General features: G+C 69.1%; 54 protein-coding genes and 6 pseudogenes (1 of these 60 running past the window's edge). 28 read left to right on the top strand and 32 right to left on the bottom strand.

Translation table 11 applies throughout. The features are described 5' to 3' along the window. Positions 1–654, bottom strand: partial view of a nucleotide disphospho-sugar-binding domain-containing protein gene (locus CLV71_RS44410; RefSeq protein ID WP_133908992.1) — the 5' portion only. 483 nt of this gene lie to the left of the window's left edge; the window shows 654 of its 1,137 coding nt (coding positions 1–654); the start codon lies at positions 652–654; its stop codon lies off the left edge, out of view. A 335-nt stretch (positions 655–989) separates the two neighbouring features. Between CLV71_RS44410 and CLV71_RS44405 the strand changes: the two genes are divergently transcribed. The 7 genes from CLV71_RS44405 to CLV71_RS44375 all read left to right on the top strand — a co-directional run bounded on the left by CLV71_RS44405 (position 990) and on the right by CLV71_RS44375 (position 7,060). Then, a complete protein-coding gene (locus tag CLV71_RS44405; RefSeq protein ID WP_133908991.1) occupies positions 990–1,865 on the top strand; it encodes an ACP S-malonyltransferase in 876 nt (291 codons plus the stop codon). Positions 1,866–1,971: 106 nt separating this feature from the next. Further along, on the top strand, positions 1,972–2,256 hold the full coding sequence (locus tag CLV71_RS44400; protein WP_133908990.1) for an acyl carrier protein: 285 nt from the start codon (positions 1,972–1,974) through the stop codon (positions 2,254–2,256). A gap of 16 nt (positions 2,257–2,272) precedes the next feature. Continuing rightward, a complete protein-coding gene (locus CLV71_RS44395; protein ID WP_208298039.1) occupies positions 2,273–3,427 on the top strand; it encodes a beta-ketoacyl-[acyl-carrier-protein] synthase family protein in 1,155 nt (384 codons plus the stop codon). Beyond that, complete coding sequence (locus CLV71_RS44390) at positions 3,420–3,989, top strand: hypothetical protein (protein ID WP_208298038.1); 570 nt, start codon at positions 3,420–3,422, stop codon at positions 3,987–3,989. Before CLV71_RS44395 ends, CLV71_RS44390 begins: the two co-directional genes overlap by 8 nt. Further along, complete coding sequence (locus tag CLV71_RS44385; RefSeq protein WP_133908989.1) at positions 3,986–5,350, top strand: class I adenylate-forming enzyme family protein; 1,365 nt, start codon at positions 3,986–3,988, stop codon at positions 5,348–5,350. The genes CLV71_RS44390 and CLV71_RS44385 overlap by 4 nt, the downstream gene beginning before the upstream one ends. A gap of 28 nt (positions 5,351–5,378) precedes the next feature. After that, entirely contained in the window at positions 5,379–6,413 is a 1,035-nt protein-coding gene (locus CLV71_RS44380; RefSeq protein WP_133908988.1) for an aldo/keto reductase, read from the top strand. Continuing rightward, a complete protein-coding gene (locus tag CLV71_RS44375) occupies positions 6,410–7,060 on the top strand; it encodes a hypothetical protein (RefSeq protein ID WP_133908987.1) in 651 nt (216 codons plus the stop codon). Before CLV71_RS44380 ends, CLV71_RS44375 begins: the two co-directional genes overlap by 4 nt. A gap of 20 nt (positions 7,061–7,080) precedes the next feature. Here CLV71_RS44375 and CLV71_RS44370 read toward each other — a convergent pair whose 3' ends face one another. The 3 genes and pseudogenes from CLV71_RS44370 to CLV71_RS44355 all read right to left on the bottom strand — a co-directional run bounded on the left by CLV71_RS44370 (position 7,081) and on the right by CLV71_RS44355 (position 8,723). After that, the gene (locus CLV71_RS44370) at positions 7,081–7,563 is read right to left on the bottom strand and encodes a helix-turn-helix transcriptional regulator (RefSeq protein ID WP_208298037.1); all 483 of its coding nucleotides are present in this window, start codon (positions 7,561–7,563) and stop codon (positions 7,081–7,083) included. A 658-nt stretch (positions 7,564–8,221) separates the two neighbouring features. Further along, positions 8,222–8,374 (bottom strand): annotated as a pseudogene (locus CLV71_RS49925) (transposase); the annotation flags it as partial. A gap of 88 nt (positions 8,375–8,462) precedes the next feature. Further along, on the bottom strand, positions 8,463–8,723 hold the full coding sequence (locus CLV71_RS44355; protein ID WP_208298035.1) for a hypothetical protein: 261 nt from the start codon (positions 8,721–8,723) through the stop codon (positions 8,463–8,465). 3 nt (positions 8,724–8,726) lie between these two features. On the opposite strand from CLV71_RS44355, the gene CLV71_RS50865 reads away from it, so the two are divergent. After that, positions 8,727–9,068, top strand: a complete 342-nt coding sequence (locus tag CLV71_RS50865) for a hypothetical protein (protein WP_166664510.1) — start codon at positions 8,727–8,729, stop codon at positions 9,066–9,068. A gap of 22 nt (positions 9,069–9,090) precedes the next feature. Here the strand turns inward: CLV71_RS50865 and CLV71_RS49920 are convergent. The 3 genes and pseudogenes from CLV71_RS49920 to CLV71_RS44330 all read right to left on the bottom strand — a co-directional run. Beyond that, a pseudogene (locus CLV71_RS49920) lies at positions 9,091–9,301 on the bottom strand (IS30 family transposase); the annotation flags it as partial. Between the two features lie 224 nt (positions 9,302–9,525). Beyond that, a complete protein-coding gene (locus CLV71_RS48990; RefSeq protein WP_208298034.1) occupies positions 9,526–9,675 on the bottom strand; it encodes a hypothetical protein in 150 nt (49 codons plus the stop codon). Positions 9,676–9,862: 187 nt separating this feature from the next. Next, complete coding sequence (locus tag CLV71_RS44330) at positions 9,863–12,109, bottom strand: RCC1 domain-containing protein (protein ID WP_133908984.1); 2,247 nt, start codon at positions 12,107–12,109, stop codon at positions 9,863–9,865. 546 nt (positions 12,110–12,655) lie between these two features. Here CLV71_RS44330 and CLV71_RS44320 point away from each other — a divergent pair. Continuing rightward, positions 12,656–13,030 carry a group I truncated hemoglobin gene (locus CLV71_RS44320; protein ID WP_133908983.1) on the top strand — a complete coding sequence of 125 codons (375 nt, stop codon included), beginning with the start codon at positions 12,656–12,658 and terminating at the stop codon, positions 13,028–13,030. A 20-nt stretch (positions 13,031–13,050) separates the two neighbouring features. On the opposite strand, the gene CLV71_RS50860 is transcribed toward CLV71_RS44320, so the two are convergent. The 6 genes from CLV71_RS50860 to CLV71_RS44290 form a co-directional block, all read right to left on the bottom strand. Beyond that, positions 13,051–13,695, bottom strand: coding sequence for an O-methyltransferase (locus tag CLV71_RS50860; protein WP_133908982.1), 645 nt, complete (start codon positions 13,693–13,695; stop codon positions 13,051–13,053). A 159-nt stretch (positions 13,696–13,854) separates the two neighbouring features. Continuing rightward, complete coding sequence (locus CLV71_RS44310) at positions 13,855–13,959, bottom strand: aspartate 1-decarboxylase (protein WP_243867404.1); 105 nt, start codon at positions 13,957–13,959, stop codon at positions 13,855–13,857. Between the two features lie 133 nt (positions 13,960–14,092). Next, the gene (locus CLV71_RS44305) at positions 14,093–15,097 is read right to left on the bottom strand and encodes an NAD(P)H-dependent flavin oxidoreductase (protein WP_133908981.1); all 1,005 of its coding nucleotides are present in this window, start codon (positions 15,095–15,097) and stop codon (positions 14,093–14,095) included. Between the two features lie 152 nt (positions 15,098–15,249). Then, positions 15,250–15,642 carry a hypothetical protein gene (locus CLV71_RS44300; protein WP_133908980.1) on the bottom strand — a complete coding sequence of 131 codons (393 nt, stop codon included), beginning with the start codon at positions 15,640–15,642 and terminating at the stop codon, positions 15,250–15,252. A 237-nt stretch (positions 15,643–15,879) separates the two neighbouring features. Beyond that, positions 15,880–16,548, bottom strand: a complete 669-nt coding sequence (locus tag CLV71_RS44295; protein WP_133908979.1) for a TetR/AcrR family transcriptional regulator — start codon at positions 16,546–16,548, stop codon at positions 15,880–15,882. A 62-nt stretch (positions 16,549–16,610) separates the two neighbouring features. Beyond that, entirely contained in the window at positions 16,611–17,774 is a 1,164-nt protein-coding gene (locus CLV71_RS44290) for a TetR/AcrR family transcriptional regulator (RefSeq protein WP_133908978.1), read from the bottom strand. A gap of 172 nt (positions 17,775–17,946) precedes the next feature. Here CLV71_RS44290 and CLV71_RS44285 point away from each other — a divergent pair, with 172 nt between their 5' ends. Then, positions 17,947–19,521 (top strand): long-chain-fatty-acid--CoA ligase, encoded by a 1,575-nt coding sequence (locus CLV71_RS44285; protein WP_133908977.1) that lies wholly within the window; start codon positions 17,947–17,949, stop codon positions 19,519–19,521. Positions 19,522–19,536: 15 nt separating this feature from the next. Here CLV71_RS44285 and CLV71_RS44280 read toward each other — a convergent pair whose 3' ends face one another. Continuing rightward, on the bottom strand, positions 19,537–20,700 hold the full coding sequence (locus CLV71_RS44280; protein ID WP_133908976.1) for an acyl-CoA dehydrogenase family protein: 1,164 nt from the start codon (positions 20,698–20,700) through the stop codon (positions 19,537–19,539). Between the two features lie 37 nt (positions 20,701–20,737). Next, positions 20,738–22,345, bottom strand: coding sequence for a succinic semialdehyde dehydrogenase (locus CLV71_RS44275; protein ID WP_133908975.1), 1,608 nt, complete (start codon positions 22,343–22,345; stop codon positions 20,738–20,740). 180 nt (positions 22,346–22,525) lie between these two features. Between CLV71_RS44275 and CLV71_RS44270 the strand changes: the two genes are divergently transcribed. The 5 genes from CLV71_RS44270 (at position 22,526) to CLV71_RS44250 (ending at position 27,598) form a co-directional block, all read left to right on the top strand. Further along, complete coding sequence (locus tag CLV71_RS44270) at positions 22,526–23,725, top strand: oxygenase MpaB family protein (RefSeq protein ID WP_133908974.1); 1,200 nt, start codon at positions 22,526–22,528, stop codon at positions 23,723–23,725. A 114-nt stretch (positions 23,726–23,839) separates the two neighbouring features. Continuing rightward, positions 23,840–24,616: an enoyl-CoA hydratase-related protein gene (locus CLV71_RS44265; RefSeq protein ID WP_133908973.1), complete on the top strand. Its 777-nt coding sequence runs from the start codon at positions 23,840–23,842 to the stop codon at positions 24,614–24,616. Positions 24,617–24,627: 11 nt separating this feature from the next. Then, positions 24,628–25,833 (top strand): acyl-CoA dehydrogenase family protein, encoded by a 1,206-nt coding sequence (locus CLV71_RS44260; protein WP_133908972.1) that lies wholly within the window; start codon positions 24,628–24,630, stop codon positions 25,831–25,833. Further along, a complete protein-coding gene (locus CLV71_RS44255; RefSeq protein WP_133908971.1) occupies positions 25,830–26,864 on the top strand; it encodes a phosphotransferase family protein in 1,035 nt (344 codons plus the stop codon). Before CLV71_RS44260 ends, CLV71_RS44255 begins: the two co-directional genes overlap by 4 nt. Next, positions 26,861–27,598, top strand: a complete 738-nt coding sequence (locus CLV71_RS44250; protein WP_133908970.1) for an SDR family NAD(P)-dependent oxidoreductase — start codon at positions 26,861–26,863, stop codon at positions 27,596–27,598. The genes CLV71_RS44255 and CLV71_RS44250 overlap by 4 nt, the downstream gene beginning before the upstream one ends. A 104-nt stretch (positions 27,599–27,702) precedes the next feature. Here CLV71_RS44250 and CLV71_RS44245 read toward each other — a convergent pair whose 3' ends face one another. From CLV71_RS44245 to CLV71_RS44230, 4 genes are all read right to left on the bottom strand, one after another. Next, entirely contained in the window at positions 27,703–28,920 is a 1,218-nt protein-coding gene (locus CLV71_RS44245) for an oxygenase MpaB family protein (RefSeq protein WP_133908969.1), read from the bottom strand. Between the two features lie 209 nt (positions 28,921–29,129). Then, on the bottom strand, positions 29,130–29,606 hold the full coding sequence (locus CLV71_RS44240) for a (2Fe-2S)-binding protein (protein WP_133908968.1): 477 nt from the start codon (positions 29,604–29,606) through the stop codon (positions 29,130–29,132). A 12-nt stretch (positions 29,607–29,618) separates the two neighbouring features. After that, positions 29,619–31,874 (bottom strand): molybdopterin cofactor-binding domain-containing protein, encoded by a 2,256-nt coding sequence (locus CLV71_RS44235; protein WP_133908967.1) that lies wholly within the window; start codon positions 31,872–31,874, stop codon positions 29,619–29,621. Positions 31,875–31,881: 7 nt separating this feature from the next. Continuing rightward, complete coding sequence (locus CLV71_RS44230) at positions 31,882–33,093, bottom strand: oxygenase MpaB family protein (RefSeq protein WP_133909002.1); 1,212 nt, start codon at positions 33,091–33,093, stop codon at positions 31,882–31,884. Positions 33,094–33,583: 490 nt separating this feature from the next. Between CLV71_RS44230 and CLV71_RS49910 the strand changes: the two are divergent. Continuing rightward, a pseudogene (locus CLV71_RS49910) lies at positions 33,584–34,585 on the top strand (polyprenyl synthetase family protein); the annotation flags it as partial. Positions 34,586–34,636: 51 nt separating this feature from the next. Further along, positions 34,637–35,617, top strand: a complete 981-nt coding sequence (locus CLV71_RS49905; RefSeq protein ID WP_243867408.1) for a LacI family DNA-binding transcriptional regulator — start codon at positions 34,637–34,639, stop codon at positions 35,615–35,617. Positions 35,618–36,004: 387 nt separating this feature from the next. Here CLV71_RS49905 and CLV71_RS44220 read toward each other — a convergent pair whose 3' ends face one another. Genes CLV71_RS44220 through CLV71_RS44195 form a run of 6 tightly spaced genes read right to left on the bottom strand, consistent with a single transcriptional unit; the run spans position 36,005 to position 41,429 of the window. Then, entirely contained in the window at positions 36,005–37,201 is a 1,197-nt protein-coding gene (locus CLV71_RS44220) for an ABC transporter permease (RefSeq protein WP_133908965.1), read from the bottom strand. After that, positions 37,198–37,878, bottom strand: a complete 681-nt coding sequence (locus CLV71_RS44215) for an ABC transporter ATP-binding protein (RefSeq protein WP_133908964.1) — start codon at positions 37,876–37,878, stop codon at positions 37,198–37,200. Before CLV71_RS44215 ends, CLV71_RS44220 begins: the two co-directional genes overlap by 4 nt. Further along, entirely contained in the window at positions 37,875–38,903 is a 1,029-nt protein-coding gene (locus CLV71_RS44210) for an efflux RND transporter periplasmic adaptor subunit (RefSeq protein WP_133908963.1), read from the bottom strand. The genes CLV71_RS44215 and CLV71_RS44210 overlap by 4 nt, the downstream gene beginning before the upstream one ends. Continuing rightward, a complete protein-coding gene (locus CLV71_RS44205) occupies positions 38,900–39,361 on the bottom strand; it encodes a hypothetical protein (protein ID WP_133908962.1) in 462 nt (153 codons plus the stop codon). Before CLV71_RS44205 ends, CLV71_RS44210 begins: the two co-directional genes overlap by 4 nt. A gap of 51 nt (positions 39,362–39,412) precedes the next feature. Further along, complete coding sequence (locus tag CLV71_RS50330) at positions 39,413–40,771, bottom strand: sensor histidine kinase (RefSeq protein WP_133908961.1); 1,359 nt, start codon at positions 40,769–40,771, stop codon at positions 39,413–39,415. Next, the gene (locus tag CLV71_RS44195) at positions 40,764–41,429 is read right to left on the bottom strand and encodes a response regulator transcription factor (protein WP_133908960.1); all 666 of its coding nucleotides are present in this window, start codon (positions 41,427–41,429) and stop codon (positions 40,764–40,766) included. Before CLV71_RS44195 ends, CLV71_RS50330 begins: the two co-directional genes overlap by 8 nt. 142 nt (positions 41,430–41,571) lie before the next feature. Between CLV71_RS44195 and CLV71_RS44190 the strand changes: the two genes are divergently transcribed. Next, positions 41,572–43,866, top strand: a complete 2,295-nt coding sequence (locus CLV71_RS44190; RefSeq protein WP_133908959.1) for an RCC1 domain-containing protein — start codon at positions 41,572–41,574, stop codon at positions 43,864–43,866. Positions 43,867–43,906: 40 nt separating this feature from the next. On the opposite strand, the gene CLV71_RS44185 is transcribed toward CLV71_RS44190, so the two are convergent. After that, positions 43,907–44,644, bottom strand: a complete 738-nt coding sequence (locus CLV71_RS44185) for an SDR family oxidoreductase (protein ID WP_133908958.1) — start codon at positions 44,642–44,644, stop codon at positions 43,907–43,909. A gap of 103 nt (positions 44,645–44,747) precedes the next feature. Here CLV71_RS44185 and CLV71_RS44180 point away from each other — a divergent pair, with 103 nt between their 5' ends. Continuing rightward, positions 44,748–45,095 carry a winged helix-turn-helix transcriptional regulator gene (locus CLV71_RS44180; protein WP_133908957.1) on the top strand — a complete coding sequence of 116 codons (348 nt, stop codon included), beginning with the start codon at positions 44,748–44,750 and terminating at the stop codon, positions 45,093–45,095. 49 nt (positions 45,096–45,144) lie between these two features. Here CLV71_RS44180 and CLV71_RS44175 read toward each other — a convergent pair whose 3' ends face one another. Beyond that, the gene (locus CLV71_RS44175; RefSeq protein WP_243867403.1) at positions 45,145–45,774 is read right to left on the bottom strand and encodes a TetR/AcrR family transcriptional regulator; all 630 of its coding nucleotides are present in this window, start codon (positions 45,772–45,774) and stop codon (positions 45,145–45,147) included. A gap of 74 nt (positions 45,775–45,848) precedes the next feature. Here CLV71_RS44175 and CLV71_RS44170 point away from each other — a divergent pair, with 74 nt between their 5' ends. Then, on the top strand, positions 45,849–46,244 hold the full coding sequence (locus CLV71_RS44170; RefSeq protein ID WP_133908955.1) for a Dabb family protein: 396 nt from the start codon (positions 45,849–45,851) through the stop codon (positions 46,242–46,244). A 52-nt stretch (positions 46,245–46,296) separates the two neighbouring features. Here the strand turns inward: CLV71_RS44170 and CLV71_RS44165 are convergent, their stop codons facing one another. Continuing rightward, on the bottom strand, positions 46,297–47,097 hold the full coding sequence (locus tag CLV71_RS44165; RefSeq protein ID WP_243867402.1) for an SDR family NAD(P)-dependent oxidoreductase: 801 nt from the start codon (positions 47,095–47,097) through the stop codon (positions 46,297–46,299). A gap of 189 nt (positions 47,098–47,286) precedes the next feature. On the opposite strand from CLV71_RS44165, the gene CLV71_RS44160 reads away from it, so the two are divergent. From CLV71_RS44160 to CLV71_RS44150, 3 genes are all read left to right on the top strand, one after another. Beyond that, positions 47,287–47,568 carry a hypothetical protein gene (locus tag CLV71_RS44160; RefSeq protein ID WP_166664505.1) on the top strand — a complete coding sequence of 94 codons (282 nt, stop codon included), beginning with the start codon at positions 47,287–47,289 and terminating at the stop codon, positions 47,566–47,568. Positions 47,569–47,619: 51 nt separating this feature from the next. Continuing rightward, positions 47,620–48,048 carry a hypothetical protein gene (locus CLV71_RS44155; RefSeq protein WP_133908953.1) on the top strand — a complete coding sequence of 143 codons (429 nt, stop codon included), beginning with the start codon at positions 47,620–47,622 and terminating at the stop codon, positions 48,046–48,048. Positions 48,049–48,842: 794 nt separating this feature from the next. Further along, a complete protein-coding gene (locus CLV71_RS44150; protein ID WP_133908952.1) occupies positions 48,843–49,343 on the top strand; it encodes a hypothetical protein in 501 nt (166 codons plus the stop codon). A gap of 110 nt (positions 49,344–49,453) precedes the next feature. Here CLV71_RS44150 and CLV71_RS44145 read toward each other — a convergent pair. Then, positions 49,454–50,660 (bottom strand): annotated as a pseudogene (locus CLV71_RS44145) (IS3 family transposase). A 17-nt stretch (positions 50,661–50,677) separates the two neighbouring features. Here CLV71_RS44145 and CLV71_RS44140 point away from each other — a divergent pair. Then, positions 50,678–50,908: pseudogene (locus tag CLV71_RS44140) on the top strand (integrase core domain-containing protein); the annotation flags it as partial. Positions 50,909–50,921: 13 nt separating this feature from the next. Here CLV71_RS44140 and CLV71_RS49890 read toward each other — a convergent pair. Both CLV71_RS49890 and CLV71_RS49885 read right to left on the bottom strand, forming a co-directional pair. Continuing rightward, positions 50,922–51,368, bottom strand: coding sequence for a tyrosine-type recombinase/integrase (locus tag CLV71_RS49890; protein WP_243867401.1), 447 nt, complete (start codon positions 51,366–51,368; stop codon positions 50,922–50,924). 61 nt (positions 51,369–51,429) lie between these two features. Continuing rightward, a complete protein-coding gene (locus CLV71_RS49885) occupies positions 51,430–51,615 on the bottom strand; it encodes a hypothetical protein (protein ID WP_243867399.1) in 186 nt (61 codons plus the stop codon). Positions 51,616–52,421: 806 nt separating this feature from the next. On the opposite strand from CLV71_RS49885, the gene CLV71_RS48225 reads away from it, so the two are divergent. Next, on the top strand, positions 52,422–52,586 hold the full coding sequence (locus CLV71_RS48225; protein WP_166664508.1) for a hypothetical protein: 165 nt from the start codon (positions 52,422–52,424) through the stop codon (positions 52,584–52,586). Next, the gene (locus tag CLV71_RS44130) at positions 52,556–52,903 is read left to right on the top strand and encodes a hypothetical protein (RefSeq protein ID WP_166664507.1); all 348 of its coding nucleotides are present in this window, start codon (positions 52,556–52,558) and stop codon (positions 52,901–52,903) included. Before CLV71_RS48225 ends, CLV71_RS44130 begins: the two co-directional genes overlap by 31 nt. A 108-nt stretch (positions 52,904–53,011) precedes the next feature. Here CLV71_RS44130 and CLV71_RS48220 read toward each other — a convergent pair whose 3' ends face one another. After that, a complete protein-coding gene (locus CLV71_RS48220) occupies positions 53,012–53,176 on the bottom strand; it encodes a hypothetical protein (RefSeq protein ID WP_166664506.1) in 165 nt (54 codons plus the stop codon). Between the two features lie 230 nt (positions 53,177–53,406). Between CLV71_RS48220 and CLV71_RS48980 the strand changes: the two are divergent. Then, positions 53,407–54,003, top strand: a pseudogene (locus tag CLV71_RS48980) (metallophosphoesterase family protein); the annotation flags it as partial. 24 nt (positions 54,004–54,027) lie between these two features. Then, on the top strand, positions 54,028–55,821 hold the full coding sequence (locus CLV71_RS44120; protein ID WP_133908950.1) for a hypothetical protein: 1,794 nt from the start codon (positions 54,028–54,030) through the stop codon (positions 55,819–55,821). Positions 55,822–55,892: the final 71 nt, after the last annotated feature.

Raw genomic sequence — 55,892 nt, 5'->3', positions numbered from 1 at the left:
GATCACGACCCGCGGCCGCTCGGGACGACGCGACGACCACTCCGGCAGTTCGGCTCCGCCGTTGTAGGGCACCGAGCGGACCGCCAGACCCGGTCGCGGCTCGCTCAGCATGCTGTCGGGTACATTGTGGACGATCAACGGCTCGGGCGGCGGCTCGGTAGCTCCGTTGCGGACGAAGGTGTCCCGCATCTGTTCGAGCATGACGGCGATCAGCGGCGGTGTGAAGCTGAAGCCGAAGTCGAACTGCACCGCCGGCACGCCGAGCGCGGCGGCCACCACCTGGCCGACCGGCGAGAAGTACTCGTACACCACCAGATCGGGCCGCCAGTCCCGTGCCAGAGCCACCATGCGGTCGGCGACGGTGTCATTGACGAACGCGTAGAGCGTCATCAGCGCCTCGCGGTCGCCGCCCATGCTGGCCTGCACCCGCTCGAGGAGGTCTGGCCGCTTCGTGCCACCGCGCACGAACGCCTCCTCGAACATGTTCAGTCCCGGCGCGATGTTCGAGACGTGGAGGCCGGCGTCGGCGACGATCTCGGCTCCGTCGTAGGAGGCCACCAGCACCTCGTGCCCCTGCGCCCGCAGCGCCCAGGCCAGCGGCACAAGGTGGAACAGGTGGCCTGCCGCGGGCAGCGACGCGAACAACACACGCATAACAGGATTTCCTTCCTCGCCGAATCGTCGCACGCCACATAGGCGGGAACGGCCGTCAGGCCGCCGCGAACATGCGCACAAGACACCGGGAATTCGCCGGACTGTTTTTCTGTGAATACCGGCCTGCGACAGAAGACAGACGCCCATGGTCAGCCGAGTCGGAGGTTACCCACGGCGTCGACGAGGTGTCAAGCAAGGCGGAGGCCCGCCAAACCCGGGTTTCTCGGCCGGCCTCGACTAAGTACCCTCCGGCGTTGTTCACTCGTGTGGTGATTGCATTCCTGGCACCAGGTGCCCCCCTCATCTCCCCCGGTCTCGCATCGCACGAGTCCGGCATGCTCGAACCGTGGCTCGGGATTGACGGCGTCCGTGACCGAATCGAAGAGTTCGGTGACGCGAGCGGCCTCGATCTGGTGCGACTCGGCACCACGGCGGATGACGACGAAATCGCGCACACCGCGCACATCGCCCCGCTGGTCGTCTCGCTCACGGTGATGGCCTACGACCTGCTGCGACAGCGGACCGAGGTGCCGGACACCATCCCGGTGGCGGGCAACTCCATCGGCGAGCTGGCTGCCGCCGCCATCGCCGGCATCGTCACACCGGCCGACGCGGTGCATCTCGCGGCCATCCGCGGCGCCGAGCTGGCCACGGTGTGCGCGAGCGAGGCCACGGGGCTGTCGGTGGTCTTCGGCGGGGACCCCGACGAGGTCCGCGCCCGGCTGGCCGAGCTCGACCTCGATCAGGCCAACCGGAGCAGTCCAGGCCACATCGTCGCAGGTGGGCCGGTGTCCGCACTGGCAGAGCTCGCCGAGCGGCCGCCCGCGGACAGCCGGGTCGTGCGGCTCGACGTCGCCGGGGCGTTCCACACCCGCTACATGGAGCCGGCCAGGGAGAAGTTCGCCGTGCAGGCCAGGCAGTTCCGCGTCAGCGACCCGATCCGGCCGATCGTGTCGAACGCCGACGCCACCGTCGTCACCACCGGCGATGGCTTCATGGAGCGGCTGATCACGCAGGTCAGCGGCCCGGTCCGGTGGGAGGCGTGCCTCGGCACCCTCGGGCGTCTCGGAGCGCGTGCGGCGATCGAGCTGCCGCCGGCCGGCGCGCTGGCCGGACTGCTCAAACGGGACATGCAGGGCACCCCCGTCCTGGCCGTGAAAACACCGGCCGAGCTGGAGAAAGTTCCGGGCTTTCTGGTCGAACACGGCTGACGAACGGCGTGTACCCGATTTACGTGACAGGTTCGGCGTCATTGCCCGTTGGTAGTGTCGGTCACCAGCCGGGAATCTGTCGCCCACACCGGGAGAAGGCACGAGAATGAGCACATCGGATACTGTGAGAAGTATTCTTGTGTCAAAGGTGTACGTGGAGGTGCCGATTAACGAAATGGACGACGACGCGGGCCTCCGCGATGATTTCGGCGTCGATTCGCTCGGTTTCGTCGAACTTCGCGCACAACTCGAGGACACCTTCGGCATCGAGATCGAGGATGACGACTTCAACGCCGACAACTTCTCGACCATCGCCAACATCGTCGGCTACGTCGACCGTGTGAAGAACGGCGATGCGGTAGGTGCCCCGTCGACCGCGCAGAACACCTGACCCGCGCCGGAAACCCATGGCAGAGGACAGAGGTCGTCGGCTCGACAGCACGCCGTGTGTCACCGGGATGGCCTTCTCGACCCCGCTCGGCGACGACATCGAAGCCGTGTGGCAGCGACTGCTCGACGGACAGCACGGCTTTCGGAAGCTTGCCGAGCGGGCCAGGCTGCGCAGCGAGCTCGTGGCCATGGTGCCCGACGTGGACCCGGACCTGCCCCCGGCCGAACGACAGCTCGTCCTGAGTGCCAGGTCGTTGCGTGCGGCACTCGCCGATGCCGGGGTCGCGCCGGACGATCCCGGCGTCCGTCTGGTGCTGGGTACGAGCTACGGCGACCACCTCGACACAGGCGCGGACTCGCTCTACCGGTGGGCGGCGGCCAGTGCCGAGCGGATCGGTCATCCACACGAGCCGCTCAGCGTGACCACGGCGTGTTCCGCCGCGTCCGACAGCATCGCGGTCGGCGCCGAGATGATCCGGAGTGGACAGTGCGAGATCTGTGTCTGCGGCGGTGCCGACATCGTGACGCTCGCGAAACGGCTCGGGCATTCCGCGCTCGGCACCATGACCGCCGACACGCTTCGGGCGTTCGACGCGAATCGTTCCGGCATGTTGCTCGGTGAAGGGGCCGCCTTCCTCGTGCTGGAGTCACTCGCGTCGGCCCGCGGGCGCGCCGCGCCGATCCACGCGGTGCTGCGGGGGTGGGGATCGTCGAACGACGCCCACGGCATGACGGCACCCGATCCCGCGGGCCACAGTGTCACGGCGGCCATCCGGCGAAGTCTGTCCGGCAGTGGGCTGACGCGCTCGGACGTCGCCGTCGTCAGTGCCCACGGCACCGGCACCCCCGTGAACGACGCGGTCGAGGCGGCGAGCCTGACCGCCGTGTTCGCCGACCAGGCCGGGCCCGTCGTCTACGCCACCAAGGGCGCGCTGGGCCACAGCCTGGGTGCGTGCGGCGCCATCGAGGCCGTCACCCTGATCGTGGCGTTGCGGGACCACACCGTCCCGCCCGTGTGCAACCTGGTCACCCCGATGCCGGGCTCGCGGCTGCGGCTGCCGGACGGACGACCACTCGGCTTCGACGGGTCGGTCGGGATCAGCCTCACACTGGGCTTCGGCGGCTTCAACACGGCACTGCTGTTCAGCGGACCCGAGTACGCCCATGACTGACCTCACCATGACCGGCTTCGCCGAACTGACTGCCACCGAGCCCGACACGTACAGCCGCAACAGGTCGTCCCTGTACGCCGACCCGGTGGCCTGGCTGGTCGACGCGGCCGTGCGGCGGGCCCTGGACAGCTGCGGCGAGAGTCTTGGGCACGACGGTGCGGCCGACGACGTCGGTATCCTGGCGTTGAGCGAGACCTGCACCGCACGGACGATCCGGTCGATCGCCGGCATGACGGCTCGCGGCCGGGTGTCGCCACTCCGGTTCGCCGGCGCGAATCCCGGTTCGCTGGCCGGTCTGTCCTGCCTCACCGGGAGGTTCCGGGGGCCGAGCGTCACGCTCGCGATGAGCGTCCCCGCCGGTGTCGGTCCGGCCGTGCTGGTCGCGGCAGGCTGGCTGCGGGCAGGCCAGGCCACCCACGTCGTGCTGGCGGTCCATGACCGGCGAACCGACGGGGACGGGCAGGTCCACCACGCGCGGTGCGCGGTCACCAGGCTCGGGCGGGACGGCGAGCCGGACATGGCCGGTGACCTGACCCGCGTCCTGCTCGGTACGACGCGATGACCGAACGGGCGGCTCCACGGTACGAGGACGTCGCCGCGCTGCTGGCCCGTACCACGGATCTCAACTCCGACGGGGCGGACCTCGACGCCGTGCTGGCGGATCTGGCGGCGCTCGGTCTGCCGGTCGGATCGGCGGTGATCATCGCGCTGTCCAACGGCCTGCCGCTGCTGACCCAGTATTTCGGGGCGTTGCTCAGCGGGCTGGTGCCGCTCGCCGTCTCGCCCGCGACGCCGTCCGTCCGACTCGCTCAGCTGGCGGAGCAGGTGGGCGCGGCGGCGCTGATCCGCGCCAGGGTCGACCGGACGAACCGGGCCGCGGTGGTCGGCGGTCAACCCGTGGCCAGGTTCGCCGCGGCGGCGACCAGGCGGTACCGCCCCGGTGACGTGCTCATGCTCACCTCGGGGACTTCCGGCATGTTCAGCGCATGTCTGCACGAGGTCATCTCACTGCGACGCAACGCACGCAGGCATGCCACCGCCGTCGGACTGCGTGCCGGCGACGTGGTGCTGGTCAACCTGCCCCTGTTCTACTCGTTCGCCATCGTCGCGCAGGCCTTCGCCGCCCTGGTCACCGGAGCACGGCTCGTGCTGGCCGCGCCACCGTTCACACCCGCCGCCTACCGCGCCGTGATCGCCGAGCACGCGATCACGGCCTCGTCGGTGACGCCGACGATCGTGCGGCAGCTGCTGGCCAGGGGGGATCGGCTCCCGCCAGGGCTGCGCATGCTGACGGTCGGTGGCGACCGGCTCGCGGCCGCACAGGTGTCGAGCCTGCTCACGCTGGTGCCGGGCTCGGAGCTGTATGTCACCTACGGCCTGACCGAGGCCGGGCCGAGGGTCAGCACGCTCTCGGCGCACGAAGAACCCGTACGGCGCCATTCCTCCGTCGGCCTGCCGCTCGCGGGGGTCGCCACGAGCCTGAACGCCCCGGACGTCGACGGGGTCGGCGAGCTGCTGGTGCACACCGACACCGCGTTGCTCCGGAGCGTCGGCGAGTCCCGGCGGCAGTCGTTGGTGGCGCCCGGAATCGTCGCCACCGGCGACCTGTTCGAGGTGGACGGTGACGGGTACCACTACTTCCGGGGCAGGCTCTCGAACTTCGCCGTGATCCGGGGCGAGAAGGTGTCGTTCGACTCGGTGCGACAGGCCGCCCACTCCATCCCGGGAGTGACCCACAGCGCCCCGAGGGTACTCGTCGACGGCGACGGCGAGACGTACTTCGATCTGACGGTCCACGTCACGGACACCGACCGGGTCACCCCGGAACTGATCCGCGGCAGGCTCAGGAGCCTGTTGATGCGCGGTGAACATCCACGCTCCATCGTCGTGGTCCCCGCGGACGGCAACGGGTTCCTCAAGTAGCGAGCCGACTCCACGAAGGGTGTGACGGGTGCGGTACAGGTACCTCGGACGGACCGGGATGCGGGTGAGCCCGCTGTGCCTCGGCACGTTGATGCTGGGCTCATGGGGCCACAACGACACCGACAGCTCGATCCGGATCATCGACGAGGCGCTGGACGCCGGGATCAACTTCATCGACACCGCCGACGTCTACTCCGCGGGCCGCACGGAGGAGATCATCGGCAAGGCACTCGCGCGGCGACACGGCCGCGAGCACATCGTGCTGTGTACCAAGGTCCACGCGCCGATGGGACCCGATCCGAACTTCCGGGGCAACTCCCGCCGGTGGATCATCCAAGCGGCCGAGAACAGCCTGCGGCGGCTGGGCACCGACTGGATCGACCTGTACCAGGTGCACCGCCCGGATCCGATGACCGACATCGACGAGACACTCGGCGCGCTCACCGACCTGGTCCGGACCGGCAAGGTCCGCTATCTGGGCAGCTCCACCTTCCCGGCCGACCAGATCGTCGAGGCGCAGTGGAGCGCCGAAAGACGTTCGACCGAACGGTTCGTGTGCGAGCAGCCGCCGTACTCCCTGCTGGCAAGGGGAGTCGAGGCCGACGTCCTGCCGGCCTGCCGCCGCCACGACATGGGTGTGGTCACCTGGAGTCCGCTGGCGGGCGGCTGGCTGACCGGCAGGTACCGCTCCGGAAAGGCCGTGCCAGACACGAAGCGGTCCGCACGGTGGCCGCGGCGGTACGACATGTCGTTGCGTGCCAACCAGGAGAAGCTGGCCGTGACGGACGACCTGGCAGAGCTCGCCGAGCAGAGCGGACTGTCCATGACGGAGCTCGCCCTGGCGTTCGTGCTCGAACACCCGGTGGTGACGTCGGCGATCATCGGGCCGAGAACCCCCGAGCAGTTGTCCGGCCTGCTGTCGGCCCCGCAGGTCAGCCTCGGTCCCGATGTCCTCGACCGGATCGACGAGATCGTCGCGCCGGGCACCACGTTCAACGCCGAGGACGCGGGATGGCAGGCACCGGAGCTCGGTGATCCCGCCGCACGAAGGCGGCACGGGTGACGGCGGCGGAGATCATCGCACCGGCTGTCCTCGACGGGTGGCATGAGCTGGGCGGCGAGAAGTTCGAGGCCACGATCAGCTGGCCCCACGACCGGCCGGCAGGCCACATGCTCTCGGCGAACGCGGTACGACTGGGCGGGATCCTCGCCGCGCACCTCGGTTACCACGTGCCCACCGACCACCACGTCATTCTCGAACGACTGTCCTGGCAGGACTCCGCCGCGGCGGACACGCCTGCCGATGCCGTGCGCGTGGAAGTGTTGTGCCACAACGCCGTGCTTCGTCGAGGCCAGCTGACCGCGCTGGCGTACACGGTCAGCGCCTGCTCTTCCGGGACTCCGCGCTGCCGAGGTGAGGCCGAGCTGCGTTTCATGTCGCCGGGGGTGTACCGGTTCGTGCGCGGTACGGCGGCCCGGAACGACCACGTTCCCGGGTTGGTGCTCCTGGAGTCGGCACTGCGAGAGGCGGGCATGACGGCCCCGGGGGGGCCGATCGAGGTCGACGCGTGTTTCCTCCGGTACGCCGTGCGGGGGAAACCCTGGCAGGTGGCGGCGAGCACCGAACACGGCGAGCGCGGTCCGGTGACAGTGACCGTGCACCAGCACGACCAGGACGTGTTGCGGGCTGTCGTGCGGCGAATACCGTGACGCCGCCGGCGCGACGGGAGTCAGCAGTTCCCGGATCCCGTGGCGTCCGCCGACAACGTTCCCAGGATAGCCGCCCGAGTCAGTTCGGCCTTGTTGCCGATGGACAGCTTCGACCGGATCCGTTTGACGTAGGTGTCCACTGTGTGCGTGCTGATCGCCAGCCGGTTCGCGATCTGGCCGTGGGTGAGCCCTCGGGCGATCTGGCCGAGTACCTGCAGTTCGCGGGGCGACAACGTGTCCACGTCCCGGAAGTCCGGCTCCGGCTCGAGATCCGGCGCGGCACCTGTCCAGAACTCGCCGCCGTCCGCCAGTGCCCTGACCGCCGTGATGACCGCGGCACCACTGGCGGAGCGGTTGACGGCACCACGAGCACCGAGTGTGGCGTACTCGGTGCTCATGTCCTCGTCGACGTGATCGACGAGCAGCAGTACGGGGGCGAGCCGGGTGGCCGTGGCGAGGAACTCGGCGAACTCGGCCTCGCACACCAGACCGGGGTCGATCATGAAGACGTCCGCACGCCAGGACAGCGTGTCCTTCAGCGTTGGCTTGGCAGACAGTACATTCAGTCCCCCTTCGGTCAGAATTGTCATGAGGCCCGCGGCGTACACAGGAGATTTGTCCCGGATGTCCACCTTTATCACTACCGACACCTCCCAATGACATGGGCCGTCCTACGTGGGCGTTTCTTCACGAACCCTTGCCGCGGACGAAAGAACTGGTTTCCGTAGGTGCGACAACGTACTCCGGTGTACATCGCATCGAACTGCCTGACAGACGACCGCTACCACCGTCGGCGACCTCCCGTGAACGACCGGTTTGATCACAACGCCGGCTCGCAAACCATGACATGAAAGCAAAGTACGGACCCTGAGCTGACCGCAAGTTGCCACCTCGCTCACCCCGCAGACCGCTCGGCACCCGGCGGGCCCGCCCTGCCTCGCCGACGAAGGCTCACTGCCCCCTATGGACGAAACGGACTAATTGCGCAAGTCGCTCGCCGTCGCGAAAACATTCGTTGCGGAGAAAGGCGTGGCGGTACACGAATCTCCCCGTTGTCACCGAGGGCTGCCCTCGACGCACTTCTGTTCCGCCTGCACACCGATACCGCCTGCCGCCACGGCGGCGCGCTCGGCATCCACCTCGAGGACCTCGACGCCGACCGTCCCAGGACTCCGGCAGGAACACCCGCCAGTCGATCGCCGCGGAGGCCCAGTCGGTGACCGCGTGTACGCTCACCCCGATCCGACAGTTCCCGGTCTTGCCCAGCGCACCGCAGTACATCCGCGCCACACCGGGAGAATCCTTACCATCCTTCAGCGCTCGCCGCCTGCGAGACGGGAGTCGCCGACTTTCGCTGGCTCTGCCCGACACGGTTGATCAGACCGCGCTGCACGTTTTCATCCTATGGATCTACCTCACAGCCATCCTCCGAGGCGCCTCCGGCTTGGGCGAACGCATAGCAAACGATCGACGCGGCCTCTGGGCGCACAACGGCGTACTCGAGCGTGTCACGGTAGCTGAACAGCGGTGATCCCTTGTAGCCGCGCCGTTTCCGGGCGTCGAGCGCGTTCTGGTTGAGCGGTTTTCCGTAGACGGGACCGTTCATCTGCATCTCGGCGTCCTGCTGGCCAACCACGGCACCTACGGCTACCGACGCATCCACGCCGTGCTCGCCCGCTCAGGCGAGCCGGTGTCTGACGAACTGGTCCGTCCGTTGAGGCGTGACCTGGGCCTGGCCGCCTGCCAGCCACGCACGTGGCGACCCATCACCACCGACCCGGACACGACCCACCGCATCCCAGATCTCCTGGGTCGGACTTCACCGCCGGCGCGCCCGGCACGAAACTGGTCGCGACATCACCTACCTCGCCACCGTCATCGACTGATACTCGAAATCGGTTGTCGGCTGATCCATGGCCGACCACTGCAAGACATCACTCACCACCGCTGCTCTCGACTCCGCAGCCGGCACCATCACCATTCGACCGGGATGCGTCTTCCATTCTGACCTCGCGGCTCGACCACCGGATTCAACCAGTGGTCGCAAGACCAGCTTATTGTTGTGAGAGTGCAGTTCGTCTGGTGCTTCGGCCGGGGTCTTCCAGCTGAGTGTCTTGCGTGGCCTGCTGTTCAGTGCTGCGGAGCCCGCTTCGATCTCCGGAGCGTCCCATCGAGACAGTCGGTACCTTGGGAAAGTATTGGCGTAGCAACGCCGTTCGTGTTCTCGTTGGTGCCGCGTTGCCCCTGCTGCTCGAGCTGGGCCGCGGACCGGTCGGCCCGTCGTCGCGCTGGTGATCTGGGGCGCGGGTCAACATGACACTCGCCGCCGCACCCGAGACGTTCGGAGCGGCCATGTCGTTGAACACCATGGCGTACAACACCTCCATTGCCCTCGGGGCGCATCGGCGGTTTGTTCGCCGACAACGCGGGTGTCGGCTGGTTCGGGGTCGTGCTGCCCGCGGGCGTCACTGCTCCTCGCGGTCCGGACGCGCATCCGGACAGGTGGCCGAGCTGCCCGCGGCGTGGGCGTAGAACGCGGTGAGGTCGGCGGTGATCCGGCCGACCACGCGCTCGTCCACGACCCCGAAGTCCTTGCCGATCTGCTCAACCGTCACGCCGGGCTCACGGTCACGGGCAACCCGCACGACATCGTCGCGGAACTCCTGGGGTTAGGGCTTGGGCACACCGACATCCTCCCAGTTCACCACTGGGCAAGCCAACTCAGATGTCACCTAACGGTGCAGCAGACCCCTTGTGCTCGCCGCGGCCGTGGTGACGTTCGTCATCGCTGCCGCCCTGTGATCACGGCGCCAGCGCCTGGCCGCCGTCGCCGAGGACGGTGACACCGGTCAGGTACGGGTTCTGCATCGGGCGCAGCACGGGCGCACTGCTCGGCGGGATGCCCACGTCCCCGCTCTGGTTCCAGCCCCACAGCCAGACGTGTCCCGTGGAGTCCAGCACCTGCGCGCCGCTGTAGTGGCTGACCACGTCGACCGCGCCGGTGATGCCGTCCACCCGGCCCGGCACGTTCCGGACGCAGTCCACGCAGTTGCTGCCGTCGCCGAGGCCCGCCCAGTCGCCCGAGCCCCACGACCACACCGTGCCGTCGCTCTGTACCGCGTAGCCGTTCTCGCCGTCGGCGTCGGCGGCGACCACGTCGTTCAGCCCGGAGACCCGCACCGGGACCCGGGAGATACCGCCCGTCGTGCCGTTGCCCAGAGTGCCTTTCGCGTTGGAGCCCCACACCCAGAGGCTGCCGTCCGCGGTGATGGCGACCGCGTTGTTCCCCATCGCGGAGATGTCGACGACATTGGCGAGCCCGCTGACCCGGACCGGCACGTTCGACTCCGCGGCGGTCGACCCGGTGCCGAGCTGGCCGTCCTTGTTCCAGCCCCACGCCCAGACCGTGCCGTCGTTCCGCAGCGCGTAACCGGAGGCCGTACCGCCCGCGATCGCCGTGACACCGGTGAGCCCGGAGACCCGCTGTGGTCGCCCGGAGTTGGACCACACGCCGCCGGTGCCCAGCGTGCCGTACGCGTCGGTGCCCCAGGACCACACGGTCCCGTCGGCCTTCAACGCGAACTGGGTGGGGGAGAAGCCCGCGCCGTCCGTGTCGGCGACCGCGATGGCGCCGGTGAACCCGGGCACTCGCACCGGGAACGGCACGTACGCGGTGAGGCCCCAGTCGTCACCCATGTTGTGGGCGCCGTTGAAGCCCCAGGACCAGAGTGAGCCGTCGTCGAGCGCCGCCGTGCGGGACGCGACCGACACCACGCCGGACAACCCGTACAGCGGCGTCGGCATGGAGTTGTACGTCCGCGTCCCGACGCCGAGGTACCCACCGTTGCTGCCCCAGACGTACGCGCAGTCGTGTGTGCACGGCGCGTTCGGCATCGAGAAGTAGCCGGCCAGGTCCATGGCCACGTGCGTGTCGCCCGCGTTGTTGTACGCGTAGAAGCGTGCCGCGCCGACGTCGTCGTTGATCTCGACCACCGCGAGGTTCGCCGCCGTCTGGCCGCGCACCAGGTTCAGGTTGGACGTGAAGGGCCCGTGGAGGTTGGTGTACTGCCAGGCGGTGACGTACGTATCGGCCGTCGGGTCGATCCCGGTGATGTTGACGACGGCGCCGATGGCCTCCGCCGGCACCGCCGCGCCCGGCGAGACGCTCCGGTGCCACCCCTGGCTGATGGGCGTCGCGCTCGAGGCCCCGGTGCCGTCCCGGGTGTCGAAGATCCGCTTCGGCGACAGCGGGGTGAACAAGGCGCCGAAGTCCGGTGTGTAGAAGCCCTGGATGTCGACCACGAGGTCGAGCTGCCCGGCGTTGTTGTAGATGCTGACGAGCCGGCCGGCACCCACCGCGACGGTCGTGAGGTTGGGGTTGGTGGCCCCGACCGGCACGTTCACCGTCGAGGCGTTCGGCCGGGTCGTGCCGGCGGGCCACGCGGTGACGAACGTGTCCCCGGTGGAGTTGGCGGCGGTCACGTTGAGCACGACCGCGGTCGCCGACGGCGGGATGGCCCACGAGAGGTCCACCGTCGTGGTGCTCCCCGGTCCGACGTGCTCGCTCAGCGCGCGGCTCGGCTGCACCGGCAGGAACCGCGACCCGGCGCCGGTCGAGTAGTACCCCGCCAGGTCGGCGATGGCGTGGGTGCGGCCGGCGTTGTTGTAGAGGTCGAGCACGCGGGCCGCGCCGACGACCACGGTCACGAGGTTGGCCCGGGTCTCGCCGACGCGGAGGTTCAGGTTCGACACCGCGGGCCGCGCCTGCCCGTGCGGCGAGACCGTGAGGAACGTGTTCGCGGTCGGCTCGGTCCCGGTCAGGTTGAACACGACCGCGGTCGCCGAGGCCGGCACCCGCCCGGACAGGTCGACGGAGGTCGAGCTCGCGGGCCCGATCGGCTGACCACCGGTACGGGTGTCGAGCACCCGGGTCGGTGACAGCGCGGTATAGGTCGAGCCGGCGGCCGGTGCCTCGGCCACCGCGGCCGGACTTGCGGGAACAGCGACGACCACGGCAGCCGTCAACAACGCAGCGGTAAGCAACCGCATGTGGACACCCCCAGATGTCACGAGTCCCCCGACCCGTTCCGGAGATTAACAGGCCCTGTTGGGATGTCACACCACTCGTCAGGCGAACCGGCTGGCCTTGCCGAATGTCCGTTATGCCGTGACCGGGGGCCTGCGTGCGGTCGCGAAGCGGTTGAAGACGCAGCAGGACCTCGCGGTGGAGCTGTGGGCGACCGGCGACAGCGCGGCGCGGCTGCTGGCGCTGCTGGTGTGTGAAGAACGCGCCGGCCCGCCTCCAGCGGGCGATGAACCGAACTCACCGCCTGGCAACACGCCACCAACACCAACCAGCGTGGAGTCAACTGTCGTACGTACTCGCGTGCGCCTACCGATGTCAACACCCCGTGACCCATACCGTGCCGGCGGCGCTGCCGTCCGACGCCCGCACGGACCCGAGTGCGGAGGGTTCACGACAGCGATCTACCGCAACAAGGCGTTCCGCTGCTCGGCTATACTTCCCGTGATACGGTCATATGCACTGCATATCTTCATATCATTATATCTCTTGCTTCGAACACGAGGGATTACATGGGCATTTACGCGGATATCGGCGGCCAGGACGCACTGATCGTGGTCGTCGATGACTTCTACGACCGGGTGCTGGCCGATCCCGAACTGGCCCAGTTCTTCACCGGCGTCAACATCGCCCGACTGAAGGGCATGCAGGTCGAGTTCTTCGCGAAGGTACTCGGCGGACCGGACGAGTACCGAGGCCGGTCGATGAAGGACGTGCACCGCGGCCTCGGCATCGCCAGGCACCATTTCGACCGGGTGGCCACCCATCTGCACGAGGCACTGACCGCGGCAGGCGTGCCCGGCGAGACAGTGAAGACGATCATTGACACAGTCGCACCACTGGCCGACGACATCGTCTCGACCACGACAGGCAACACCGCGGAGTAAGCGGATACTCGCCCGATCTCTCAGGTATCCCGCCACTGCGGCAGCCGGATGCTGGCGGCCGGGATGCCCAAAACGCCCCTGATCGCCGCGGAGATCCGACGATTCTTCTCGGGTGACCGGACGGTCGCCTGTCGAGCCCCGGTTGCATAGTCTTCATGGAGATCTCCATGCCGCCACGGCCCGGCACGGTGACCGATGTGAAAGGGCCCGCGGGATCGCGGACATAGCCGAGGTAGTCCGCGTACTGCCTGTGGCCGCTGACTCGTTGTCGCACACCACCAACGCCCAGGAACGGCGCCTTGGCGCCACCAGTTCCAACGCGGGCAGTGCCATCGGGATCGCAGGTCGCCCTCGCGGACGTCCACATAGTCCGCCAGCCCGGCCTCCGCCAGGTTCTCACGCGCTGCCGCCGCCTTGCCCGGTTCGTGCTCGGCGCCGATCACCTCGCCCTCGCCCCCGCTCGCGGCGATCGTGTCCCGCACCGCGGCGGCGAGATAGATCGTCGAGACACCGTAGGAGGTCCCCGCCTCGACGACACGCCTCGCGCTCAGTGCCCGGCACAGTAGATGACACAGCTCGGCCTTGTGCGGATCGAGAGCGACCAGCTTGTCCGCCAACCACTTCTTCCCGCCCTCGGACTGGGGTCGGATCCCAGGTGCCGTCACGTAACCGGCTCAGGACAGCCTTGACAAGCATGGGCCGACGGCGGCCGCCCTCTGCCGCTTGCTGCGCGCTGTCAGGCCACCGGTAGTCGCCTCGCTCGGCGACCACGAGAGTTCGTCGGCCGGGAGACGGCCGCTCGCGGTCGACCCGTGTCCACCGGTTCACTCCACGAGCTGGCCGCGCTCACCCTCGCGAACGTCCGCGGCGGCCATGAGGTCGGCGTCGATGGTCGGCGAGCCGACGCAGTGCAGGTCAGCCTGGGTCACGGTGATGCGGTTGGGGATCTCAGTATTTAGGGTGGCCAACCACAGGTGCGATTCGTGGCAAGACAATCACGGGATCGGGTCGGAGTTCGGGCGTCTCAGGGCCCGGTCCGGTTCGGTCGCGCAGCGCCGGTCGTCACGCCCCTGCCGCCCTCGTCGGTGCCGTCGTGCGGCCGACGGTCGGGGCCAGTCGCTCCCGGATGAGCTGCCCTGCCTCGTCGACGATGCGCCGGATCAGCTCACCCACGGTGGGAATGTCGTGGATCAGGCCCTGCACGACGCCTGCCGACCAGATGCCCTCGTCGAGGTCACCCGTCTCGAAGACCGCACGTCCGCGCGCCCCCGCGACCAGGTCACGCACGGCCGAGAAGTCGCCGCCCCGGTCGAGGATCGCCACCACCTCGGCGGACACCGCGTTGTGCGCGACCCGCGCGGTGTTGCGCAGCGAGCGGAAGATCAGCTCCGTGTCCCGCTCGGTCGATGCCACGAGGCGGCGCTTGACGTTGTCGTGTACCGGCGCCTCCTCCGTGGCCAGGAAACGAGTGCCCATGTTGATCCCGTCGGCGCCGAGCGCCAGGGCGGCGACCAGACCACGCGCGTCCGCGAACCCGCCGGAGGCGATCATCGGGATCGAGATCAGCTCCGCCGCGGCGGGGATCAGCACCAGGCCGGGCACGTCGTCCTCGCCGGGGTGACCGGCGCACTCGAACCCGTCGATCGAGATCCCGTCGACACCGAGTTCCTGCGCCTTCACCGCGTGCCGGACGCTGGTGCACTTGTGCAGCACCTTGACCCCACCGGCCCGGAACGCGGGCAGGTGCTCGGCCGGGTTGAAGCCCGCCGTCTCCACCACCGGGATCCCGGACTCCACGATCACGTCGCGGTACTCCGCGTACGGAGGCGGGTTGATGGTGGGCATGATCGTCAGGTTCACTCCGAACGGTTTGTCGGTCAGCTCACGACACCGGCCGATCTCCTTCGCGAGGTCCTCCGGCGAAGGCTGGGTAAGCGCGGTCAGAAATCCCAGGGCTCCGGCGTCCGCGACGGCGGAGACCAGCTCGGCACGACCGACCCACTGCATCCCGCCTTGCACTATTGGATGCTCGACGCCGAACACCTCACAGAACCGCGTACGCACCATCGCTCACTCCCTGTCCGCGACCGCGCGGTCGCACGAGTTGAAAGGCGGGATCGTGCGACCGCTACGCAGTCGCGCAAATCGGCAGCACAAACCGCCGGCACGGTGGTCCCGGCAGAACTGGTTGGGACCACCGTGCCGCTGGTTCGTTCAGATCACGGGACGACGAACTCGAACTCGCCGCTGGTCGTACCGAGTGGGCTGGTCGCCGTGTAGTGGATGGTGGCGGTTTCCCCACTCACGAAAGGACCGCCGTGCCACGAGCCGTCGAACGAGCCCAGCCGGCCCGCATCGACCGCCAGGGCGCCCGAGGCGGTGTTGTCGGCCTGCAGCGTTCCTTCGAACGAGCTGGTGATCGGTCCGAGCGGAGTCGTTATCGAGCAGCTACCGCTGACCGTGGTTTCGGTGATCTCCCAGGTGCACGCCTGGGAGGCCACCGACGCCGGAGCTGCCGTGACTTCGGCTGCCGCTGACGCGGGAGCGGCCGCCAGAGCCAGGGCGACGGCGGCCCCGGCGCCGGTGAGGAGCAGGCGAGAGACGGACTTCATCGTTGATCTCCGTTTCGTTCGCGGAACTCACAACGTACGTACACGCCGATTATGCGTGAACCGCGGCAGGAATGATACGCCAATGTGAGTTGCGTATCATCTGCACGTCGGACGGTCACTGTGAAGTATTTTCAGCTGTTTCGAAAGCTGACCCGGACCCTTTGTCCGGGCACAGCTGAGCACCTTCCGCCGCCTACACGGCCGTCAGGGGAACAGAGAAATTGACGGCGAGATCGGTCAGACGCCCGGCTCCAGCATCGGCACCAGGAACCGTCGCGCCACAGTGGCCAACTGTTCGTCGTCGTCGATGTCGACGACCTGGCTCGGGATCACGAGAAACGAGGCGGAGACCCGGACCATCAGCTCGGCCACGAGATCGATGTCCAGCTCCGGGGACACGTTGCCCGCCTGCTGCTCGCTGCGGAGCTGGCCGGCGACGAACTGGCGCACCGTCGCGAGGGTCCAGCCGCCGTCCCCGATCACGGAGGTGGCGAGCAGGTCCGGCTCGATGTCGATCAGTCCACCGATCAGCGGGTTGCCGCGGATCGCCCGCAATGAGCTGACGAATCCCAGTACCACGCGATCGGCGACGGTCTCGGCGCGCTCGATATCCACGAGGAACTGGTCGAAGTACCGCCGAAACTCCCGCCGAACCACATGTTCGACGAGTACGTCCTTCGTGGCGAACCGGCGGTAGACGGTTATCCGCGAAACCCCCGCCCTGCGGGCCACATCCTCCATCGTGGACCGCTGGATACCCATCCTGCAGAACTGCACGTACGCCCCGTCGAGAATCCGCGCACGCGACTCGTCCGCATCGGCGACGCCTTCGAGGGCGTCGGTGTACGCCCGCTCCAGAACGGACTCCGCCCCGGAAGACATGAGAGAGGACAACGCCGAGTCCATGATCACCTCCGAGGGCTGATACGCAAAATCCGTGCTTGTTTCATTATATCAGAACCTCCAGCTCACAGCCCCAGCGCGCTCATGAGCAAGGCAGCGACAGCGCCCCGGTTCCCAGGACTGTCGCGCCAGCGCAGTTCGCGGCCTGTCTCGACCACCGTGCCGAAGCCGGCGTGTACGAGCACCCGGGCCTGGCGCGAGTCGAGCTCGGGACGGACCAGCCGGAGTTGTTGTTCCCACAAGGCGATGTGTTCACGCTGCGCGATGACCAGGGGCCGCTGCAGGGTGGCGGGCAGGCCGATGAGTTCGGCGTTGGCGACGCTGGTGAGCGCGGTGTGTTCGAAGCTGTAGGCCACATGGGTCGCCCCCAGCGCGTCCAGCGCCGCACGCGGATCCGTCAACCCGCGCAGGCCCTGTTCCACCGCTTGGGCCAGGAGGCCCGCGGCCTGCAGGCAGGCCGCGGCGAGGATGTCGGCCTTGCCGGGGAAGTAGCGGTAGATCGCGGACGGGACCAGCCCGACGGCCTCGGCGATCCTGCCGTTGGTGACGTTGGCGAACCCATCGCGTTCGAACAGTGGGATCGCCGCCGCGAGGATCTCTGAGCGTCTGGTGCGCGGCACGGGCGGGGTGGGCACGTCTACGAGGCGTGCGGTGCCGGCTGCCGTCGGGTCGGTCGCGGCCACACGTGTGGCGGAGGCCAGGAGCAGGTCCTCCACTCGGCGTTGGGCGATGGAGGTGCGGTGCATGGTGATGGAGCCGATCACCCCGAGGGCGGCCGCGGCGCGTAGGTGTGCGTCGGGCAGCGGGTGCTCGTGGCGTACCGTGCTGGTCACGCGTGCGACGACGTGGGCGAACTTGGCCTTGAGCACCGCGCGGTCCTCGCGGTTGAGGTAGCGGGCCTCCCAGCGGTAGATCCCGCCTGTGTCACGGTGGGCGACGGTGACCCGGGTGACGGCGGTGAGGACGTCCATGAGGGGTGCCTCGGGCGGCATCTCGTCGAGCGCGGCGACGAGCCGGTCGACCATGACGTTCGCGCATTCGGCGAACAGCGCGTACTTGTTCGGGAAGTGCCGGTACAGGGCCGCGGCCGTGATGCCGACGCCCGAAGCGATCTCCTCCATCGACGCCGCGTGGTAGCCGCGCTCGCTGAACAGCCGGCCGGCTGCCTCGACGACAAGCGTCCTGCGGTTGCGCGGCCGGACGGCCGCGGCCGGCCCGGCGGTCGTCATGACAGCCGGGCGGCTGCACGAGGGATCACGGCCATGCGTCAGTGAACCACGGAACAGATCGGCACGGCACGGCAGCTGCGTGATTTCCGATTAACTTAGTGCTTCTCAACCGGTCGGGTGACCCGGCATAATGACGCCGCGAACGCACAGAACCGCAGTGAGAGGTGGCCCAATGACGAGCCAGTCGGCGCCCGCATGGACCTTCCGCAACCACTGGATGGCGCACGCGGCCACGCACGCGATGATGCGGCCGGACAGGCCCGCGCTGCGCTATCTCGGGGAGACCACGACCTGGGCGCAGTTGTCGTGGCGGTCGTTGCGGCTGGCTGCCGGTCTCGCGGACCGGGGGGTGGTCGATGGTGACCGGGTAGCGCTGTTGACGCTGAACCACCCGTGGTTCGTGGAGAGCGTGTTGGCGGCGAACAGTCTGGGGGCCATGGCCGTGCCGCTCAGCTTCCGGCTCGCGCCGTTGGAGCTGGACTACATCCTCGCTGACTGTGCGCCGTCGGCTGTCGTCGTGGACGCGAAGTTGTTGCCGCTGCTTCAGGCGGTGCCGGGTGCCGGGTCGATCGGGACGGTGATCGTCATCGGCGAGTCGGACGCGGTCGACGGCCACGTCGCGTACGAGGAGTTCCTGGCCGCGCACGAGCCGATGGAGCTGCCGGACGTGAGTGAGGAGTCGACGGCGCTGGTGATGTACACCTCGGGTACGACGGGGCGACCGAAGGGGGTGTTGCTGTCCCATCGGAACATGCAGCTGCAGGCGCTTACCTGTGTTCGTGCGATGGAGATCTTCGACGACTCCGATGTCGGTTTCCTGACCGCGCCCTTCTTCCACATCGCGGGGTTGGGTTCGATGGTGGCGAACTTCCTGGTCGGTGGGGTCACGGTGATCCACCCGTTGGGAGCGTTCGACCCGGAGGCGGTGCTCGACGCGTACGAGCGTGAGGGCGCCACGGTGGTGTTCAACGTGCCGCAGCAGTGGGACCTGATCTGCGCGCAGCCGGACATCGACAAGCGTGACCTGAGGCTGCGGATCATCAGCTGGGGTGCCGCGCCGGCGAGTGACGCGACGTTGCGTGCCATGGCCGAGTGCTTCCCGGACGCGGTGAACGTGGCGGTGTTCGGCCAGACCGAGACCTCGCCGATCACCTGCGTGCTGCGTGGCGAGGACTCGTTGCGCAAGCTCGGTTCCGTGGGCCGGCCGATCCCGACGCTCCAGTACCGCATCGTGGACGACGCCATGAACGACGTCGCGCCCGGCGAGGTCGGCGAGATCGTCTACCGGGGACCGACGGTGACGAAGGGCTACTGGAACAAGCCGAAGGAGACCGCCGAGGCCTTCACCGGCGGCTGGTTCCACTCCGGCGATCTGGTCAAACAGGACGACGAGGGCTTCGTCTGGGTCGTCGACCGCAAGAAAGACATGATCATCAGCGGTGGGGAGAACATCTACTGCGCCGAGCTGGAGAACGTCATCGCCGAACACCCGGCCGTGCTGGAGGTCGCCGTGATCGGGCGGTCTGACGAGCGTTGGGGTCAGGTGCCGGTCGCGTTCGTCTCCCTCGCGCCGGGAGCCGAGCTGTCCCTCGGGGAACTGGTCACGTTCCTCGAGGGACGGCTCGCCTCGTTCAAGATGCCCAAGGACCTGGTCGCGGTCGACGGCCTGCCCCGCAACGCGGGCGGCAAGGTCGTCAAGGGTCAGCTGCGTGACCAGGACCAGAGGCAGGCGTCGGCACGGGTCTGAGCGTCGGCCGCGACCTCACAGGCCGAGGTCGCGGCCGACGATCTCCTTCATGATCTCGGTGGTGCCGCCGTAGATGGTGGTGATGCGCGAGTCCAGGTAGTCATGGGCGATGCGGTACTCGAGCATGTAGCCATAGCCGCCGTGCAGCTGCAGACACCGCCCGACGACGTTCACGTACTGCTCGGTGGTCCAGAACTTCGCCGCCGCCGCGTCCACCGCGGACAGTTCACCTCGAACGTGCCTGGCCAACAAGTCGTCGATGTATCCGCGGCTCACCCGGACAGCGGTCACCATCTCGGCAAGCTCGAAACGCGTGTTCTGGAACGAACCGATCGGCTGCCCGAACGCCTTGCGCTGCTTGACATAGTCCAGGGTGCGCTCCAGCACCCCCTCGGCGGAAGCGACCGCGTTCGCCGCGATGGAGATCCGTTCCTGGGGCAGGTTGCGCATCAGCCCCGCGAAACCCGACCCTTCCTCACCGAGCAAGTTCACGGCGGGCACCCGCACGTCGGAGAAGAACAACTCGCTGGTGTCCTGGGCGTGCAAACCGATCTTCTCCAGGTTGCGACCACGCGAGAAGCCGTCCCGGTCGGCCTCGACGACCAGCAGGCTGAGCCCCCGGTGCCGGTCCGGCCCGGTCCGGACGGCGGTCACCACGAGATCGGCGTTCTGCCCGTTGGAGATGAAGACCTTGCTGCCGTTGACCACGTAGTCGTCGCCGTCGCGCACGGCGGTGGTGGCGATGCCGGCCAGGTCGCTCCCGGTCCCCGGCTCGGTCATCGCGACCGCGACGACCAGCTTCCCCGCCGCGATACCAGGCAGCCAACGCGCCTTCTGCTCATCGTTGGTCAGATCCGTGAAGTAGGGAATGACGATGTCGTTGGACAGCGCCACGCAGGCGAGGCCGTCCGACACGGGGTCGCGGGAGAACTCCTCACCGATGATCGCGTTGAAGCGGTAGTCGGTGATGCCGCCACCGCCGTACTCCTCCGGGATGCCGAAGCCGAGGATTCCCGCCCTGGCCGCCTCCTCGAACAACGCACGGTCGACCTTCCCCTCCGCCCGCCACCGCTCCACGTGCGGCGCCGCGTGCTTGTCGACGAACGCACGCACCGTGTCACGCAGCAGCTCGTGATCAGGTTCGTACAACGACCGTCCGGTAGGGATCGCACTGGTCATGCGGGTTCCAATCTGTGGTACTCGGGCAACGTGTCACTCACCGCATTCCCAGGCGGCGTAGCAGGGTCAGCTGTCGGTTGGTGCTGCGGACGAAGCTCTCCGCGGAGGAGGCGGGTGGCGGGCCCAGTGGCATGAGTCGCTGGATGGCGATGGTCTGGCTCTCGGTGTACTTGAGGATTCCCTCGACCCCGTGGCGTCGGCCGAGGCCGCTGTCGCCCATGCCGCCCATCCCGGCCTCGACGCTGCCCGCCGCGGCCGCCGCGCCGTCGTTGATGTTCACCGAGCCGGCCCGGATGCGTCCGGCCATTCGTTCGGCCTCCCGCGTGTCCCGCGACCACACCGACGCCGACAGCCCATAGGTGCCCTGGTTGGCGAGCGAGACCGGGTCGCCTTCGTAGGAGTACAGCGAGATCACCGGCCCGAACGTCTCCTCCGCGCAGACGGCCATCTCGGGCGTGACGCCATCGAGGACCGTCGGCTCGTAACACAGTGGACCGATATCCGGACGGGCACGGCCACCCGCGAGCACGGTCGCCCCGTGGCCCACCGCGTCCGCGACGTGTGCCTCCACCGCCGCCAGCTGCGCGGACGAGACCAGCGACCCGATGTCGGCGTCGTAGTCGTACGTCTGGCCCACCCGCAGCGATCTGGCCACCCGCACCAGCTCGTCACGGAACGCGTCGTACACCTTCTGGTGCACGTAGACACGTTCGACGTGGATGCACATCTGCCCGGTGTTGGCGAACGCGGCCACCGCCGTGCCGGCCGCCGCGGCGGCGATGTCGGCGTCTGCACGGACGATGAGCGGGTTCTTGCCACCCAGCTCCAGAGACACGCCGACCAGCCGCCGCGCGGCACGCTCCGCCACCGTACGGCCCGTGGCGGTCGAACCGGTGAAGCAGACGAAGTCGACCGCGTCGATCAGGGCGGTCCCCACCACCGAGCCGGACCCGGTCACGACCTGCCACAGGTCGTCCGGCAGCCCCGCCTCGGCCAGCAGTGCGCGGGTCCACAACAGGGTCAGCGGGGTCTGGGAGTCCGCCTTCGAGACGACCGCGTTGCCGGCGAGGAGCGCCGGCAACACGTCGCCGACCCCGAGGTAGAGCGGATAGTTCCAGGGAGAGATGACGCCGACGACTCCCTTCGGCACCCGCACCTCCCTCACCTTCGTCAGGCCGGGCACCATCCCACGCACACGTTTCGGAGTCAGGTAGCGGCGTGCGCGGCGCGCGTAGTGCCTGGCGATCGTCGCGACCTGCGCCACCTCCTGCCAGGCGTGATACCGCGCCTTGCCCGTCTCCCACTGGATCAGGTCGAGCACCTGCTCCTGCCGCGCCAACAGCAGGTCGTGGAAGGCGAGGACGATCTCGCCGCGACGCGCGAACGACGTGCTCGCCCAGTCCCGCTGTGCCGCCCGGGCGCCGGCGGCGGCAGCCGAGACATCCTCAGGGACGCAGGAAGGGACCGACGCGGTCGGCGACAGGTCGTAGGGCGCCAGGGCGGTGACCGGTTCACCCTCGCGGGTCGGGTCTCGACGTACCCACCCACACCACCGCGCGACCAGCTCGTCCGTCACCCAGGCCGGGCGGGAGGTCGCCTTCGTGGTGGTCGGCAGCGCCGGTGTCCGGGCCTGTTCCGTGGTCATGCGACTCCTCTGGCGTGTGGCGGACCGGTCCCGCTGCGACGCGGGTCTCTTGCCGACGAGCAACTCGGGCCATTATGTTAACGAAGATTCTCGTCTTCGATCAACCTGTGTACGGTCAGCTATCTGCTTGGAAGTGGCGGAAGCGAAATCCAAAGCCTACCGAGGAAGCTAGGTAAGTAAATGCGCGATCTCAGCAGAAGGAACATGCTGTCGCTCGGGGCCGCACTCGGCCTGGTGAGCGTGGCCAGTGCCACCTCGGCGCTCGCGGCACCTCGTGCGGCCGCGGCCGCCGCGGATCCGTGGTGGGCCTGGGACGATGAAGTGGACGCCCTGTTGGCGGACCTCCTCCGCACCGGCCAGGTCCCGGCGGTCAACACCGCGCTGCGGTCCTGGGTCGACAACAACGACGCGCTGCCCGGTGGCCTGCCCGCGAACCTCGCGACCTGGCTCCAGAAGGTCAACAAGCTCCCGTCCTGGGCCGACCGCGCCAAGCTGCGCCTGGCCGCGGATTTCAACCGGCGCAAGGACACGTACCTGTTCATGCTGTACGGCCTCGGCAGCGGCATCATGAGCACGGTCATCCCGCGTGAGGCCAAGTCGGTCTACTGGTCCGCGGGCGGGGCGAACATGCAGGACCGCGCCGCCAAGACGTTCACCTTCGGCTACGACCTGAGCGACCTGAACGCCTTCGAGCCGTCCGGCCAGTTCGTGGTCACCGCCAACAAGACCCGCCTGGTGCACGCGGCGGTGCGCAGTCTGCTGCCGAGGTCGCCGCACTGGCAGGCGGTCGCGGACGAGCCGAACAGGCTGCCGATCAGCAACGGCGACATCCTCGTCACCTTCCACAGCCTCGGCACCTTCGCGCACAAGAAGCTGAAGGAATGGCGTGTGCCGATGACAGCCGCGGAGGAGGAGGCCTTCCTCCACTCCTGGCAGGTCGCGATCTACCTGCTGGGCGTGCGGGAAGAGTTCATCCCCCAGACCTGGGCGGCGGCCGAGGCGCAGTCGGCGCAGGTGCTGACCCCGATCCTCACCCCCTCGGTCGAGGGCAGGGAACTCGCCGAGGACCTGCTCGGGCTCACCGCGCAGATCGACATGGGCGTCACCCGCGGCTTCCTCAACGAGTTCGTGCGCTACGTGCTCAGTGACCAGGTGGGCGACTGGCTCCACCTCCCCCGCGACTACGGGGCGTCGGCCCTCATCCACGCCGGATGGCCCGCCTACATCGCCTTCCGCGAAGGGCTGATCCCCATCGTGCCAGCCGGGTTCTACCTGTTCGACCAGTTCATCCGCGCGCTCGCGATGCTCTTCCTCAACAAGGGCGCCTCACCGACCGCCACCCTCATCACCATCCCCACCGCGAACCGGCCCGGCGCCTGAACCGGCCGAGCCCGCCTGGCCTCGCCTCTCCCGTGCACGGCGGGGCGAGGCCACCGCGCCGCGGCGAACACAGCGATCGTCAGGCTTCCCGCCCAAAGGTGAAAGGCCCCCACCGTGACCACACCGACCGTCCGGACCGCGCAGACGGGTGCCGTCCTGCGGATCACCTGGAACCGACCGGACGCGCTCAACGCGCTCACCGGTGAGATGCTCGCGCACGCGGCCACCGCCATCGAACACGAGGCCCAAGACCGGGCCGCACGGGTGATCGTGCTCGCCGGCGCGGGGCGCGCGTTCAGCTCCGGCGCGGACCTCCACCAGGTCAACCCGGACCAGTCGCCCGACACGGAGACCGTCGAGGCGGCGAACCGGCTCATCCGGGCGATCCGGACCGTGCCCGTTCCGGTCGTGGCGGCCGTGCGCGGTGCGGCGGCGGGCGTCGGGTGTTCGATCGCGCTGGCCGCCGACCTGACCGTCGCCGCGGAGTCCGCCTACTTCCTACTGGCCTTCACCGGCGTAGGCCTCATGCCCGACGGCGGTGCGACCGCCTTCGTACCGGCGTCCATCGGACGCGCCAGGGCCACCAGGATGGCGATGCTCGCCGAACGGATCGACGCCGGCACCGCCGAGGACTGGGGGCTGATCAGCGCCGCGGTTCCCGATGACCGGTTCGACGAGAAGGTCGACGCGCTCGTCGAACGGCTGTCGTCCGGACCGACGGCGGCCTACGCGCAGATCAAACGGGCGCTCGACGCCACGTCGCTGGGCGGCCTGGAGTCCGCGCTGGAGGCCGAACGCGCCGGGCAGCTCGCCCTGTTCGGCACCCGTGACTTCGCCGAGGGTGCGGCCGCCTTCCTCGGCAAGCGCGCGCCACGGTTCGTCGGCGAGTGAGGGAGAGCGGGGTGACGACCAGCTTCGAACTCGACGCCGCCGTGGCCGAGACCACGCGCCGCACCGAGGAGCTCGTGCGGGACGTCGTGCTGCCGGTGGAGGCCGAGTACGACGGTCGCGCCCACGACGCCGCCGAAGGTTTGCGCCTCACTCTCCAGGACGCGGCGCGTACGGCAGGGGTGTTCGCCCCGCACGTCCACTCGCGCTACGGCGGACTGGGTCTCGGTATGCGCGACCGCGCACCGGTGTTCGAGGCGGCCGGTTACTCCCTGTTCGGTCCGCTCGCACTGAACTGCGCCGCCCCCGACGAGGGCAACGTCCACCTGCTGGAGCAGGTCGCCACCGCCGGGCAGCGAGAGCGGTACCTGCGTCCACTCGCGACCGGGGCCGTCCGGTCGTGCTTCGCGATGACCGAACCCGCGCCAGGAGCGGGCTCGGACCCGGCCGCGCTCACCACCACCGCCGAACGCACCTCCGCCGGTTGGCTGCTCAACGGGCGCAAGTGGTTCATCACCGGTGCGGTCGGTGCCGCCTTCGCCATCCTCATGGCCCGCACCAGCGGCGAGCCCGGCTCCCAGGGCGGCGCGACGATGTTCCTCGTCGACGCCGGCCTGCCCGGTTTTCGGCGCCTGCGTGACATACCGACCATGGCCGAGAGCTTCTTCGGCGGCCACGCCGAGCTGATCCTGGACAACGTCGAGGTACCGCACGACGCCGTGCTCGGCGACGTCGACCAGGGCTTCCGCCACGCCCAGGTCCGCCTCGGTCCGGCCCGCACCACCCACTGCATGCGCTGGCTGGGTACGGCACGTCGGGCAGCCGACATCGCGATCGACCGGGCCGCCACCCGAAAGGTCTTCGGTACGCGTCTCGGCGAACTCGGGATGGCCCAGCAACTGATCGCCGACAACGAGATCGACATCGAAGCCAGCCGCGCCCTGGTGCTGAAAGCCTGCTGGGAACTCGACATCGGCGCCCCGGCCGCGCAGATCACCGCCATCACCAAGACCTTCGTCGCCGAGGCTGTCAACCGCGTGGTCGATCGCGCCCTGCAGATCTGCGGTGCCCTCGGCGTCTCCGACGACATCCCACTGCACCGCCTGTACCGCGAGGTGCGCCCGTTCCGCATCTACGACGGCCCGTCCGAAACGCACCGCTGGGCGATCGCACGACGGGTCCTGCGCACCGCGGCCCAGCGCCTGGAAGGCGACCGATGACACTCGCACAGGCACCACCCGGCATCGAACTACCGGCCCTGCGCCGCTACTTCCACGACCACGTCCCGGAAGCCGGCGGCGACGTCCACGTCGAGCTCATCACCGGCCGCAGGTCCAACCTCACCTACCTCGTCACCGACGACCGGCACCGCTGGGTGCTGCGCCGCCCGCCTCTGGGACCACTCACCCCGACCGCACACGACATGGCACGCGAGTACCGGGTCGTCGCGGCACTGCAGGGCTCCGGTGTTCCCGTGCCCGCACCGGTCGCGCTCTGCGAGGACGCCGATGTGCTCGGCGTCCCCTTCTCCGTCGTGTCCTACGTGGAGGGCAGGGTGCTCCGCGACGGCGACGATGCGGAACGCATCGGCGAGGACGTGGCCGCTCGCTGCGGCCGAGCGCTGGCCGACGCCCTGGCGGCGCTCCATGCCATCCCCTACGACAAGATCGGGCTCGGCGACTTCGGCAGGCCCGACGGCTACCTCGAACGGCAGCTGCGGCGCTGGCGTGCCCAGTGGGAACGGGTGGCCACCCGCGACATGCCACGACTGCGCGTCCTGCACGACCGGCTCGTCGAGATCCTGCCCCGGCAACGGATCGCCACGATCGTGCATGGCGACTACCGCCTGGACAACACCATCCTCGACCGTCACGACCTGGGCTGGATCGTCGCCATCGTCGACTGGGAGATGTCCACGCTCGGTGATCCGCTCACCGACCTCGGTCTCCTCCAGGCGTACTGGGACCCGGTGACCCGGCCGCTGCTCGGGGTCCGGCACGCGCCCAGTGCGAACCCCGGGTTCCCCACCGCCGACCAACTCGCCCAGCGCTACGCCGAGACCAGTGGTCGCGACATCGGCGACCTGCGTTTCTACCGAGCCCTCGGCTACTTCAAGCTCGCCGTGATCGCCGAAGGCATCCACCGGCGCCACCTCGCCGGCGCCACCGTCGGCACCGGCTTCGAGAAGGTGGGTCGCGCCGCCCACACCCTGGTCGACGCCGGGCTACGCACGACAGGAACAGTCGCATGAGGACTCGAACGGCGCTCGTGACCGGGGCATCACGCGGCATCGGCCGCCAGATCGCCCGGCGACTCGCACAGGAGGGTTACGCCCTCACCGTCTCCGCCCGGCGGGAACCCGGGCTGCTCGACGCGGCGGACGAACTGCGCGCGTTCGGCGCGGAGATCCACATCGTCGTCACCAACCTCGCCGACGAGCACGACGCGCGCCGGCTGGCCGCCGCGCACGCAACGCGTTTCGACCACCTCGACCTACTCGTGCTGGCCGCGGGTGTGGGCACCCGGGGATCGGTGGCCGAGATGCCGATGAAGCTCTACGACCTGACGCTCACCGTGAACCTCCGGTCCCAGTTCCTGCTCATACAGCAGACCCTCCCGCTCCTCCGCGAAGCGGCGGCGACCGCTCCCCTGCGCGGCGCCAGGATCGTCGCGCTGGCCTCGATCACCGGCGTCGCCGGCGAGCCGGGCCTGGCCGCCTACGCCGCCGGCAAAGCCGCGTTGATCTCGTTGTGCGAGACGGTGACACTGGAGGAGTCATCCCACCACGTCACCGCCACGGCCATCTCTCCCGGCTTCGTCGACACCGACATGACACAGTGGACACACGAAGCGCTCGCCCGCGAACCAATGCTCACCACCGACGACGTCGCCGAACTGGTACTCGCCCTCACCCGGCTCTCCACCCATGCCGTCGTGCCGAACATCGTGCTCACCCGCGCGGGCGAACGGATCTGGCGACCCTGACACCTGTCACCTTCTTCTGGCTGCCCTCAGCGAGAAGGTGCCCGGCGAACTCGTGTTCCGCGAGCGGACAGGAGTTCTCCGGGCACCTCGGAACGCACTACGCGTCAGGGACGGTTGCCGGTCGGGATCTCGATGCTGAACTGTTGTCCTCCGGACAGGAACAGCGTGACGGCCTGGCGGAGGAGCTCGTCGAAGGTCCACCAGAGTTCCGGCGTGCCGGGGAAGGCGAGGCTGAACTCCTTGGCCGCGATGAACGCGGGCCAGAACACCGCGAAGGCCGGATCCCAGAGCACCTCTCGGGGAATCCGAAGCCAGTCGGCAATCCGGTCACCGAGCGTGTAGCGGGTGAACGCGCCGAGCAGGTTCGGGGTGAGGAGCCCCCCGTCGATCTCGGCGCCGAGGTTGAGCAGGATCTTGGCCAGGTTGATCCCCTCGGGCGTCGGCGCCAGGATCGGGTCGAGGACCTGCTTGGCCTGGGCGTCGGCCTCGGCCCACGACGCGGGGATGTACTCGTCCTTGATACCCAGCATGTGCGCGCTCAGCTGCCACACGTGCAGGTAGGCGGCGGAGTGGGCCGAGGTGACCGGCACCTTCCACACGCCCAGCTTCTGCATCACCGTCGTGGCCAGACTGTGCCAGGTGACCATCATGTCGGCCTGGCTGATCGGAATCTGCTCGTCGGCGGCCCCGTCCCAGCCGGGCGACTGGGGAAGCAGATGCCGCACCGCCGCATGGACCAGCCGGGTCTTGACACAGGTCACGATCATCTGCCCGTTGGGGTTGAACGCGTTCGCCGTGCCGATGTCGTAACCGAGCCTCGCGGTCTTCTTGATGCGGTCCTTCATGTCCGCACCACCCTTGGAGTAATAGACCGCCCGCGCCTCGTGCGGGATGGCCGTACTCATCATGCCGCTGGCCAACCCGTACAGGACGCCGAGGTAAGTCCCGCGCTTCTTGTAGAAGTCCAGAGCGGTGTCCAGTTTGGCCTGGTTCGCCCACGACGGAAGCCGCCGGGCCGTCTCGATGAAGTCCCGCAGATCGGCGGGCAGACCAGCGGGCAGCGCCTGCCCGTTCGTCGTCCAACCCCGCAGCAGCTCGTTGACCCGCGGCACATCGCCCCGGTCGAGCAACGAGGCCACCAGCGGGTCGGCCACCTCGTCCCACACCCATTTCGGATCGGTCCCCGCTCCAGTGCCTGCCACCGACCCGGCGGCCGACCACGTCCACGGCACCGCCTGCGCGGGTGTCGCTATCGTCAGTGCGCCGAGCGCACCCAGCGCCCCGCCCACCTTCAACATGTTGCGCCTGCTGTGTTTCTCCATGATCTTCGCTCCTCTTCGTCGAGGCCGACCGACGCAACGCACTATTTTGATACAATGAAACGGAAACACACTCTATGTATCATGAGAACACACGGAATAGATCATCACAAGAGCAATCAGGGCTTGTCACGAAGGCCGGACGGTGTCGATGGAAACGAACGACCGCCGCCACGGCGACACCGCATGCCCGAACCGGCTGACTGGCCGCCTCACATGTTCGCCGCACCCGACCTGATGGCTTCCCGGATGCGGAAGTACGTGCCACAACGACAGATGTTGCGCAGACCGTCGAGGTCGGCGTCGGTGATCTGCCTGCTCTCCTCGGCCGCACGGCGGACCAGCGCCACGGCGGCCATGATCTGACCGGGCTGGCAGTAGCCGCACTGGGCGACGTCGTGGTCGAGCCACGCCTGCTGCATGGGATGCAGCTCCGCGCCGACCGTGGCTGGCAGGCCCTCGATGGTGGTCACCTCGTCGGTCGGCTGGATGTCTCCGACGGGGATGGCGCAGGGGTTGACCGCCTTCCCGTTGAGGTGGCTCGTGCACGCCTTGCAGACGTTGATGCCGCAGCCGTACTTCGGGCCGGTGATGCCCAGGACGTCGCGCAGCACCCACAGCAGGCGCACGTCATCGGCGACGGTGACCGTGACCTGTCGTCCGTTGACGCGGAAGGTGTGCTGTGGCACCGGAACCTCCATTCAGCTGGCGTAGGTCAGACCGTTGGTCGGCGACGGGGGTACCGGCGGGACGGTGGGCTTGGGCTCGAAGGACAGGGTGCCGTGGTTGATCGGGAAGCTGGTGGGCATCGTCCCGGTGGCACGACCGTAGGCACACGCCACCGCGGCCATCGACGCGGCGACGCCCAGTTCGCCGGCGCCGCCGGGAGTCTCCGACGTCGGCGGCATCACGATGATCCGCAGGTCCAGCGGGGTGTTCCACTGCCGGGTGTAGAAGTAGTTGTCCCAGCTGGCTTCCAGGAAGTACCCGTCCCGCAGGTGCAGGCTGGAGGTCAGGGCCAGCGCGATGCCGTCGGAGACACAGCCCATCATCTGGGCCTCCAGACCGCGCGGGTTGACGGCCAGCCCGACGTCGACGGCGAAGACGACCTTGGTGACACGGGGTCCGGTCACACCGTCGCGGACCGGCCGGTTGACTGTCTCCGGCCGGCAGTCGATCTCCACCAGGGTCGCGCTGACCGCCTTGTACTCGGCGTGGAACGCGATGCCCTGCGCGGTGCCGGCCGGCATCGCCCTCCCCCACTGTCCGGCCTCGGCGACCTTGTCCAGCACTGCCCTGGACCGGTCGTCGCGGAGGAAGTCTCGCCGGAACCTGTACGGGTCCTTGCCCATCCGCGCCGCCAGCTGGTCCACGATCAGCTCGCGAGCACACGTGACGTCCGGCGAGTACACGTTGCGCATACTGCCGGTGTTGAACCCGGTGTCGGTCTCGGACAGCAACCGCGTGCTCGCGCCGAAGTTGTAGGACATGGTCTGGCTGAGCTGGAAGAACGTCTCGGAGAACCCGATGTCGCCCACGGGAAGCTGTGCGACGAACGCGGTGATGACCTCGCCGAGCCCGTGCCCGAGGTCGGTGGCGACACTGGTGTGCCGCTGGTGGTAGCTCAGCACTGTGCCACCCAGGTAGGAGGCACGCACCCGGGAGGTGGCCATCGGGTGGGCGCGGCCCTGGCGGGCGTCGTCGGCGCGGTGCCACATCAGCTTGACCGGCTTGCCCACCTTCTGTGACACCTCGGCGGCTTCCAGCGCGGCGTCGAAGAAGAGCTTGCGCCCGAAGGAGCCACCGCCCTCCACGACGTGTACGGCCACCCGCGACTCGGGCAACCCGAGTTTCGTGGCGATGGTCTGCCGGGCGACGATCGGGGACTTGAGGGCAGACCAGATCTCCGCCCGGTCAGCGCGCACGTCGGCGATCGCGCAGTTCGGCTCCAGAGCACTGTTGCCGCGGAAGTGGAACGTGAACTTCGCCTCCACGGTGGGGGCTGGTGACGGGAGTCCGAGCGGGATCTCGGCGCGCTCGAGTTCCCGGAGCACGATCTCGTCGGACTTCCCCTCCGCGGTGCCGGGTCGCCAGGAGACCCGCAGCGCGCGGACGCCGTCGATGCACTGACCGAACGTCTCCGCCCGTACCGCCACCCCGGTGGAGATCACCACGACGTCGGTGACACCCGGCATGGCACGCACCTCGGCGAGGTTCGCGACCGACCGGACGGTGCCGTTGATGGTGGGGGCGCGGCACACCATCGTCGGCTTCGCGTCCGGCACGTCGAGATCCATCGTGAACCTCTTGCGTCCCGTGACCGCGTCCAGCGCGTCGACCCGGCTGTGCGGTCTGCCGATCACGGTGAAGCTCTCGCGTGCGGTCAGTTCGACCGGCACCTGCTGGTCCCGCGTGCTCGCGGCCTTCGTGGCCAGCACGCCGATGTCGACGCTCCGGCCGGACCGGTCGCTGATGACGCCCGCGGCGATGGTCAGGTCGGTGGCCGGCGCGCCGAGCTCACCCGCCGCGGCCTCCAGCAGCCTGCGTCGGGCGAGGGCGGCGGCGACCCGGATCGGGGTGTAGGTCGCGATGGTCGTGTTCGACCCGCCGGTGAGCTGGTTGAACAACAGCTCCGGCCGGGCATCTGCCAGCGTGACCCGCACCCGCTCCAGCGGGACGGCCAGTTCCTCGGCGATCAGCATGGCACTCGAGGTGGTGATGCCCTGTCCGACCTCGGCGCGAGGCAGGGCGAACGACACCGTGCCGTCCGCGTTGACCTCCACCGAGATGAGGCCCGAGGTCGGCAGCGCCGCCACGGTCATCAGGTCGTTGAGATCGACGATGTCCGTGATGTCCGCCGACGTCGCGGGTGCGATACCGAGTTCCGCGGCGGTCACGAGCGTCGGCGCGGCGAGCACGTAGCCGAGAAACCGCCGACGCCCGATGGTCCCGTCCATCCCGGACTCAGTTCGGCCGGTTGCCGGTGGGGATCACGATCTTGGTTTCCTGTCCCTTGGTGAGGAAGAGCAGGATGTACTGCCGGAGCGCCTCGTCGATGGTCCAGGCGATCTCGGGCACCAGCGGCGCGGGGATGAGCGCCTCCCGGAACCGCACCAGGATCGGCCACACGGTCGCGATCGTCCCTTCCCAGAACGGATCACGCGGGATCTGGTCCCAGGCCGCCACCTGGGGGTCGACCAGGAACCGGGCCAGCGCGTTGACCAGCGGCCTCGTGATGGTGCCGGTCTGCTCCGCCAGCTGACCGAGCAGGATGTCGGTCAGCTCCACACCTTCGGGCGTCGGCCCCATGTTCGGCGGCAGCACCTGGTCCGACTGGGCGTTGGCGGCGGCCCAGTCGGCGGGGATGTACTCGTCGCGGACGCCGAGCAGGTGCGCGGTCACCTGCCACACGTGCAGGTACGCGTCGCGGTCGGCGGTGCTCATGGGCACCTGCCACTCCAGCATCTTGCGCATCGCGTAGGTCGGCAGGGTGTGCCAGGTGACCAGGATGTCCTCCTGTGAGATTGGGATGTCCCCCGACCAGTGCGGCGACTGTGGCAGCAGGTGCCGCACCGCGGCATGTACCAACCGCGTCTTCACCGAGTTCACGATGCAGTTGCCCTCGGGCCGGTAGGCGTCCAACGCCCCGACGGCGAACCCCAGGATACTCGTCTTGGCGACGCGGTCCTCCATGTTCGCGCCACCCGCCGAGTAGTAGACCGACCGTGCCTCCTTCGGGATGGCGGTGCTCAGCATGCCGCCACCCACGCCGTTGAGCAGGTTCAGGTACAGGCCCCGCCGCTTGTTGAAGTCCGCCGCGGTCGCCAGCTTGCCCGGGTTCGCCCACGACGGCAGCTGCCGGTTGCGCTCGATGAAGTCATGGAGGTCCGCCGGCAGTCCGCCGGGCAGCGGCTGGTCGTTCCGGACCCAGTCCCACAGCAGCTGGTTGACCAGGGGTACCTCGCCGCGCTCGAACAACGCCGCGACGACCGGATCGGCCTCCTCGTCCCACACCCACCGCGGATCGGCACCGGCACCGGCACCCGCCACCGAACCACTGGGCGCCCAGGTCCACGGCACGGTGCGCGCCTGCGCCGGGACCGCCATCCCCAGCACGCCGAGCGCGCCAAGAGCCCCGCCCGACAACAACATCTTGCGCCTGCTCAGCTCCGCCATCGCCCGACTCCTCCTCGAGTCACGAACCCTCATGATATTATGATACTTAACACGTACTCTTATATCATCGCAAGGACCCGGGTCCAGCAGACCGGTCGAGGAGGTCACCGGATGCCTGCGACTACCGGCCCGCCTCCGACAGTCGCAGGCATCCACTCATCCGGTGCCCCCGCGGCTCGACACCCTGAGCGTATTGGTTCCGATCCAGCCTGGACTGTCCGCGAAGGGCAGCGCAGTGGGAGAGAACCTTCGAGGTAGCAACTGAGACCATTCGGGACACTCACCCGGACCATCCTTTGTAGAGGAATGGTCAGCGTTGCAAGTTCGCGCGGAAAGCGTCTATGCCACAAGGGTTTCTGGATGTCAACACAGAAACAATGATCTTGATCATTCGACTTGTTGTGGGTATCGGACTCATCACTCGATGGTGTAACAAGAACTCTACGATCGCACGCGGCGGACCGATCCTCGACGGGAAGGTACTTGCCGAATGGCACCCCTTGACATCGCTGTAGGTCGGACCGGCGTTGGTATTCTGGAGTGGACTCGCGGGCTCGTGGACCCGGCTCTGCGGGCGGCGGTGGACCGATTACCGAAGCCGGTGGGCCGGATCGCCGGTTACCACTTCGGTTGGCAGGACGAGGAGGGCACACCGGTCGACGGCCCGTGCACGGGCGGCAAGTCGATCCGGCCGGCACTGGTGTTGCTCGCGGCGAAAGCCGTGGGCGGCACCCCCGAACAGGCCCTGCCCGCGGCGTGTGCCGCGGAGCTGGTGCACAGCTTCTCCCTGCTGCACGACGATGTCATGGATCGCGACCTGACGCGCAGGCACCGGCCGACGAGCTGGACGGTTTTCGGCTCCAGCGCGGCGATCCTGGCCGGCGACGCCCTGCTTACCCTGGCATTCCACGTACTCGCCGACGCCGAGCAGTCCAAGGCGGCGGCCGGGATGCGCACGCTCTCCTCGGTCCTGTACGACCTGGTCGACGGGCAGTGCGCGGACATCTCGTTCGAGGAGCGCGCGGACGTCACCCTCGCGGAGTGCGTCCGGATGGCGGCCGGCAAGACCGGTGCGCTGCTCGGCCGCGCGTGCGGCCTCGGGGCGATCTTCGGTGGTGGCGAACGGACGCAGGTCGACCGGCTGCGCGAGTTCGGTGAACACCTGGGACTGGCTTTCCAGTTCGTCGACGACCTGCTCGGCATCTGGGATGACCCCGCCGTCACCGGCAAGGCCGTGCACTCGGATCTGTTCAACCGCAAGAAGTCCCTGCCGGTGGTCGCCACGCTCACGTCCGGCACCGCCGCCGGGGAGGAGCTGGCCGACCTGTACTTCCGCGACAGAGCGCTGACCGGTGGCGACCTCACCCGTGCCGCGGAGCTGATCGAGTCGGGAGGTGGTCGGTCCTGGGCCGAGAAGCAGTCCCGGGAACATCTCGACCTGGCACTGTCCTGCCTGTGTGACGCCGGGTTGGACCAGTACGCCGCGGCCGAGCCAGCTCTACGATGGTGGTACGACCGACGCGACTCCGGCGACGAGAGGCTCATGACCCCACCAACGAAACGGGTGACCAGCGCGGACGTCGCGCAGGCGGCCGGAGTATCCCGCGCCACCGTCAGCTACGTGCTCAACGACCGTCCCGGACAGTCGATCCCCGAGGCCACGCGTCGCCGCATCATCGAGACCGCTGAACGCCTGGAGTACCGTCCGCACGGCACAGCCCGCTCCCTTGCGTCTGGCCGCAGCGACATCGTCCTGCTCTCCGTTCCTGACCTGCCCATCGGTGCGAGCATCAGCAGGTTCGTCGAGGAACTCGCGACCGCCCTCGCCGAAAGCGGCCTCACCCTGGTCACCCACCTCGCGAGCGCCGGCGGCCGGCCCTTGCCGGACGTGTGCGCGACGGTCGGCGCCACCGCGGTGATCGGGTTCACACCGTTCGACACCGACATCGTCCGGGCCCTGCGGCGCGCGGGTGCGGAGGTGGTACTGCCCTCGCCCATCGACGATGCCGCTCCCATGCTGCCCATCGGTCACGTCCAGGCACGCCACCTGGTCGACCGCGGGCACAGGCGCCTCGGTTACGCCCTGCCCGCACACCCGAACTTCGAACAAACGGCCGCCGAGCGCCTTCTCGGCGTCACCGAGATCTGCGTCGAGGCGCGCCTTCCCCCTCCCATGACCGTGACTCTCCGGCTGGACGAAGACACCGCGGCGGACGCCGTGCACCAGTGGTCCGAAGCTGGCATCACCGGCATCTGCGCCTTCAACGACGAAACCGCGATCGCCGTGCTCGCCGGCGCCCGACGGCGGAACCTGCACATCCCTGGTGACATCGCCGTCATCGGCGCCGACGACATCCCCGTCGCGCCACTGACGACACCGCCCCTCACCACAGTCCGGTTCGACCTGCACGCGGCAGCCCGACGTCGTGCCGAAACGCTGGTGGCGAGCCTGTCCGGCCGGGTCATGCCGAACGCCGCCACCACGGGAGCCGACGCGCGACTGATCCGACGATCCTCCACCTGACACCGTGAACGCCCTCGACCGGCGTGTCGGGACCGTCCCGACCACGTGCTTGCCTACGGCCAGACCATTCACCAGCCGGTAGAACGTGCGCCGGGCCGGCATCGGCCACCACCCCGTCGCCATGCTGCTCGGTCAGGAGCTGCTCGGCCCGCCGCGCCAGCCCGGCGATCCCTCCGGTGAGGTAGTCGGTCCCCTCGCTGCTGATGGGGCCGCCGCCTCGGTCGACCTCCCCGCCGTCGTGGGTCCGGCGGCCCCATGCTCACCGGGACCTTCCGAGGCATGCCCCTCGGCTGCGGCACCGACGTGTGGCGACTCTCGACCTGCTCCCCGCCGGCCGCCTCCTCATAACCGACACACCGGTCGTGGGTGTCGATCTCCTGGTGGCGGTCAGGTGGACCGGACGGCTTCGGCGGGTTGGAGGCGCGCTGCCCGGTTCGCCGGGTAGAGGCCCGCGAGGCCGCCGACGGCCAGGGCGGCCGCCACTCCGCCTGCCAGGCCGGTGAGCGGGAGGTCGATCGGCCAGTCCATGGCCGCCGCGTAGCCGGTGGTGATCAACGCGCCGAGCAGTACGCCCGCGACACCGCCGAAACCCGCCTGGACGGTCGCCTCGACGAGGAACTGGGTGCGGATGTGCCGCCGGGTGGCGCCCAGGGCGCGGCGCACGCCGATCTCGGTGCGGCGTTCCAACACGGAGATGACCATGACGTTCGCGATACCGACGCCGCCGACCAGCAGCGCCACCCCGCCCAGGCCGAGCAGCAGCGTGGTGAGCGCGGTGTCGGTCACCGCTCTCGCGGTCAGGGCGTCCGACGGGCGGGTCACGGCCACCTCGACCGGGTTCCGCGGGTTCGCCGTGGCCGCCGCGACACCCAGTACGGCGTCGATGCGGCTCGGGTCGGTCCGGACGTAGATGGTGGTCGGCGCGCCGGTGTAGCCCAGGCTGTGCGTGGCCACCTGCTCGCTGACCAGCGCCGCGCCGTCCAGTTCCGGTGCCAGCGGCATCGGGGCCAGGACGCCGACCACCGCGAACCACCGGTCGCCCAACCAGACCAGCTGTCCGCCGCCGCGCAGGTCGACGCCCTGGCGTCGGGCGGCGGTCGCGCCAAGGACCACGGTGGGGTAATCACCCATGCCGCTGGTGAGCCACCGCCCCTCGGCGAGGGTGCCGTTGAGGGTGGTGAGCAGGTTCGGGCTCGTGGCGAGCACGACGGTGCCCTTGGTGTTGGTCGGGGGCACCACGTCGGACCGGCGCACGGTGACGTCCAGCTGCGCGACGGTGGCCACCGCCTGGACGTCGTCCACGAGGGACAGCCGGCCTGCCGCCTCGGCCGGGAGCTGCGGTGTGTCGCCGCCCGCCAGTGACGGGCCCGGGGTGACGGTGAGGTAGTTGGTGCCGAGCTGGTCGAGCACCGAGAGCATGTTCGCCTTGGAGGAGGCGGAGATGCCGACCACCGACACCATGGCGGCGATGCCGATCGCGATGCCCACCGCGGTCAGCAGGGCGCGGCCGCGCCGGGCGCGCATGCCCAGGACGCCGGTGGCCAGCGCGTCTCTCGACGTGAACACCGAACGGGGTCGCGTCATGCCGCGACTCCGCTGAGCCTGCCGTCGCGGACGTGCACACGGCGGGGCGCGGCGGCGGCGACCTCCTCGTCGTGGGTGATCAGCACGATCGTGGCGCCCTCGGCGTGCAGGTCGGCGAACAGGCCCAGTATGTCCGCGCCGGTGCGGGTGTCCAGGTTGCCGGTCGGCTCGTCGGCCAGGACCAGCGCGGGATCGCCGACCAGTGCTCTGGCGATCGCGACGCGCTGACTCTCGCCACCGGAGAGCTGGCTGGGTCTGTGGTCGAGCCGGTGACCGAGACCGACCCGTTCCAGCACATGAACGGCCCTGGCGCGCCGTTGGGCGCGGCCGACCCCGCGGTAGGTCAGCCCGACCGCCACGTTGTCCACGGCGGACAGGTGGCGCAGCAGGTGGAACGACTGGAACACGAAGCCGAGCGCGTGCCCACGCAACCCCGACAACCGCTCGTCGGACAGCTCACCCACGTCGTGGCCGTCGATGCGCACGGTCCCGCTGGTCGGCCTGTCCAGCGCGCCCATCAGGTTGAGCAGTGTCGACTTGCCGGAGCCCGACGGGCCGGCGATCGCCACCCACTCCCCCGCCGTCACGGTCAGGCTGACCCGCGCGAGCGCGCGGACCGGCGGGCTGCCGGGGTACTCGCGAACCACATCGGTCAGTTCGAGCACGGGGCGGTTCACGTCGGCACCTCCACCGTGTCACCGGCTCTCAGATTCCCGGTGACCTGGACGTAGCCGTCGCCCCAGGCGCCGAGCGTGACCGGAACCCGGCGTGTGGCGCCGTTTTCCGTCACCGTGGTGACCGCGTAGCCGCCGCCCGGGACGCCGATGATCGACGAGACCGGCACGGCCAGCACCTGGGTGGCGACCGTCGCGACGTAGTGCACGGTCACCGGCGCGAGCGCGAGGTCCTTGACCTGGTCGGGGTCGGTCAGCTCGACCGTGATCTGGTAGATGCTCTTGCCGTCGGCGTTCTGGGTCAGGGTGGTGCTGACCGCGGTGATCGTGCCGTGCGCGACCGTTCCCGCGGGCAGTTCGACGTTCACCTGCGCACCCTGGGCCACCAGGTCACGTTTGAGCGGATCCACCTCCAGCAGGACGACCCGGTCGGTGCTCTGCACCGTCAGCACGGACGCGTCGGGGTCGACCGTCGCACCGACGTGGCCGTCGACCTTGGCGATGTGCACGTCCGTCGGCGTGAACACCACCTCACCCAGCGACAGCACACCGTCCGCGGTCGCGCCGATCCCGGTCTGCAGGGCTTTGACCGCCTCGGTGGTGTGCTCGTCCCAGCGGCTGTCCGGGGTGCCGCCATGGCCGAGCGCGGCCAGCGCGGTCTCCAGCTGCAGCACGTCGGGGCCGTCGGGCACGCCGGCTTCCAGGTTCCGCCACGCGGGTGTCACCCCGGCCAGCAACACAACGGGTTGTGCGTCAACGGACAGCAGCACCTCCCCCGACTTCAGGTCCGTGCCCACCGCGGGCAGCCACGTGATGACACCCGGCTTCGGGGTCGACAGGCCACGCATGTCCTTGTACGCCACCACCCCGTCGAACGTCTCGGTGCGGGTCAGATCGGTGGTCTTCGCCTTCGCCGTCGCGCTCGCCTTCACCGGCGGCGTGCCGTTCCCACCGGACAGGAGCACCGCGCCGAGCGTCACCGCGGCCGCCGCGAACACCACGAGCGGTATCAGCAGGCGCGTGTTCACCTGGCCCCCGCACCGCAGGCCGCGAGCGCCTTCGCCACCGCGGGGTCGGTGCGGTCCAGGCTGTCCCCGAACGGTTTCTCCGCACCCGGCACCGGGTCCTGCACGTCGACACCGTGCTCACGCAGGCATTCGGCCAGCTCCAGCATCTGGTCCTCATCCGGACCCTGCCCGCCGTCCTTCGCCGCTCGGTCGTCCACGAGCCCCTGCAGGATCGGCGAACACACCTTGTCCGCGGTCGTGAAGGCCTGCGAGTCCTGGTCGACGTCCTCGTACAGCGAGCCCGCCTTGCCCTCGACTGGGTCGGGCAGGTCGACACCGTTGTCCCGCATGCACTGCGCGTACTTCAGCATCAGCTGCTGGGACTCGGAACTCTCCTCGGGCTGTGGCTCCGGGCCGTCCGACCCGCACGCGGTGACGGCGAACAGCAACGCTCCCAACAGAAACCCAACGCGACGCATGTCGTTCCCCTCATCGGTGGTACTGACGAGAACGACTCTGGCCGGCGTTGCTTAACCCTGGCTTAGCGGCAACGTCACCGTGAACCGGGCCCCACCCAGCGGTGCGACCCCAACCGTCGCGTCACCGCCGTGGCCACGCGCGATCCGCCGGACCATCTCCAGTCCGAGACCCGCGCCACCACTCGTGCGCGCCCTGCTCCGATCCATGCGGAAGAACCGGTCGAACACGCGCTCCCGGTGCGCGGCAGGCACTCCGGGACCGTCGTCGTCCACGGTGAGCACGGCGACGCCGCCCCGCGCGGACAGGCGGACGGCCAACCTGCTCGCGGCGTGCCGGTCGGCGTTGTCCACCAGGTTGCGCACCAACCGGGTCAGCTCGGGCACCACACCGGTCACGACCACCGGCGCCAGGTCGACGGCCACGGGAACCCGCCGCACCTCGGCCAACTCCCCCGCCACGATCTCGTCCAACCGCACCTGTTCACCCGCCGGACCCGGGTGGTCGTCCAAGCGCGCCAGCAACAACAGGTCACCCGTCAGCCGGTCCAGCCTGCGGTGGTCGTCGAGCAGCCGACGCGCCACACCGGGCCAGTCGCCGTCACGGCGCAACGCCACCTCGAGCTCCGCCCGCATCGCCGCCAGCGGAGTGCGCAGCTCGTGGGAGGCGTCGGCGACGAACTCGCGTTGCCGCCGCGCACCTTCGTCGAGCCTGCCGAGCATCTCGTTCAGCGTGCCGGTCAACCGCGCGACCTCGTCATGCGTGACCGGTTCCGGCAGCCGTTCGTCCAGGGTGGAGTGGCTGATCACCTCGGCCCGCCGTCGGATCACCTCGACCGGGCGCAATGCCCGCCCCACCGCGAACCACGTCAGCGCACCCACGAACGCGGTCAGCAACGGCGCCAGGACCAGGAGCGCGTCGACCACCAGGGTCACGCTCGCGGTCACCGGTCCCAGCCGCGACACCACCAGGATCGTCCGCGCACCGTCCGGTGTGGAGACCGTGCGCCACGCCAGCACCGTGTCGTCGCTCGGCCGGATCGTGTTGGGCTCGTCCCGCGCGGTAATCCTGGCGTCGCGCACCTCGGGCGGGAGGTCGGTCGGCAGGCCGGCGACCTCGCCGGCCCGCACGTCCGGGATCCGCTGCACCACACGGCCGCCGGAGTCCTGGACCTGTATCAACGACAGGCTTTGCGGCGGCACGGTCGCGGTCGGTCGCCGGCCGGCGACCAGGTCCGCGGCCACGTCGTCCACCGCGGTGGTGGCGGCCCGCGTCACGTCGCCGACCAGACTGCGGGACATGGCCGTCACCAGCGTGACCGACGCCGCCGCCAGCGCCAGCCCGACCGCGACCGTCGCCAGCGCGGTCAGCCGCACCCGCAACGACCACCTGCGCGGCGACCACCTACGCATCGGGATCGACCAGCCGGTAACCCAGGCCGCGCACGGTCCGCACGCGGGTCGCGCCGATCCTGCGCCGCAGGTAGGACATGTGCACCTCCACGAGGTTCGGGTCCGGCTCCGCCGCCAACCCCCACACCGCGTCGCGGAGCCGGTCCTTCGACAGCACCCTGTCCCGGTTGCGCAGCAACACCTCCAGCAACGCCCGCTCCCGAGGCCGCAGCGCGACCGGCACACCGTCCACAGTGCACTCCCCCGACGCCGGGTCGAGGGTCAGTCCGCCGTGGGTGAGCAGCCGTGGCCGCGGTGTCGAGCCTCGCCGCGCCAGTGCCCGCAACCGCGCCACCAACACCACGAACGAGAACGGCTTGCGCAGGTAGTCGTCCGCACCGACATCCAACCCGTCGGCCTCGTCGTACTCCCCGTCCTTGGCGGTCAGCATGAGGATCGGCGTCCACACCCGGTCCTCCCGCAACCGCTTCGCCACCGCGTACCCGTTCATCGACGGCAGCAGCACGTCGAGCACGATCACGTCGTGTGCGCCCTCGCGGGCCTGCCACAACCCGTCCGCACCGTCGTGCACCACATCGACGTCGAACCCCTCCGCGGCAAGCCCCGACGACAGCACCCCGGCCAGCCGCACGTCGTCCTCGACCACCAGCACCCGCACGCGCGACCTCCGCTCACCCCGCGACGGCGCAGCATGACACGACTTCCTTAACGCCACCTGTACGCCGTTCCCGCACCCTGTTCCGAGGGCAGGAGTTCTAAGCCGGTGTTAAGCAACCTTCGGGAGGCTCGTCCGCACCAGAATGCCTACCGTACGGGGAAATGATGAGATCACTGCTGGGAATGACCATTGTGGCGGGGATCGTGGCGGCCACGTCGGCAGCCGGGCCGGCGGGTGGTGGATCAGCGGCCGGTGGCGGTCTGACCGGTGCGACGGCGATCGGCGCGGGCGCGGGCACACGTGCGCGGTCCTCTCGGGTGGAACGGTCGACTGCTGGGGCAGCAACAGCGACGGCCAGCTCGGCGACGGCACCACGACACGACGCCTCGAGCCGGTGGCCGTGTCCGGCTTGTCGGGTGCGACGACGGTGTCGGTCGGCGGCGACCACACCTGCGTGGTCGTGTCCGGTGGCTCGGTCGAATGCTGGGGAGCGAACACGTCGGGCCAGCTCGGCGACGGCACGACCGTCGATCATCCGACTCCCGTGCCGGTGCCGGGGTTGTCCGGCGTCACGGCGCTGGCCGCGGGGCGGGACCACACCTGCGCGGTGTCCGCTGGCCGGGTCTGGTGCTGGGGCGGCAACGGCCGGGGACAGCTGGGGAACGGCACCACCACGACCAGCGCCACACCGGTGCTCGTGCCCGGCCTGTCCGGGGCGACCGCCGTCAGTGCGGCCGACGCGTTCCACACCTGCGCACTGGCCGCAGGCACGGTGTCGTGCTGGGGCTGGGACCAGCTCGGACAGCTCGGCACCGGCGTCCAGAACGAGCCCTACGACCCCGGCCGGGCCAGCGCGACCCCGGCGGCGGTCACCGGAATCGGCGACGCCGTCGCGATCGCCGTCGCCGGAGCCGGCAACTCCTGTGCCCTGCGTGCCGGCGGTGAGGTCTGGTGCTGGGGCTGGAACACCTTCGGGCAACTCGGCGACGGCGGCACACCGCCCGGTGCCATCGCGAACACGACACACAGCGCGACCCCGGTCCACGTCACCGGTCTGCCCGCGGTCACCGCCATCAGCCAGGGCAGCGGCACCGGGCACATGTGCGCCATCGACCCTGGCCACGTCCTGCACTGCTGGGGCCACAACGGACTCGGCCAGCTCGGCGACGGCAGCAACGAACACCAGGCCATCCCGGTGACCGTGCCCGGGATCGGCGGTGTCACCGTCGTGGCCGGGGGCGCGGACCACACCTGCGGCATCGCGGCCGGCGGGGCGGTGCGCTGCTGGGGGTTCAACAACGAGGGCCAGGTCGGTGATGGCACCGCCACGAACCGGACCACTCCGACCGCGGTCCGGCTGCCCGACACGCAGGACAGCGCCGGACCGCGGCCGGTCCCCGGTCTGGCCCGCGTCACCGCGCTCGCCGCGGGCAGCGACCACACCTGCGCCCTGACGGCGCACGGCACCGTGCTGTGCTGGGGCGACAACACCTACGGACAGCTCGGCAACGACTCCACGCTAGACAGTGTGCGGCCCGTCCAGGTACGCGGGCTGAGCGGCGTCACCGCCATCACCTCCGGCGGCGACCACACCTGCGCCCTGGCCGAGGCCACGCTGTGGTGTTGGGGCTGGAACGGCGGCGGCCAGCTCGGCGACGGCACCTACTCGAGCCATCGGATCCCGGTGGCCGTGTCACTGCCGAAGGTCACCGCAGCCGCTGCCGGACACCAGCACACCTGCGCGGTCGCCGCGTCCCGGGTCTGGTGCTGGGGTCACAACTTCGTCGGCGGTCCACTCGGGACACCCAGCGGCTCCTCCGGCGGCGCCATCGCACACCCCACGCCCGTCAAGGTCGAGAACCTCGGCGACGCCACCGCGGTCACCGTCGAAGGCGGCCACTCGTGCGCGCTACTCACCGACCGGACGGCACGCTGCTGGGGGTGGGGCCTCGACGGCCAACTCGGCAGCGGCCAGGCCACAGCAGGCCCGACCCCGGTCACCGTACAGGGCCTCACCAACCTCACCGCCCTGACCACCGGCAACGACCACACCTGCGCCGTCGACGCCACCGGCTCAACCTCCTGCTGGGGATGGAACGCCTTCGGTCAGCTCGGCGACACCACCACGACCACCAGGCTGGCACCGGTACCCGTCCCTCTCGACGACACCACCAGCCTGGCGGCCGGCGCGGACCACACCTGCACCGTGAACGAGAACGGGACCGTGCACTGCTGGGGCGCCAACGCACACGGCCAGCTCGGCAACCACACCACCACTCATCAACCGACACCGACGATCGTGCAGGGCCTGCCCGAAGCATTCTCGGTCGCCGCGGGACTGGGCCACACCTGCGCCCTGACCATCGGCGGGACCGTCTACTGCTGGGGACACGACAACCACGGCCAACTCGGCTCCGCCGTCCAGCTGGCCGACTGACCCTGCCGCCCCGAGGCGCGCGGCTTCCCGGCGGCCGTCGTCAGCTCGTCGGCCCGCCGACGAGCACGGACCAGCCGGCATCGAGCCGGATCGTCGATCCGGTGGCCGGCCGCAGCTCCTCTCCCGCGACGACGGCCACGGCGCGTGCGACGTCCACCGGTTCCAGCACCCGGCCGAGGACCGAGTGCTCGGCGAGGTGCCTGGCCCGGTCAGCGGTGAGGACGTGTTCACTCGCCGCGGTGCGCACGGCTCCCGGTGCGACGGTCACCACCGTGATGCCGTGCCGCGCCGTCTCGGCCGCCACGTGCCGGGCGAAGACGGCGAGGGCGTTCTTCGCGACGCCGTGCGCGAGCCGACCACCACCCACGTAGTCCGCCGCCGTGCTACCTACGTACACGATCCGGCCGCCCGCACGCATGACCCCGAGAACCCGTTTCGTGACGTGGAAGGCGCCAGCCAGCTCACCGTCCACCTTGGCGGCGAACGCCTCCCACGTCAGGTCGACGAGACTCGCGAACGGCGGCGGTGCGGTGTTCGCGTTGACGACCAGCACATCGATCCGGCCGTGGTCGTCGACCACCCGGGCGACCAGGCGGTCGACGTCGCGCGGATCGGTCACGTCCGCCCGCACGGCCGTGCCGATGCCCTCGGCCACCGCCCGCGCGCTCTCGGCGTCCGACCGGTAGTTCACGATCACGTGGTGGCCACGCGCACCCAGCTCCGTCGCGATGGCCGCACCGAGCCCACGACCGGCCCCGGTGACAAGAGCGACTGACATGGCCGCGACCGTAGAGTGACCGGGCAGCGCACCGTAAGGGACTCACTCCCGGGTGAGTTCCGAACCAGCGGGTGAGCGACCAGGCACGAGAAGGGCGGCCGGCATGGCACGTGACGTGGTCAACACCGACTGCCCGGCAAGGCAACTGCTCGACCACATGGCGAGCCGGTGGACGGTGCTCGTCCTCCGGGCGCTGGCGGACCGGCCACACCGCTACCACGAGCTGCGCACCGAAGTGGCCGGCGTCAGCGACAAGATGCTCGCGGCCACACTGCGCACACTGGCCGGCGACGGTCTCGTGCGGCGCCGGGTCGGTGACGGTCAGCCGCCCGAGGTGACGTACTCCATCACCGACCTCGGTGAAGGCGCCGTACACGCACTGCAGCCGTTCCTCGACTGGATCAGGGCGAACGCGGACGACCTCACCGCCCACTGGCACGTCGTCGGCTGAACCGGCGGTACGCCCGCCACCGGGACAGTCCACGACGGCCGCACCGGGCCTACGTCACCCCGTACGCACGCAGGAATGTGTCCACGGCCGCGTCGGCGACCGCGTTCACGTCGGTCACCGGAACACGCCGAGTGCCGAGACCGGACCGGCTGTCCATCGGTGCGGTGAGCAGCGCGAGGAACTGCTCGGCGGCGACGGCCGGATCACAGCGGCGCAGGCCGCCCGACAGCGACAGCCGGGCGATGCGGTCGGCCAGCGCCTCGGCCAGCCGGCTCGAGGTGCGCTCCTGGACCAGCTCGAGCACGTCCGGGAACCGTGTCAGCTGCCCCTGGGCGAGCCGCCGCAGCGCCCGGGACCGGTCGTCGCAGCACACCCGCAGCAGGCGGCGCGCGACGTCGACCAACGCGGCCTCCAGGTTCGCCCCGGTCGCACGCAACCGGTCGGTGACGGCGACGTTGGCGGCCGTCACCGCGTCGGCCGTGTACGTCATCGCGCACCGGAAGAGCTCGTCCTTGTCCGCGAAGTGGTTGTACAGCGTGGGTTTCGCGACACCGGCCGCGTCGGCGATCTCCTGCACCGAGGCCTGCGTGAAACCGCGCCGCGCGAACACGTCGAAGGCGGCGCCCAGGATCACCTCCCGACGGTCGGCCCGGCGTCGGGCCGGAAGCTGTGCTGACACGCGGCGGACTCTACCTTGACTGCTACCGCTCATTCCAGAAAACTGAACCCGTCGGTTCAGTTTGGAGGATATTCGTGATCGTCAACCTTCTGCGGTTCAGCTTCCGCGCCGAAATCACCGAGCAACAGAGGGCAGCCACGCTCGCCGCGATGCGCAGGACCGCGTCGGTCGACTCGGTGTCCTTCTCCTCGGTCGGGCAGGACCTCGGCGACCCCGCCGAGGGGTTCACCCACGCCTACCTCGCCGCGGTCGCCGACCTCGACGCGCTACGCCGCTACTTCTACGACCCGGTCCACCTCGACGGCGACCACGAAATCCTGCCGACACTGGCCCGCCTGTACGCGGTCCGGCTCTCCGACGACCCGGATCCCGACCTCGGCCACAAGATCAGCGCCCTGTTCCAGGAGAAGGTCGCCACCTACCCCGAGTGGGGGCGGCTACTTGCCGACATCCCGAACACCCACGTGTGAGCCGGTCGACCAGGTGCGACGACACCGCGCGGACCGGCGGGGCGGCTGACGGTCAGCCGTATGCGTTGACACCGCCGAGGATCGACAGTTGCGAGCCGGTCATGAACGGGAAGTCGGCGGACGCGAGCGTGACGGCGAACGTCGCTACCTCCTCCGGTGCCGCCATCCGTTTCAGGCCCGGGATGTGGGACCTGGCCCAGACCGCCGCCATGGTGCTCCACACGGAGTCGGGCAAGTTGTCGGCTCCGGCCAGCCGCCGGACGAACGCCGTGTCGGTCGTGCCCGGCAGGAGCGCGTTGATGCGGATCCCTCTGCTCGCGTAGTCCAGCGACGCCGACTTGACCATGCCGAGGAGTCCTGCCTTGGCCGCGGCGTAGGCGCTCTGGTTCTCCGCGGCGGACACGGCCACGGACGAGGAGTTGACCACCACGACACCGCCGCCGCGGGCGAGCAGGTGCGGGATCTCGTACTTCTGCGCCAGGAAGCTGCCACGCAGGTCGGTGCCGACCACGTCGTCCCACTCGGCCTCGGTGTACTCGTGCAGTGGCTTCTGCACGGACACGCCGGCGTTGTTGAAGCACACGTCCAGCCCACCGTACTTCTCCACCGTCCGGTCCACGAAGGATCGGACCTGCCCGCTGTCGCGGACGTCGGCCCGCAGGTAGGTGGCCTCGCCGCCGGCCGCACGGATCTCATGTTCGACGGCTCGGCCGAGGGACTCGCGGCGGCCGCAGAATCCGACCTTGCCGCCCTCCCTGGCGAACTGGATCGCCGCCGCCCTGCCGATGCCGGATGTCCCGCCGGTGACGATGACCACCTTGCCGTCGAACCGGTTGGCGTTGGACGGGAGCACGGTAGGCGTCGGCTGGCTTCCGCGGACCAGTGCGACTCCCCCGACGAGGCCGCCTACCGCGGTGACGCCGGCGGCGACCGTGCTGGTCGTGATCAGTCGCCGGCGGCTGACCCGACAACCCGGTGGACGACGAACCCGTCTCGCCGGTACCGGCGAGACTGGTCCCTGGAACGCACACAGGAGGTCACCTTGTCGACGAACAACGAACGCCTGCTCAGCACGCTGGTCGCGGACGTGACGCGGTCCCACGGGCGTGCCATGGTGATCCGCGGTGAGCGCGGCTCGGGCAAGAGCACGCTCCTGGCGGCGGCGCGCGCGGACCGCATCGTGGCGCCGGAGCCGACAGGCCCGCGGTTACGGCACCCCCTCGTCCCCTCGCTCCGCCTGCTCGCCGCACCCGCGCAGCGACGTCGCGTCCACGCCGCGTTCGCCGCGGAACTCGCCACGCGCGGCGAGCACCCGCACTACTGATACCACCAGGCGCAGGCGACCCTCGGGCCGGACGTCGCGCTGGCCGACGCGGTGGAGGCCGCCGCCGGCGACATCGAGCAGGCACTGGGGCTCCCGGCGGCCATCACCGCGCTCCAGCACGCCGTGCGGCTCAGCGACGCCGCCCGGGACCGGCAGCGACGCACCGCCCTCGCCGCCCGGCTCGCCTGGAAAGCGGGCAGTCCCGCACTGGCACGAGCGATCCTGCACGACACCGGCGGCATCCGGAGCCACCAGGCCGACGCGGTCCGCGCGCACGTCAAGCTGTTCACCGGCGACCAGGAAACCGCCCACGGCTACCTCCGCCGGGCCGCGACACAGGCGCACGGCGACAGTGCGGTGGAACTGGCGTTCATGGCGGCCGGCGCCGCGTTCCAGTCCGGCCGCCGCGACGACGCGACCGCCGCCGCGGCGCTGATCGCCGACCACCGCGACCCCGCCTACCACCAGTACGGCGCGTAGCTCACCGAAGCCCTCACCGGCCAGCAGGGCTGCATTGACCACCAGCTGCGCGAGCACCGACAACACTGTCCATGTGGGCGCCGCTGAGGCGGCGAAACGTCAGCTTCTTGTAGACGCGGCGCTCGCTGGATCACAGCTTCCTGTTCTGCCTGACGGCGGTCAACCTCCGTGTGTGCCGTTACAGCGTGCCTGGCGTCCCGGATGTGCGCATTCGTACGCGAACGCCGGGTTACGTCCTCGAGATTGATTCCGAGAGCCACGGTTGTTGTTGTCGGTGCGGCTATCGCGATCGGTGGCCAGCCGGACGAGCAGCCATCGCCTCGGCCAGCGGGCCAGGAAGTGGCCACGAGCACCAGCGCCAGCCCGACGGCTACATCGGACACCACACCGGACGCGCCGGCGGTCCCGGTCGAGCAGGACGCACGGGCGGTGGCGGATGATGGTCCTGTGACCGAGCCAACCACATCAGCGGAAGACGTTCCGCCGCCCGGCGTGCCGTACGACAGCGACGGCGCCACAGTGATGCCGAACCCGCCTGGTATGGCACCTGGCGAGATCGCGCCGCGGCCACCGACCCAGAACGCGCCCGAACCGGCTCCTGAGCCAGTCGAGCCTCCGGTCATCCCAGGCGGGAACAGCGCCTGAACGTCCCAACTTCGACACTGGAACCATCCCTCGGCCCTCCCTGACCGGGTGTCATCACGCCCCCGACGGGTGACGTCGGATCGAGGGTCTGTACCCGCCACGCGGTTGCTGCTGTGCTTGTGACACAAGGCAACCCGAGTGGAGGTCCAATGGCCCGGTCCATGCATCGCCGCGTGGCGATGACAGTGCTGATGTTGTTGTCGTCGGCCGCCCTGTCCGCCGCACCTTCCGCGTCCGCCGCACCCTCGTCGGTAGCCGACTACGACCCCTGCAGTGGAGAGGCAGTCACCAAACGGCTGCTCACCATCGGACCCAACCTGGTTGGCGGACCGAGGCAGACGGTGCGGTTCAATTGCGGGCAGGAGGAGGGGGAGGGCGTTTCCTGGGGGCTTCGGCACATCGTGGCCGGGCACGCGAAACTGCCAACGGAGCAGGACTTCGAGAACCTCAAAACGTGCGTGACCTTGCTGGCCACCGACTGGCGTGGCTATGTCAAGGAAGACAGCGACTGGGTCTTCCGCCGCGTGAACCGAGACGGCGTTACGTGGAGGATGGTCGTCCGCGACACCACAGTCAACGATCGAGGTGTGATCACCATCTTCGCGCAGGGGGAGGACAACGAGAAGCTCAACTGGAACCAATGCGCCTGACCGCGCAGCCTGGCAGTGTTCGTCGCCGGGAGCGGGTGTGCCCCGCCCCGGCACGAACGCCTTGGCTTTCTGGAGCGCCCCGGCGACGTTGGAGGCCGGATCAGTTGGTTCTACGCCGCTGCGGCGGTGTCGGCCGGATCGCGGTGGAACGTCTCCTCGTACTCGGCCCGAGGAATGTTCCCGCAGAAAGAATGTAGCCGTTCCGTGTTGTACCAGGCAACCCATTCCATCGTGGCTAATGCCACGTCTGTCGTGTTCTTCCAGTCTCCTCGGTAGTCGATGAGTTCTTTCTTGTAGAGACTGTTGAGCGACTCGGCGGCGGCATTGTCATACGAGTCCCCTTTGCTTCCGACCGAACGGGCTGCACCCATCTGGTCGAGTCGTTCGCCGTAGCGAATAGACGTATATTGCCCCTATCGGAATGATGGATAAGACCGTCAATGTGGCCTGCGCGTGTCCAGATCGCCATTTCCAGGGCGTCGAGTGCGAGGTCGGCGCCGAGGTGGTCAGCGACCTGCCAGCCGACGATCCGGCGGGAATACAGGTCCTGGACGAACGCGGTGTACGCCCAGCCGGCCGCGGTGGCGACGTAGGTGATGTCGGCGACCCACCGCTGGTCCGGTGCGGCCGCGGTGAAGTCGCGTTCGAGCAGGTCGGCAGGCCTGTCCACACCCGGGATAGTGGTGCGTGGCCGCTTACGGGGTGCGGTCACCCCGCAGATGCCCAGCTCGCGCATCAGCCGCTCCACCGTGCACCGCGATACCACGATGCCCTCCCGATTGAGCTGTCCCCACACCTTCCGCGCCCCATACAGACCACGCCCCGGCCCGTGCCACACCCGCAGAATCTCTCCTTTCAACCATTCATTCCGAACCGCACGAGCCGATGGCCTCGACTCCCGCTTCTTGGCCGCCCAATACGTGGACGGCGACACCTCCAACACCGTACAGATCGGCTCCACACCGAACCGTTCGCGATGGGTGTCGATGAACTCGACTAGCGCGGCGGTTTCGGGTCGAGTTCCCGGGCGAAAAACGCCGACGCGGCCTTCAGAATCTCGTTCGCCCGCCGCAACTCACGATTCTCCCGCTCCAGCTCAGCGATCCGCGCAACATCGCTGGTCGACGTGCCGACCCGTTTCCCGCCATCGACCTCAGCCTGGCGCACCCACGTCCGCAACGCCTCCCGATGCACCCCAAGCCGGTCAGCGACCCGACCGATCGGCCCGGTCCGCTCACCAGTCTGCTCACGAAGCTCAAAGACCATCCGAACCGCACGTTCCCGCAGCTCAGACGAGTACTTCCTCGGTGGTGCCATAGCTCCTCACCCTTCCAGGCCGGGTTGGCGCGGCGGGAGACAACGCCGCCATGGAGAGCTTCTCCGCGTTGCTGCAGAACCATGTTCTCGACCGGCGCACCTGGCCCAGCCGCGAGGAACTCCGGATCGCGATCGTGACCTGGATCGAACGCACCTACCACCGCCGCAGACGCCAAACCGCCCTCGGCCGCTTGACCTCCATCGAACACGAAGCAATCATGACCACGCCAGCCAGCCAGGCTGCGTGACTACCACCGTCACCTACTCGTGCAGGTCCGGCAACCCAGCGCCTTTGTGTTTATCGCGGGCACGTAGATAGCGGCTGATTGCCCGCGCGGTCTTCGGACCAAATCGGACACGCCGGTCCCGAGTACCCTTACCGTGATAGTGCACCGAATCCGTCGTGAGATCGACGTCATCGAGATTCAGCTTGCCGACCTCGGACAGGCGGGCGCCGGTGTTGTAATAGAGCCGGATGATTGCCTCATCCCGCACTTGCATGAACGACTTGCCCTTGCAGGTACTGATGACCTTCTTCGTGTCATCGTCCCGGATGATCGGAATCAGCTTCTTCGGCGTCTTCGGCTGCTTCACCCGCTCCATCGGGGAACGGTCGATTTCTTCCTCGTCGAGCATCAGCCATTTGAAGAACTGCTGCAGCCCTTTGTGCTTGTTCAACGCCGTCGACGCCGACCGGGTCTCGATCATCCACGCCTGGAACGCCTCGACATGCGCGCGGGTGACCTCGGTCGGGTCGTCGGCCGCCGCGTCAGCGTCCGGGTCGGGTGAGAACTCGCCGAGATAGCGGGCCAGTTGGGCCGCGGGCGAGCAGGTAGTTGTAGCGGGTGGTCTCCGGGTAGTTCCCCGCGCGCAGGGAGCGGTCCCAGTCGCGTAGGAAGCCGGACCAGGTCTTTGACAGACCGAGAGTGATCTTGTCCAGGTCGAGAAGCGGCATCGTCGAAAGCCTCCGAGTCAAGGTGTCGCTGAGCGGCATGCTCGACTTCGAAGACCAGACCAAGATCAAAAAGAGAGGGTTTCCGCAGGCCGTGACCTGCGGAAACCCTCGATGCCGTCGGGCTGACAGGATTCGAACCTGCGACCCCTTGACCCCCAGTGTAGTCCACAAAGGACTCTGACCTGCAAGATTCGAGAACACGCTCTACAAAGTACGGTTGTTCACGTCGGTCTACTGCAGAATACATCACCACCGGGACATTCAACTCTCCCTATTTTCTCCTTCTCCCAAAGCAACAAGGCGTCACGGCCACAGAAAGACCGTTCACAGTGTCGCCGATGGATACCTTCACTGCGCCGGTCCCGCTGCCACACAAACGCCCCTGATGCCGACCCAACGCGCTTGACGCCCGGTCAAGTGCGCCAGCCATCAGGCCGACCGGCTGAGTTCCTGAACTCGCCTGCGCACGTTCGGCGCCGCCGGGCAGCGGTGGCAACACACCTGGACCACTGGCAGTCACCTCGGTCACCCGCGCCCCGTCAGCCGCAGGTCATGGAGCGGCACGTACCCGCCGGGACCGGTGATCCCGCTCGTGCGGCCGAGCACTTCCTCGGGGTGCGCCCTTGACGCGCACCACGCGCTCACTGGCCCGGCGGTCCACCGTGCACATCAGGGCAACGCGGGTCGAAGTAGAACTTGGCGCAGCCAGGCGGTGTCCTGCGTCGGGATGGCGACCCCGGTGCCGAGCGCGGCGGCCCGCCGCATCGCCACACCCGTCTGGCGCAGCCACGAGTAGGCCGCCCCGGATGCAGCCGATTCTGGCCGCGGCGCTCTACGTCGTCGACACGCTCGGCCCACACGTGGTGTCGCTGATGCGCCGCGTCAAGGCAGAGCGCGAGCGGGTCAACCGGCTGCCCGCACCTCGCAGTCCAGGCTGGGAGTGCTGCTGCAGGCGATCAACCGGCGCGTGACCGAGGGCAGGCCGTTCAACCGTGTTCCGTCGCGCATCGAGCCGATCACCAGACACGCCGTCGACGAGTCCGACCCGCTATGGGGAATCTCGCTGCGCGACGTCGCGGCCGAGGCCGGTTTCAACCACTTCCGCGGCGAATGGCTGGCGGTCTTGCGGCCCGCGCTGGAGCAGGCCGTGGCCCAGGTGGGGATCGACGAACCGATCGGCCGCAACGCCACGCTCGTCGCGCGAGCCGACGACCAGGGCGACGTGCCCGTAGGTTCCTTGGCGATCACGGAGGAAGAAACCAAAACAAACCCACTCGAAGCCCTCTGACCCGAAGCCTCGAGACTCAAGCCCAATGACGCTACGACGACGTCCGCACGCTCCTCGCGCCGCCCAGACGGGTCCGCATTCAGGCAGTTCCAATACCTGACGTCACCATTAGGACGACTCGGCGGCGCCCAGGCGAAGTTCCTGGCCGAAGTCGGCGCCGAGGAACAGAAAGGCAACCTCGGCCTGATCCTCGACGAGATCGACAACTACCAGCGTCTTCGACGCCGTCGACGGCAAGCTCACCGACGAGCAACGCGCGGCACCGAAGATCATCCTCAACGACCGAGCCGGAATTCGGTGGCATCTTCGGGACAACTGATCCGCAGCGCAGCAGCACGTCGACGTACGCACGAACCATGGCGGATCTGCCCAGTAGGAACGCCATCCCATCGATTCAGCGGCGACTGTAGGTTCCAACCCGGGGATACCTGGATGGATTTCAGTGCCGGATAGTAGCGGGGCGGGCCGCCCGCTCCATCCTTCATGCCGGTGCCGGTCGTCGCGTGCTCGGCAATCACAACCACCACGGCAACGAAGGTCCTGGAGGACAGCGGCATCCGCGTCCTCGAGGGCGAGGCCGTGGCCCTGGACATCAACGGCCACCGCGTCGGCATCGCGAGGGTGAAGGGCTTCGGCGGCGGTTTCGCGGCAAGTGCGCGTGCAACTTCGGCGAACCGGAGATGAAGGCGTTCGTCGAGCACACCATCGACCCCGCCGACCAGCTCCGCAGCGCCCTGGAGAGCCTCGACACCGACGTGCGCATCGCGCTCACCCACTACTCCCCCATCCCGGAGACCTTCCGCGGCGAGCCACCCGAGATCTACCCGTTCCTGGGCTGCTACCAGCTGGACGAGGTCATCGACGCGTGCGACATCGCCATCGCGATCCACGGCCACGCCCACTTCGGCTGCGCACAGGGTGTGACCGCGGGCGGGACGCGTATGCGGAACGTGGCTCAGCTGGTGATCCGCAGCGCCTACGCTGCTACTGCCTCAACCTGGAGGACGCCGCCACACGGTGACGCCGCGGTGACGCGCGGAGGGCGGTCACTCGACGGGTGCCCTGCCATCCTGCTTCCTTCCTGGTACGTCGACCAGTGAGGGCGCCGGATGCCCCTGCCACCTGTGAAGGCCCGTCTGCCGCGGCTGCCGCGCCGACACACGCCGGTCGCGAACCGGCCCCCCGAAACCCCTGCGCTGGAACGCGGGCCCGCCGATGTGGTGGCGGCCCGCGCCCAACTGGGCAACGCAGCGGTGACGGCCGTACTGGGCGGCCGGCCACCGGACACCACCCCGCAGCAGGCGAGCTGGCTGGGCCAGATGCTCCTGGCCGGCCAGAACCTGGTGGGCAACCAGGCCGTGGCGACCCAGGCCACAGCGCCTCCCGCCCCCGCCAGCCCCGCACCTGTCACCCCCACGCCGAAGAAACCGCCACCCGCGAAACCCACCGCGCAGCAGGCCACGTCCCCGTCCGCGCAGGCCCCGGACAAGAAGGAACTGGCCGGCGACAAGGCGCCGGCGGAACGCGCGGAGAAGGACCAGAAGGCGAAGGCCGCCGGCCCCCGCTCGCCGGGCGCGGACCCGAAGTTCCAGGCGCTCAAGACCGACGTCAACACCAAGAAGAAGACGGTGGGCGCGAGCCACCCACCGGCGGCCGCGGAGGCAGGCGCCGCCCAAGACGCCGCCGAGGCCCCGGCCGACGACCAGGAGGCCCGCGGCAAGGCGGCCCACGCCGAGGAGATGGACGCCGCCCAGCCGAAGGAGTTCAACAAGCAGGACTTCGTCGCCGCGGTCAGGAAGGCGATCGCGGACCGGGCCCCGAAGAACCTGGAGGACGCGGACAACTTCGGCGACTCCGGCAAGGCCGAAGAGGTCAAACAGGAGGTCCAGGGCAAGGTCGGCGACGGCAAGCACGCCTCGGCACAGAACATCGCGGAGACGACCGCCGCACCCCCCGACCCGGCCCCGGACGCCAAACAGGTCGTCCCGATGGCCGGCGACAAGGTCCCGCCGAAACCGAGCACCCCGAACCCGACCCAGGCCGCCCCGGACCAGCTGCCGCCGTCCGCCTCCGACATGTCGGAGGGCCCGGCCCAGGTCGACCAGCAGATGGCCGACGCGAAGGTCACCGAACAGCAGCTGAGCCTCGAGAACTCCCGCGAGCCCCAGTTCGACAAAGCGGTCAAGGAAAAGAAGACCCTGGAGTCCCATTCCAAGAAGGCCCCGAAGAAACTACGCGCCGACGAGTCCCGCGAACTGAAGGAAACGAAGGCGACGGCCGCCGCCCAGGGCATCACCGCGATGGCCGGCATCCAGGCGACCCGCGTGGAAACCGGCCAGAAGGTCGGCACAGGAAAAACGGACACGAAGTCCAAGGACGAGGACAAACGCAAACAGGTCACGGATCTCCTGCAAAAGGTCTTCGACCAGATCAAGTGCGACGTCGAAAAGATCCTGGAGGACCTGGACAAAAAGGTAGACGACCAGTTCACAACGAAGGAGAAACGAGCAAGGGACCGCTTCACCGACGACCACGAAGAAGGCATGCGACGCTACAAGGCCGACCGCTACGGCGGCTGGAACGGCGGCTTCCTGTGGGCGAAAGACCTGCTGCTGCCCCTCCCGGAAGAGGCGAACCGCGTCTACGAACGGGCACGGGACACGTACCTGGCGTCGATGGACCATATCATCTCCGAAATCGCCGACACGGTAGAAGCGGAACTGAAACGCGCGAAGGACCGCATAGCCGCCGGCCGCAAGGAACTAAAAGCGACGGTAAACAATGTCCCGGCCGACCTACGCACACTAGGCCGAGAAGCGGCAACGGACTTCGAAGGCAAGTTCGACGAGCTGAAGGACACGGTCAACGACAAAGGCACCGAACTCGTCGACACCGGGGCTGTCAAGTTTTCGGTGTAACTGGATTTTGAATTTGGTTAGTTGCGGCCGGTGGACAGGCGTCCGTCGAACGCGAGGTCGAACGCGTTGAG

It is taken from the genome of Actinophytocola oryzae, assembly GCF_004364325.1.
Taxonomy (GTDB): Bacteria; Actinomycetota; Actinomycetes; order Mycobacteriales; family Pseudonocardiaceae; genus Actinophytocola; species Actinophytocola oryzae.
The sequence above is the reverse complement of the archived record's forward strand: the minus strand, read 5'-3'. Positions and strand labels throughout refer to the sequence as shown.

Bases quoted from the DNA above. Each gene is read 5' to 3' on its own strand.
- CLV71_RS44405 (WP_133908991.1), top strand. From the start codon at position 990: ATGCTCGAACCGTGGCTCGGGATTGACGGCGTCCGTGACCGAATCGAA.
- CLV71_RS44400 (WP_133908990.1), top strand. From the start codon at position 1,972: ATGAGCACATCGGATACTGTGAGAAGTATTCTTGTGTCAAAGGTGTAC.
- CLV71_RS44395 (WP_208298039.1), top strand. From the start codon at position 2,273: ATGGCAGAGGACAGAGGTCGTCGGCTCGACAGCACGCCGTGTGTCACC.
- CLV71_RS44390 (WP_208298038.1), top strand. From the start codon at position 3,420: ATGACTGACCTCACCATGACCGGCTTCGCCGAACTGACTGCCACCGAG.
- CLV71_RS44385 (WP_133908989.1), top strand. From the start codon at position 3,986: ATGACCGAACGGGCGGCTCCACGGTACGAGGACGTCGCCGCGCTGCTG.
- CLV71_RS44370 (WP_208298037.1), bottom strand. From the start codon at position 7,563: ATGATCGACCCCGGTCTGGTGTGCGAGGCCGAGTTCGCCGAGTTCCTC.
- CLV71_RS44330 (WP_133908984.1), bottom strand. From the start codon at position 12,109: ATGCGGTTGCTTACCGCTGCGTTGTTGACGGCTGCCGTGGTCGTCGCT.
- CLV71_RS44320 (WP_133908983.1), top strand. From the start codon at position 12,656: ATGGGCATTTACGCGGATATCGGCGGCCAGGACGCACTGATCGTGGTC.
- CLV71_RS44305 (WP_133908981.1), bottom strand. From the start codon at position 15,097: ATGGTGCGTACGCGGTTCTGTGAGGTGTTCGGCGTCGAGCATCCAATA.
- CLV71_RS44300 (WP_133908980.1), bottom strand. From the start codon at position 15,642: ATGAAGTCCGTCTCTCGCCTGCTCCTCACCGGCGCCGGGGCCGCCGTC.
- CLV71_RS44295 (WP_133908979.1), bottom strand. From the start codon at position 16,548: ATGGACTCGGCGTTGTCCTCTCTCATGTCTTCCGGGGCGGAGTCCGTT.
- CLV71_RS44290 (WP_133908978.1), bottom strand. From the start codon at position 17,774: ATGACGACCGCCGGGCCGGCCGCGGCCGTCCGGCCGCGCAACCGCAGG.
- CLV71_RS44285 (WP_133908977.1), top strand. From the start codon at position 17,947: ATGACGAGCCAGTCGGCGCCCGCATGGACCTTCCGCAACCACTGGATG.
- CLV71_RS44280 (WP_133908976.1), bottom strand. From the start codon at position 20,700: ATGACCAGTGCGATCCCTACCGGACGGTCGTTGTACGAACCTGATCAC.
- CLV71_RS44275 (WP_133908975.1), bottom strand. From the start codon at position 22,345: ATGACCACGGAACAGGCCCGGACACCGGCGCTGCCGACCACCACGAAG.
- CLV71_RS44270 (WP_133908974.1), top strand. From the start codon at position 22,526: ATGCGCGATCTCAGCAGAAGGAACATGCTGTCGCTCGGGGCCGCACTC.
- CLV71_RS44255 (WP_133908971.1), top strand. From the start codon at position 25,830: ATGACACTCGCACAGGCACCACCCGGCATCGAACTACCGGCCCTGCGC.
- CLV71_RS44250 (WP_133908970.1), top strand. From the start codon at position 26,861: ATGAGGACTCGAACGGCGCTCGTGACCGGGGCATCACGCGGCATCGGC.
- CLV71_RS44245 (WP_133908969.1), bottom strand. From the start codon at position 28,920: ATGGAGAAACACAGCAGGCGCAACATGTTGAAGGTGGGCGGGGCGCTG.
- CLV71_RS44235 (WP_133908967.1), bottom strand. From the start codon at position 31,874: ATGGACGGGACCATCGGGCGTCGGCGGTTTCTCGGCTACGTGCTCGCC.
- CLV71_RS44230 (WP_133909002.1), bottom strand. From the start codon at position 33,093: ATGGCGGAGCTGAGCAGGCGCAAGATGTTGTTGTCGGGCGGGGCTCTT.
- CLV71_RS49905 (WP_243867408.1), top strand. From the start codon at position 34,637: ATGACCCCACCAACGAAACGGGTGACCAGCGCGGACGTCGCGCAGGCG.
- CLV71_RS44220 (WP_133908965.1), bottom strand. From the start codon at position 37,201: ATGACGCGACCCCGTTCGGTGTTCACGTCGAGAGACGCGCTGGCCACC.
- CLV71_RS44205 (WP_133908962.1), bottom strand. From the start codon at position 39,361: ATGCGTCGCGTTGGGTTTCTGTTGGGAGCGTTGCTGTTCGCCGTCACC.
- CLV71_RS50330 (WP_133908961.1), bottom strand. From the start codon at position 40,771: ATGCGTAGGTGGTCGCCGCGCAGGTGGTCGTTGCGGGTGCGGCTGACC.
- CLV71_RS44190 (WP_133908959.1), top strand. From the start codon at position 41,572: ATGCCTACCGTACGGGGAAATGATGAGATCACTGCTGGGAATGACCAT.
- CLV71_RS44185 (WP_133908958.1), bottom strand. From the start codon at position 44,644: ATGTCAGTCGCTCTTGTCACCGGGGCCGGTCGTGGGCTCGGTGCGGCC.
- CLV71_RS44180 (WP_133908957.1), top strand. From the start codon at position 44,748: ATGGCACGTGACGTGGTCAACACCGACTGCCCGGCAAGGCAACTGCTC.
- CLV71_RS44150 (WP_133908952.1), top strand. From the start codon at position 48,843: ATGGCCCGGTCCATGCATCGCCGCGTGGCGATGACAGTGCTGATGTTG.
- CLV71_RS49890 (WP_243867401.1), bottom strand. From the start codon at position 51,368: ATGATCGAGACCCGGTCGGCGTCGACGGCGTTGAACAAGCACAAAGGG.
- CLV71_RS49885 (WP_243867399.1), bottom strand. From the start codon at position 51,615: ATGCCGCTTCTCGACCTGGACAAGATCACTCTCGGTCTGTCAAAGACC.
- CLV71_RS48225 (WP_166664508.1), top strand. From the start codon at position 52,422: ATGCAGCCGATTCTGGCCGCGGCGCTCTACGTCGTCGACACGCTCGGC.
- CLV71_RS48220 (WP_166664506.1), bottom strand. From the start codon at position 53,176: ATGATCTTCGGTGCCGCGCGTTGCTCGTCGGTGAGCTTGCCGTCGACG.